Consider the following 54,738-nt stretch of genomic DNA (forward strand, 5'->3'; position numbering starts at 1 on the left):
AACCGCTCTTCGCACGGCGGAGCAGGAGGAATCCTCCGATCGCCAGGACCGCTCCGAGGCCGGCCGGCCACAGGTTAGTCCCGGTGTCGGCCAGTCCGCCGTTGATCGCCTGCTGGCCGACCTGGCCCGCGGGGCTCGGGGCGTACGCGCCGGGAGTGGGGATTTGCTGCGCGGGCGCCGTCTGCTGCTCCTGCGGGTCCTGCTGCTGCCCGCTGTGGTGCTCGTGGCCGCCGGCGGGCGGGGCGGCGGTGTCGTCCTCGTCCGCCGGAGGCGTGGAGTCGGCCTTGGGCGTCACCGTGACGGGGGCGTCGGGGGTGTCGCCGCCTCCGTTCTGGCCGTCGTCCTGGCCGTCGTCCGGGGTGTCCGCCGGAGGCTCGTCCGTGCCGGGGTCGTCGTTCCCGCCGTTGCCAGGCTCCTCGCCGCCGGGGTTGTCGCTGCCTCCGTTGCCGGGGTTGTCGTTGCCCCCGTCGCCCGGGTTGTCGTTACCTCCGTTGCCGGGCTCCTCCTCGCCGGGGTTGTCGTTGCCTCCGTTGCCGGGGTTGTCGTTGCCCCCGTCGCCGGGCTCCTCCCCGCCGGGGTTGTCGTTCCCGCCGTTGCCGGGCTCCTCCGCACCGTCGTCGCCGGCACCGCAGGTGCGGCCCTGGTTGATGCAGTCGGCCACCTCCTGCATCAGGCCCTCGTCGAAGATGTTGATGAAGTCACCGTGGTCGGTCACCGGCTTGTGCAGGTTCTCCGGGAAGGAGTCCACCGCGAACAACGGCACCGTCTTGCCGCCGTCCTGGACGCTCGGCGCCTTGACGTCGTACACGATGCGCTGGACCAGCTGCGGGATGGCCTTGAAGCCCTGCGGGCAGTTGCCGCCCGCGTCGGCGAACGCCACGTGGGTGCGGTGGTTGGCGCTGTCGACGTTCTGTCCGTCCCAGCAGCTCTGGAAGCGGAAGGTGCGGACCACGTCGCTGCCGTCGGGGCAGAGCGGGTACTTCTCCTTCAGCTGCCGGTCCTCGTGACCCGTGCAGCTCCACGAGGCGTTGGCGTTGGCCGGCCCGTTGACGAACGCCTTGGCGTCACCGGTGATGATGCGCAGCAGGCGCGGCATCGGGGTGACCTTGCTGACGGGGTTGCCGACGAACGTGAGGGTGACCTCCTTGGGGGTCACGATCTTCCCGGCGTTGCCCTCGGTGCCGCCGCCGGGCGCCTGGGCGTCCCGTTCGACGGTGCCGTCCTGGACGCGCAGCACGGGCCAGTAGTACGACGACTTGTCGCCCTGGTCCTTGCAGCTCGTCTCGGCCTTGGCGAGGTCGTCGATGGTGGCCAGTCCGTTGTTGGACTGGTTGCCGACGTAGTCGTGGAAGTGGTGGGCGCCGTTGGTCACTCCGGGGGCGACGATGATGTTGTCGGAGTTGAACAGACCGTTGGCGTTGACACCGCACTCGGAGGAGAACGTGCCGGAAGAGGCGTCCGACGGCTGCGGGCCGCGCGGCGCGTTCGGGCTGATGCTCATGATGTCGGCGAAGTCCGCCACGACGGGGCCGTTGCCGCCCTGTCCGCCGCCGGCCTGTCCGCCACCCTGATCGCCGCCCTGGTTGCCCTGGCCGTTCTGGCCGTTCTGGCCGTTCTGGGCTCCGTCACCCGTGGAGGGCTGCGGGCTGCCCTGCTGCCCTTCTTGGCCCTCCTGGCCCTGCTGGCCCTCTTGCCCCTGCTGGTCCTCCGGGGCCGCGGTGGAGCGGACCGCCGTGCACCCCGCGAGGCCCTCGATTCCCTGCGGGGGATCGCCCACACGGTCGATCGCCTGCAGGATGCGTGCGATCGTCGCCGCCCGCTTGTCCTTCAGCGGGCCCAGGATCGCGTTGTCCACGAAGCCGGGGTCCTGCTGCTGGGCTGCCGAGGTGTCCTTCAGTCTCTGGTAGGCCTCGGCCGTCTGCTGGTCCAGCAGGGCGAGTTCCTTGTCGACCTCCTCCTTCGCCTGCTCGGGGACGGCGGTCAGTCCCGTGCCGACGTCCGGGCAGTCGATCGTGAACGCCTGGCCCGCGGAGGCCGTCTGAGCCGAATCCCCCTCGGTCGCCGAGGCGAACACGTTCGCCGTGACTAGGACACCGCCTCCCAGCATCAGGGCGACGGCTACAAAGGTGCCGCTACGTGTACCGGTAGCACGTCTGCGCGAATTGCGTACCAAGGAAACCCTCCTGCGCGCCTGATGATTGGCGGCCTGAACACGACAAGCCGTCGATACATACGGACGCCTCCCCCGGAGTGTTCAACCGCCCCAGGAATTCACAGGAGTTACTGTTCGCGGCCGGGTCCGCCCAGGCCGGGCCCGGTGGTCCCACGCCACCGGGCCCGGCCGGCGCGAGCGCCTCACCAGGTGTGGGCCACGTCGACCACCAGGCGGTCGGGCAGCTGGAACACCCGGAACGGCAACCGGGCCCTGACCCCCAGACCCACCTGCGTGTCACCCTCGAAGCTCGACGCGAACCTCGCGTCCCGGAAGGTCCGGTAGCCCGTCAGGTCGACGCCCGGCAGCGTCCGCCCCGCCCGGCCCGGGTAGGTCGCGGCGCCGGTCTGCGGGTCGTACGAGGGGGCGGCCACCCGGATCTCGATGATCGCCCCGCCGGAGACCGGTATGACCCGGCCCGAACCGTCCTGGTGGACGGCGTCGACGTACTGCACGGTGTAGCCGATCGCGTCCGTGCCGGCGGTGGGCACGTCGAACACCATGCGGTCGTAGCACTCGTGGCGGCCGGTCCTGATGTCGGTCAGCACCCCGAGGTCGGCGTCCGTCCCGGACTTCGGGAGGCTGCCCCAGCCCGTGGGGCACACGGCCGCGGGCGCCGCCGCTGCCGTGGGGGCCGCCGCGGCCACCCCCGCACCCGCCATCACCAGGGCGGCCAGTGCCACCCCGTATCGTTTCGCACGCATCGTTCCCCCTTGCATCGCGGCTCTTGTTCCCTTGCCATGTACGACATGCCGGTCAAGGGTTTGGTTGTGCGGGGGCGCCCCGGAACCGGCCTTTCCTCCCGCGCCCGCCGCGGCGGCGGGCGAGTGGGTCGGCGACGAGCCGCACCCGGGTCTGGTCGAGGTCCGTTTCACCGACGCCCACGGCCGGGGGTGGAGCTTCGTCGAGAAGTGCGCCGTCGTCTCCGGTGCCGACCTGTCGTCCGGCTCGGATTATCCGATCGAGACCGGCATCCTCTGCGACATCCTGAGCGGCGACGCCGCGGGCACCACGGGCACCGTGTCGATCTCCCTCGCTCCCTGGGGGCTGGAATCCGTCGACGGGCAGACCGAGTTCGACGTGTGGCCCGGCCAGTTGTCGTGAACCCCGGCTGCGGCCGTCGCCGTGACGCCGTGCGCGCGTCAGCCGTCGACGCGCGGGAACGCCGTGGTCAGCGCGTCCGTGACCGCGGTGAGGGTGGCGTCCGACGGGGCGCGCAGGCAGACGTCGACGCGTACTTCGAAGGGCTTGCCGTAGGCCGTCGAACGTCCGTGGCCCCAGGCCGTCAACTCCGTGTCGCCCAGGAGGATCCGGCAGCCCTTGCCCGCGGGTGACGGCTCGCCCACGCGGAGGGGGGTCGCCAGACCGGCCTTTCCCGTCGCGGCGGGCTGGAACTCCATCAGCACCCCGCCCTCCTCCAGCGCCTTCAGCGGCCGGCATGTGAGCAGTGCGCCGTCCGCGCCGTCCGGGCAGGAGCCGCCCGGGGGGCGGCTGAGGGGCTGCGAGGAGACGAATCCGGTGGCCCAGCCGTCGTCGCCGACGGACAGGCTGTCCCAGCCCCGCGGCACGGTCAGGGTCAGTGCGGTGTCGTCCAGGAGGCGGACCGTCGCCAGGGACCGCGTGGCGGCGGGCGTGGGCGTAGCGGCCGGGGGGACGCTCCGGCGGTCCGGCGCGGCGGCCGGTGAGTGGGCGTCACCCGGTGGCCGCGGTCCCGGTAGGAGGAGGACGCAGGCCACGACGGCGGTCAGTGCCGTGACCGCGCCGGCCGCCGTCGCGCGGCGCCGCCTGCGCTGTCGCACGCGCCGTCTGATCTGCCGCATGCGGTCGCCGGGGGTGGCGGGCCGCGGAACCCCGTCGCGCAGGAGGCGCCGCACGACCTCTTCCGTGTCGTGCCACTGCTCGTCAGGCGCGGCGCGCATGTTCCTCACTCCCCTCCACCCGCCGGGACGTCTGCGCGTCGGCCGGCGCCCCACGTACGTGCACCTCGGGATCCACCCCGGCAGGTCCTCTGCCGGACGAACCCCTCACCCCTCTTCCAACCGGCTGGCAGACGATTCGGTTGCCGCGGAACCCGGACAGCGCCCGGTCGGGGACGTCGCGGGGGACGTGTCGTTCCTAGGAGTCGGCCGCCATCAGGACGTACACGGACGCCAGGAGCGCGACCACGCAGACGACCGCCAGGACGACCAGCGCGCAGCCGATCACTCCCGTCACACCGGCCACCGCCCACCAGCCGAACCGTTCCGCCCGACCCGCCCGCCGGACGGCGTCCTCGTACTCGGTGTCGTCGTACCACCCGCGATCAGCCATGATCCCCCCTCGGGCGCACCCTACCGGCCGGGGCCGTTCCGGCACGTGGTGGGCCCCGCCGTATCCTCGTCCTCACGTTGATCGCGGCAAGGGGGCGGGCACGACGATGGGCGGCGACGACCGTCAGTGGGTGTGGGGGTGGCACGGGCCGCTCAACATCGCGGCGATGCATCTGAGCGGTGTCCTCTTCCTGGTGGGCCTGCACGCGCTTATCGCTGTGAGCGGCCCGGACCTCTCCTACGGTGAGGGCTGGGGGCTGACGATGTGGGTCGTGCTGGTCCACGTCGTCGTGCAGATCCCTGCCGGGGCCGCGGCCTCGCGCTGGGCGGTCCGGGGTCGTGCGCGCGAGGCCGCTGCCGTCGCCGTCGTCGCGGCGGGAGCGCTCACCTGGGGGCTCTGCCTGCTCGCCGGCGGCGGCGCCGCGGGCGTGCCGCCGTTCCTGTGGTGGCAGACCTGGGCCGGTCTCTGCGTCTCCCTGGGTGCCTACGTCTGGCTGTGCACGCTGCGCCGTTCCACCGTCCGGCGCTTCGGCCGCCGCGTCGGGTCATGGGCGGACGTCGTGGACCTGTGGCTCATGCTGCTCTTCCCCCGCGGCAGATGAACGCCGCCGCACGGCCCGCGCCTCGTCCCGCACGGCGGCCGTGATCCGCTCGGGGACGGAGAGGTCGGCGGCGCAGGCCGGGCACCGGGTGCGGCCGAAGAGGTGGGTCACACGCCGGGCGGCCGTGTGCTCCCCGGCCTCGGTGGCCAGGCGGTGCAGCCGCGCGGGCAGCGCCCCGAGGTCGGCGGCCGCCGCGGGGCGGACCGGGGTCCGCGCCGGGCCCTGCCGGGCCCGGTACGGGTCGCGGAGGCTGCTGCCGGGGTTCCGGCCGCCCGTACCGCTGAGGTCGATCTCCACTGCTGCCGAGCAGGACGGGCACACCACTTCGTGGCTGTCGGGGACCAGGCGGTGGTTCCACACCGGCACGCACTCGAAGGCCATGAGGGTCTCCAGGGCGTAGAGGTGGTCGTCCTCGTCTCCGTCGAAGGACCACTCCACCAGAACCCGGTGCATCACCTGGCGCAGTTCGTCGAGCGCGGCGGGGAAGTGCGCGCGGACGTGACCCGGTTCGTGGAGCTGCTCCTCCTCGGCGACGATGCGGCCGGCCAGTGCGAGCGCCCGCGCCTGCTCGCCGGGCCGGCGGCCGGTGGCGATGTCCGCCAGGACGGGCAGGGCGGCGAAGCTCGCCGGGTGCACGCTCCCTTGGTGGTACAGCCGTTCCCACAGCTCGAACCAGGCGTCGTCCTCAAGTTCGGGATCGCCGACCTCTTCGAAGAGCGGCCCGAGTTGCTCCGCGGAGCCGTAGGCGTCGTCGAGGCGTGACCCGTCGATGGGCATGCCCGTCATGATCGCAGGCGGGGCCGGACCGGTACGCGCCCGGGCGGCACCGGCCCGCCCCCCGGCGTGCCCAACGGGCGGGCGGGCGCGCGGGTCGGTGCCTGCCGGGCTCAGGCCGTGGTCACTCCTCGGTCACTCCTCGGTCGGACCGAGGTCGGGGGTGTCGCGCAGGTCGGCCGTCGCGCGGACGGTCGCGTGCAGTTCGAGGACGACCAGTTCGTTCGTGCCGTGCCGCAGGGCGGGGCCGGGGACGTAGAGGCGGCGCTGCGGGCCGCGGGACCAGAAGCGGCCGAGGGGGAAGCCGTTGACCCAGGCGTTGCCCTTGGTCCAGCCGGACAGGTCCAGGTAGGTGTCGGCGGTCTGCTCGACCTCGAACTCCCCGCGGTGGAAGGTGGGTCCCACGGGCTGCGGGCCGCCGGAGGTGAAGGGTAGGCGCGACAGGTCGTCCAGGGGCAGGGGCCTGCTGCTCCAGCCGGTCAGTTCGGTGCCGCCCGCGGTGACGGTGCCGGTGAGGCCCTTGCGGTCGTGGATGCCCTGACCGTAGTTGACGCGGCCCTGGTTCTCGACGAGGACGGTCAGCGTCGCCCCGCCGTCGGGCACGGTGACGGCGAGGGCGGCCTCGTGCTGTTCGCGTTCGAGGACCCCCGCGGGCGCGCCGTCGAGGAAGACCTGCGCCCGGTCCGCGATCGCGGCGAAGTGCAGCAGGGTGGGGCCCGGATCGCGCAGCGCGGTCTCGTACAGCACGAAGCCGAAGTCCTGGCCGAGTTCCTCCATGGTCAGCGGTCGCGGCCCGGTCACCGCCTCGCCGAGAAGGACCGCGGAGCCGAGCAGCGGGGCGCTCTGCGCGAGCGGGACGCCGAGGAGGTTGAGCTTCTTGGACGGCTCGGGCAGGGGCTCGTCGGGGACGGTGGTGTGCCGGGCGAGGACGTCTCGGAAGGCCAGGTACTTGGGGGTGATGTCGCCGGCCTCGTCCAGCGGCGCGTCGTAGTCGTAGGAGGTGATGGTGGGGCGGTAGGTGTGCTTGTCGTTGGCGCCGTTGGTGAAGCCGAAGTTGGTGCCGCCGTGGAACATGTACAGGTTGACGCTGGCGCCGGCCGACAGCAGTTCGTCGAGGTCGGCGGCGGCCGACGCGGCGTCGCGCACGACGTGCACACCGCCCCAGCGGTCGAACCAGCCGTTCCAGAACTCGGTGCACATCAGCGGCCCCTCACCCTGGTGCTCGCGCAGCGCGGCCAGGCCCTGCGCGGGACGGCTGCCGAAGTTGACGGTGGCGAGGACGCCCGGGACGCTGCCGCGGGCCAGGTCGGCGGGCTGGTCGCAGGTGAACAGCGGGACGTCCACGCCGCCCTGCCGCAGCCGCTCCTGAAGGTGCGTCAGGTAGACGGGGTCCTCGCCGTAGGCGCCGTACTCGTTCTCCACCTGTACCGCCAGGACGGGTCCTCCGTTGGTGGCCAGGTAGGGGACGACCAGCGGCAGCAGCCGGTCCAGGTAGTCGTCGACCGCCTCCAGGTAGCGGGGATCGGCCGTGCGCAGCCGGATGCCGGGCGTGGCGAGCAGCCAGGACGGCAGTCCGCCGCCCTCCCACTCGGCGCAGATGTAGGGGCCCGGGCGCAGCAGTACGTGCAGGCCCTCCTCCTGGGCGGTGCGCAGGAAGGCCGGCAGGTCCAGGATGTCGTCGTCGCGGAAGGTGTGCGGCCGGGGCTGGTGGAGGTTCCACGGCACGTAGGTGTCGACGGTGTTGAGTCCGAGCAGGCGTGCCTTGCGCAGCCGGTCGCGCCACTGGGCGGGGTGGACGCGGAAGTAGTGCAGGCCACCGGAGATGATGCGGAACGGCTCGCCGTCGAGGCGGAATTCGTTCCCTTCGATCCGCAGTTCGGGCATGGGCCGTGCTCCTCCAGTGGAGTCGATTGTCTGGTGCGTTCGGTGCGGTCGCGAGGTGTCCGGCGGTGTGCGGCGGGCATCCCGCGACGGGATGTTTGCGTTGCCATCGCGGGGGTGGGCGGTGGCCGGCGGGACAGGGGACGGAAGGGGCGGTCAGCGGCCCCGCGGCGGAGGGGCGGTGCTGCCGCGCACGACCAGACGGGTGGGCACCAGCGTGGTGCCCCGCTCCGCCTCGTCGCTGCGGATCTGCCGGAGCACGCCGTCGACGCAGCGCCGGCCGACCTCGGCGAAGTCCTGGTGGATCGTGGTCAGCGGCGGCATGTACGAGGCGGCCTCGGGGATGTCGTCGAAGCCCACGACGCTGACGTCCTCCGGCACCCGCCGGCCGTGCTCGCTCAGCGCGCGCAGCAGCCCGAGCGCCATCTGGTCGTTGGCGACGAACACCGCCGTGCAGCCGGGGTCCCCGGCGATGCGCAGCCCCGCCTCGTAGCCGGACTCCGCGGACCAGTCCCCGCGCAGCAGCGGCGGCACCTCGCGCCCCGCCGCCTCCAGCGCCGCCCGCCAGGCACCCACCCGGCGTTCGGCGGCGAACGACTCCTTCGGGCCGGCGACGTGCCGCACCGTGCCGTGGCCCAGGCCCAGCAGGTGCTCCACGGCCGCCCGGGCGCCGCTGGCCTGGTCGGTGTCGACCACGCAGTAGCGGTCACCGGCGTCGGAGTCCACCACGACCACGGGCGCGGTCGGCGGCAGGGCCACCGTCATCGCGTCCAGCAGATGGACCTCCATGATCATGACGACGCCGTCCACGGCGAGCTCCCCGAGCCGGGTGAACGCGCCCTGGACCCCGTCCTGCGTGGGCGCGGTGACCGGCAGCAGCGTCGTGGCGTAGCCCTCGTGCGCCGCCGAGGACGCCACCGCCTCCAGGGTGCGCATGTTGCCGGTGCTGGAGAGGCTGAACAGGATGACGCCTATGGTGCGGAACTCGCCCCGCTTGAGGGCGCGCGCCGCGCTGTTGGGCCGGTAGCCCAGCTCCTTCATCGCGGCCAGCACCTGCCGGCGGGTATCCTCCAGCACCCCGGGGAACCCGTTGGAGACCCGGGAGACGGTCTGCGCCGAGACGCCCGCCAGCTTGGCCACGTCGGCCATCGACGCACCGCGCCGCCGCCGCTGCGCGCCCGCCGCCGAGCTCTGTCCGGTCCCGTCCACGTGCGTCGTACACCTCATACGTTTCACAGCCGTTGATGGTCAGAAGTCTAGGGGGCGGGACCTCGCGGACCGGTGGTCCGCGGGCCCCGCGGGCCGGCGCCGGCGCCCCCTTCCGGGAGAGCCGCGGGCGCCGGCCGCCGCACGTGACGGGGCGTCAGCCGCCGACGCTGAAGCCCTGGTCCTTGCCGTACTTCACCGAGGCCTCCTGCCAGGTGCCCAGCGCGTCGGACAGCGGCGTCGAGGACACGTACGCCTTGCCGACGGTGTCGTTGAAGATCGAGTTGGCGTACACCTGGTACGGCAGGTACGACCAGCCCTTGACGACGTTCCCGGCCGACTTCGCGAAGATCTCGTTGGCCTTCTGGCCGCCGAAGTAGGGGAACTCGGTGTCCAGGAACGCCTGGGAGTTGAGGTCCGCGGTCGTGGCCGGGAAGGCGCCGCCCTTGATGCGGGCCTGCACACCGGCGTCCTTGTTCGCGTACTTCACGAAGGCGTAGGCCAGCGGCTTGTCCTTGGCGGCCTCCATCACCGCCAGCGAGCTGCCGCCGTTCTCGGCGCTGGCGGTCTGCCCCGCCTGCCACTGCGGCAGCGGCGCGGCACGCCAGTCACCGGACGCCGAGGGCACGCCGGAGACGAAGTTCGCGGGCATCCAGGCACCCGTCGACAGCGTGGCGATGGTGCCGTCGGCCAGGCCCTTGTACCACTGGTCGCTCCAGGACGCGATCGGCGCGAGGAGCTTCTCGGAGATCAGCTTCTGCCAGACCTCGGTGAACTCCTTGGTCCCCGCGTCGCCGAAGTCGACGTTCACCTTGGTGCCGTCCACCGTGTACGGGTGGCCGCCCGCCTGCCAGATCAGGCTCGTCACGAACCCGGCGTCACCGGTGTCGTTGGCGATGTACGCCTTCGGGTCCGCCTTGTGCAGGGCGCGGGCCGCCGTCAGGTACTCGTCCCAGGTCGTGGGCACGGCGATCTTGTACTTGTCGAGGACCTTCTTGTTGTAGAACATCGCCATCGGCCCCGAGTCCATCGGCAGCGCGTACACCCCGCCGCCCACGGCCACGGAGTTCCACGGGCCGGGCGAGTACGCCTTCGACAGGTCCTTGGCACCGTACGCGCTCAGGTCCGTGACGGACTTGCCCAGCGCGAACTGGCTCAGCGCGTAGTACTCGATCTGCGCCACGTCCGGCGCCCCGGAACCGGCCTGCACCGCGTTCTGCAGCGCCGTGTACTGGTCGTTGCCCGTACCCGCGTTGACCAGCTTCACCTTGACCTTGGGGTACTTCGCCTGGAAGTCGGTGACCACCTGCTTCAGCGTCGGCTCCCACGCCCACACCGTCAGCGAGCCGCCCTTCTTCAGCGCCGCCTCCACGCTGCCCGCGTCCGCGGCCTTGGCGCCCGACCCCGAGTCGTCGGAGGAACCGCACGCGGTCAGGGACAGCGCCGCCGCGCAGAGCACCGCGATCGCCTGCGTCGAACGGCGCAGTGGCTTGTTCGTCATCGCATCTCACTTCGTTGTGGTGGTGGTCTGCGGCACCGCCCGTCACCACGGCACGCACGTGCCGGGCGCAGGGCCGCAGGGTGAGGGGGGTACGGCGCCGCGGCGCCGGTGGTCATTCCTTGACGCTGCCGGCGGCGAGCCCCGACTGCCAGAAGCGCTGCAGGAGGAGGAAGGCCGCGACCAGCGGCACGATGGTCAGCAGCGAGCCGGTGACCACCAGGTTGAACACCGGTTGCCCGCCCGCGGTGGCGGCCTGGGCGTTCCAGGCGTTGAGCCCCAGGGTGAGGGGGTACCAGTCCGGGTCCTTGATCATGATCAGCGGCAGGAAGTAGTTGTTCCACGTCGCGACCACGGTGAAGAGCAGCACCGTGACGATGCCGGGCCCCAGCAGCGGCAGGCTGACCCTGAAGAAGGTGCGGATCTCCCCCGAACCGTCGACCCGGGCGGCCTCCAGCAGTTCGTCGGGGATCGCCTCGGAGGCGAAGACCCACATCAGGTAAAGACCGAACGGCGAGATCAGCGAGGGCACGATCACCGCCCACGGGGTGTTGGTCAGGCCCATCTTGCTGAACATCAGGAACGTCGGAACGGCCAGCGCGGCACCCGGCACGGCGACCGCGCCGATCACCACCGCGAAGACCGCGCGCTTGCCGGGGAAGTCGAACTTCGCCAGGCCGTAGCCGCCCAGGACCGCGAGGAAGGTCGCCCCGCCCGCGCCCACCGCCACGTACAGCAGGGTGTTCAGCAGCCAGCGCACGAAGATGTGGTCGTCGTAGGTGAGGGTCTGCGAGATGTTGTCCCACAGGGCGAAGTCACCGCTGAACCACAGCCCGAAGGAGTCCAGCAGGCTCTTCTGCGTCTTGGTCGCGCTGATCAGCAGCCAGGCCAGCGGGACCAGGGTGTAGACGGCGACGAGCGCGGTCAGGACGGTGAGCAGGACGCTGCGCCGGGGCCGGTCCGAGGAGTGCCGCCGGCCCGGGCGTCCTGACGCCACGGTGGCGCGGCGCTCGCGCGGCGGGGCCGGGACACCGGCCGGGGTGGTCGCCTGAGTCATCGTCAGGCCTCCTTGCGCATGCCGCGCAGCTGCACGACGTAGGCGATGATCATCGTGACGACCCCCATGACGATCGCGACGGTCGCCGCGTAGTTGTGCTGCTGCCCGGAGAAGGACAGCGAGTAGGTGTAGAGGTTCGGCGTGAAGTACGTCGTGATGGCGTTGGGCGCCAACGGCTTGAGGATGCTGGGCTCGTTGAACAGCTGGAAGCTGCCGATGACCGAGAAGATCGTCGCGATGACCAGCGCCCCGCGGATCGCCGGGATCTTGATGGAGGTGACGATCCGCCACTGGCTCGCGCCGTCGATCTCGGCCGCCTCGTACAGCGAGCGCGGGACGACGTGCAGCGCCGAGTAGAAGATCAGCATGTTGTAGCCGACGAACTCCCAGGTCACGATGTTGCCGATGCTCGCGAGCACCAGGCCGGGTGACAGCGGGTTCGGGATCGCGACGCCGAAGGCGTCGTTGATGTCGGCGACCAGCCCGAAGCGGTCCCCGTACATGAAGCCCCACATCAGCGTCGCCACGACGGCCGGGACGGCGTACGGCAGGAAGATCGTGATCCGGAAGAACTTCCGGCCGTGCAGCCGGCCACTGTCCAGCGCCAGGGCGACCAGCAGCGCGATGCCCAGCATGACCGGCACCTGCACGGCCAGGAACAGCGCGACCCGCCCGAGGCCGGACCAGAACTGGCCGTCCTGGAAGGCCTGGACGTAGTTGTCCAGGCCCACGAAGGAGGTCCCGCCGATCAGGCGGTCGCGGAACAGGCTCAGGTAGATCGAGTAGCCGATCGGCGTCAGGAAGACCAGCGCGAAGACGATCATGAACGGCGCCACGAAGCCCCAGCCCAGCCAGCGCCGGCCCCGGCGTCCTCGGGGAGGAGCGGCCCGGCCGGTGCCCGGTGGCGGCGGTATGGCAGCCATGTTCCCATCCTTCACATCGTCGTGCGGGGACCCGCCGCATCGGGCGGGTCCGGGATGGTTGCGCAAACATCGCCGACCGCAGTCGGCGCACGTTTACGCAAACATTTGATGGACGCGATGGTGACACCGGCCATCAGGACACGTCAAGGGCCCTCACGCGGTTCCCCCACGGCACCCGCCCACCGGGCCGTCCCCGCACGTCACCAGCCATCGCACCGGTCGCGGCCACCCGCGGCACCCGCACCGGGCGGCCCGCACCGCGACCCGAAGGGCGACTCGCGCCGCCGGCCCGCACCGCCGGCCCGCGGCGACGCGGGCCGACGGCACACGCGGTCACTCCGTACGCAGCCCGTCCGCCCGCATCAACCGCCACAACGCCGGAAGGCTCAGCACCGTCACCACCAGCACCGCCGCCGCACCGATCCCCGCGTACGGCAGGAACACCCACCAGTCCCGCACCGGCTTCGCCACGACGCCCAGCATCGCCCTGCCCAGCACCAGCCCGCCCGCGATCGCCACGACCGTACCCGCCAGCACCGGCACCGCCGTCTGCCACAACACCGACCACGCCAGCGTCCTGCGCCGCGTACCGAAGGCCACCAGCACCGACAGCAGACGCCGGCGCTCCCTCAACTGCTCGACCAGCGCCACCAGCATCCCCGCCGCGATCAGCACCACCGTCAGCGTCCCCCCGACCCGCAGACCGGTCTGCACGCTCGAATACTGCCGGTCACGCTGCACGTTCACCAGCCCGGACACCCGCAACGTCGGCTCCACCCGCGCGGCGGCGTTGCGCAGCCGCTCCGCCGCGTCCGGGACACCGCGGTCGACCGCGACCGCCGCGGACGTCGACGCCTGCCCCAGCCGCTGCCCGGCCAGCGCCCCGGACGTGGCCAGGATGCCGTCGTGGACCTCACCCACCGGATCGCGCACCGCCACCACCGCACGGGCCGACACCGGCAACGTCCACAACTCGCCCCCCGAGCCGCCGTCGGAGATGCCGCCGAGATCCATCCGGCCACCCGGCACGGCGACCTCGTCGGTCAGCCGGTTCTGCTCCCGCACCCGCCCGGACGTCCCCGGCTGGTGCGCCACGAACACGTCACCGTCACGGCACGAGGGCAACGAGGCCAGCGACCGCAACGTCGCACAACTCCCCACCGTGAGCGTGGTGACCGACCCCGGCCCCCCGCCCGCGTCCGCACGGCTCACATAGGCCTCGACGGTCGCGACCACCCGCCGCACGCCCTCGACCCGCCGGAACCGCTCCGTCATCCGTTCCGCCAGCGCCGGAGAACCCGCGCTGCCCGAACCGGTGGCGACACGGAAGTCCGCACGCACGACCGCGGCACCCGCGGATGACGCAACCGCGGACGAGGCACCCGCCGCCTTCGGAGCCGACGACGACGCGAAGTCCTCCTGCATCCCGCCGAACACCATATGCAACGCGATCGCCCCGGCGACCGCCACGGTGATGCCGCTCACCGCCCGCGACGCCGTCCCACTGCCCAACTGCAGGCGCCGAACCGCGAGTTGCCACGCGACCGGCCCCCCGCGCAGCCGCCGCACCGCGGCCTCCACCAGCCACGGCAACACCCCCGTCAGCCCCACCAGGACCAGCACCGCGCCCAGCGCGACCGGATACACACCCCCCGAACCGAGCTCCTCCTCCGCCGACCCCGCCCACGTCAGCACACCGACGCCGACCACGGGAGCCACCAGCCGCCACCACAACCGGCGCGGACGCAACGCGGCATGCCGCACCACCCCCAACGGCTCGATCACCACCGACCGCAACGCCGACTGCGTGACCAGCACCGCACCCACCAGGATCGCCACCACGATCAGACCCGCGAGCGCCGGGTCCGGGGCGACGTCCGACGGGAAGGCACTCACACCCCACAACCGCACCGACCCCGCCAGCCGCCGCGCCCCGAGGAACAACCCGGTACCGACCAGCAACCCGAGCACCGCACCGAACAGCGCCTCGCCCGCCGCGATACGACGCGTCATGGCCACGTCCGCTCCGACCAGCCGCAGCGCCGCCAGCCTCCGGTCCCTGCGGTCACCGCCGAAACGTACGGCCGTGCCGACGAAGACACCCACCGGCACCAGCAGGACGACACAGATCAGGACGACCAGGACCATCAACCGCGGGTCGAACCGCCCCGGACCCGGGTCATGGCCGTAACCGGCGGACCTGATCGCACCCCCGCTGCGGGACAACGTGCCGCTGCCGGCGTAGAAGCGCAGCTCACCCGGTTCGAGCAGCCCCGGGTCCGCGATGGTCCCGACGATCCGGTAGTCGAGCCGCTCCTTGAGCAGGGCGCCGGACGCCGAGCCCAGCAGCCCTCGCAGGGCGGGCGAGACCACCATCTCCCCCGGCCCGGGGATCCGCGCCACACCCGGTGGCGGCGGAGCACCGGGACCGTCCGGGCGCAGCAACTGCCCACCCACGGCCTCACCGCGGAACTCGGTGGCGGCGTCGTACCAGAGGAACGTCGTGTCCCCCCGCCCCACCGACACCTCGCTCTCCACGTTCGGCGTCTCCCGCGCGTGGCCGCGCCCTTCCCGGGCGTCGAGGACGTTCGGCACGGCGGCGGCGAGGAACAGCAGGGCCACACCGAGGCCCACACCGACCGCGGTCAGGGCCGTGCGGATCCACCCCTCGCGCCCTCCGGCGCCCGCCAGCCGCATGCCCAGCGCCAGGTCCGCGAGCGCCGGCCGGATCCGCCCGGGCGCAGCGCCGGCACGTCGACGGCTCATGCGGCGCCTCCCGGGGCGGAGGTGCCGTCGTGCGTCACCGTAGGGCGGCGGGCACGGGACGCGACCTGGGGCGGTGCGAGCGGAATCGGGAGCGGGTCGAAGAACATGCAGTGAATATACACCGTGTCTATACACTCGATGTCTACCCACAAGGTGTGATCACATCACGTCCGCGGTTCCGGCTCAACACCTCCGTTTTCGCCGCGGAATCGACGAGGGGAGCAGACACGAGGAAGCGGCCCCGGGACATCACACGCACAGTGGCAGTGTCGACATGGGTGGGGTGGAGCGGCCGCCGGTGCGGGGCAGTCTCGACCCTCGCATTACTCGCAGCGCGTGCGATCGAGGCCACCTCCCGGCACCCCCCGTTCCGTCGGCGGAAACCTGCAGGTGGGAAAGGCGTTCCCGCGCTCGGACAGCGTGACCGGGCCGAGGACGGCGAGCGCGCGTCAATGATGTGGACTGGCCAAGATCTTCTGCCGTAATGTCCTTCTGCCCGCCGCTCGGCGCGCACGTCTCATGTTGTGTCCCTGGGGGGATTCCATGTCGTTCAGCCCTGTCGGGCCGCCGCCCGGCGCCCCGTACCCCGTACCCGCCGGGCCGCCGGCGACCATCGCCGTGCTGCGTTCGCCGCTGGGCCTCGCGACCGCGGTGGTGGTGCTCCTGTCGCTGGCCATCGCGGCCGACGTGGTCGACATCGCCGCGGAGGCCGGCCGCTACGCCCTCATGGGCACGGCCGTCGCGGACGAACTCGCCACCGTCGACCAGTCCGCCCTGAGCCGCTCGGACATCTGGGTCGGCGTCGCGGCCGCGCTGCAGTTCCTCACGTTCGCGGCGACGGGCGTCCTCTTCATCATCTGGTTCCACCGCGTGCGCTCCAACGGTGAGGTGTTCGCCCCCAACGGCTTCGAGAAGGCCCGCGGCTTGGCGATCGGTGGCTGGTTCATCCCGATCGCCTTCTTCTGGATCCCCTTCGGGATCGCTCGGGACACCTGGGTCGCGAGCTCCCAGACGACGCAGGACGGCCGCCTGCGACCGGCCGACTCGGGTCCCGTCTCGTACTGGTGGGCGGCGTGGGTGGCCGGCCAACTCCTGGACCTGCTGGCGGCGCTCGTCACCAACGAGAACTCCGGGTACTCCGACGACCTCCGCGACGCCGCGGGCATGACCATCGCCGTGGACGGCGTGGACATCCTGGCCGCGATCCTCGCCATCCTGTTCGTCCGCAAGCTCACGGCCATGCAGCACCGCAAGGCGACGGAAGGCCCGTTCGCCCTGTCCTGACCGTCGAGCCCGTCACCATCCGCCGATGGTGTGGCGGCCCCGGGCCGGCGGGCGGACGCGAGTCGCGACCGGCACCGCGGCGTCGGCGGGGCGTCGGGCCTGCGCGGGGGCGTGTCAGCGCGCGGTCAGCGCCGTGTCAGCGGGGGCGGGCAGCCTGCGGGCATGGACACCGTGACCGCGGACCGATCCGCCCCCGTCTCCCCCGCCCTTCGCCCCCGTGCCGCGGACCCCGCGCGTTCCGCGCCGGCCGCGTTCGTGCGCTTCGTCGTGTGCGGTGGCGGGGTGGGGCTGGCGTCCTCCGCGGTGCTCCTGGCGCTGTCGGGGCGGGTGCCGTTCGCCCTGGCGAACGCGCTCGTGACGGTGGCGTCGACGGTGCTGGCCACCGAGTTGCACGCGCGCTTCACCTTCGGCCGGGGTCGTGCCGGGTGGCGGGCACACCTGGAGTCGGCGCTGACGGTCGTGGTCTGCTACCTGTTCACCACGGCCGCCGTGCTGCTCCTGCAGGCGGTGTGCGCCGCCCCCGGCGTACTGCTGCGGCAGACGGTCTACTTGGCGGCCTCCGCGCCGGCCGGACTGGGCCGCTTCTTGGTGCTCCGCGCGGTGGTCTTCGCCCGGCGGGGTGGCTCCGCCACCTCGGTGTGGCGCAGGGACGCGGCGTACATCTCGTCGGGGTCGAGCCGGCGCAGTTCCTCCGCGATGAGCTCGGCGGTGGCCCGGACCTTCAGCGCGAGGTGCCGGCTGGGCTGCCCCGGGATGGTGAGGGTGGCCAGCGGGCCCTCGGGGCGGTCGATGGTGATGTCGCCGTCCGCGGTGCGCAGCCGGACCGCGGTGACGACCGGACCGTCGGTGACGACGCGGTCGACGGGCACGCGCAGCCGGTTGCCGAGCCAGCGGGCGAGGAGTTCGGCGCTGGGGTTGTCCGCCTCGCTCTCGACGGCGGCCGAGGTGACCGTGGCCCGGGCCTGGTCGAGCGCCGCGGCGAGCATGGACCGCCAGGGCGTGAGCCGGGTCCAGGAGAGGTCGGTGTCGCCGGGGGTGTAGCCGGCGGCGCGGGCCTCCAGTTCCTCCAGGGGCCGCTCGACGGCGTACGCGTCGGTGATCCGGCGTGCCGCGAGCCGGCCCAGCAGGTCCTCGGCGGGGTTGGCGGGCGCGTCCTCGGGCCACCACACGACGACGGGGGCGTCGGGCAGCAGCAGCGGGAGCACGACGCTGTGGGCGTGGTCGGCGAGTTCGCCGTGCAGGCGGAGCAGGACGATCTCGCCGGTGCCGGACTCGCCGCCGACGCGTACCTCGGCGTCGAGGCGGGCGTTGCGCCGGTCGCGGGGGGAGCGTCCGGGGCGCTTGATGACGACCAGGATGCGCGAGGGGTGCTCGCGGGAGGCGTCGGAGGCGGCCTTGAGGGCGTCGTAGTGGTTGCCCTCGTCGGTGACGATGACGAGGGTGAGCACCATGCCGACCGCGGGGCTGCCGATGGCCCTGCGGGCCTTGATCAGCGCCGAGTTGATCCGGCTCGAGGTGGTCTCGGTGAGGTCGATGTTCATGGCCGGCGCCAGCTCCTGCCGTCTCGTGCGAGCATCTCGTCCGCCGCCTTCGGACCCCAGGTACCGGCGGTGTACTGCTCTGGCCTGCCGTGGCGGTCCCAGTACGCCTCGATCGGGTCCAGGATCCGCCAGGACTCCTCCACTTCCTGCGGGCGCGGGAAGAGGTTGGCGTCGCCGAGCAGGACGTCCAGGATCAGCCGCTCGTAGGCCTCCGGGCTGGACTCGGTGAAGGACTCGCCGTAGGCGAAGTCCATCGTCACGTCCCGGATCTCCATCGAGGTGCCCGGCACCTTGGAACCGAAGCGCACGGTGACGCCCTCGTCCGGCTGGACCCGGATGACCAGGGCGTTCTGCCCCAGCTCCTGGGTGTCGGTGTGGCTGAAGGGGAGGTGGGGCGCGCGCTGGAAGACGACCGCGATCTCGGTGACGCGGCGGCCCAGGCGCTTGCCGGTGCGCAGGTAGAAGGGGACGCCCGCCCAGCGGCGGCTGTCGATCGCCAGCTTGATCGCGGCGTAGGTGTCGGTCTTGGACTTGGGGTCGATGCCCTCCTCCTCCAGGTAGCCGAGCACCTCCTCGCCGCCCTGCCAGCCGTGCGCGTACTGGCCGCGCACGGTGTGGGCGCCGAGGTCCTCGGGGGGCCGTACGGCCTGGAGGACCTTGAGCTTCTCGCGGACGAGGGACGTGGCGTCGAAGCCCGAGGGCTCCTCCATCGCGGTCAGCGCGAGGAGTTGGAGGAGGTGGTTCTGGATGACGTCGCGTGCGGCGCCGATGCCGTCGTAGTAGCCCGCGCGGCCGCCGATGCCGATGTCCTCGGCCATCGTGATCTGCACGTGGTCGACGTAGGAGCGGTTCCACAGCGGCTCGAACATCGTGTTGGCGAAGCGCAGCGCCAGGACGTTCTGGACCGTCTCCTTGCCGAGGTAGTGGTCGATCCGGAACACCTCGGCGGGCGGGAAGACCTGGTGGACCACCCGGTTGAGCTCCTGGGCGCTGGCCAGGTCGTGACCGAAGGGCTTCTCGATGACGGCGCGCCGCCAGGAGCCTCGGGGAGGGTCGGACAGTCCGTGCTTCTTCAGCTGCTGGACCACGGTGGGGAAAAACTTGGGCGGCACCGAGAGGTAGAAGGCGAAGTTGCCGCTGGTGCCGCGGTCCTTGTCGAGTTCCTCCACGGTCGCGCGCAGCTTCTCGAAGGCGTCGTCGTCGCCGAAGTCGCCGGGCACGAAGCGCATTCCGGCGGAGAGTTCCGTCCAGACCTCCTCGCGGAAGGGGGTGCGCGCGTGCTCCTTGACGGAGTCGTGGACGACCTGCGCGAAGTCCTGGTCCGCCCAGTCGCGCCGTGCGAAGCCGACCAGCGAGAAGCCCGGCGGCAGCAGCCCGCGGTTGGCCAGGTCGTACACGGCGGGCATCAGTTTCTTGCGGGACAGGTCGCCCGTCACACCGAAGATCACCAGGCCGGACGGGCCCGCGATGCGCGGCAGCCGCCGGTCGGTTGGATCGCGCAGCGGATTCTTCCAGCTGTCGGTTTCCGTCATGGGTCCACTTCTCTTCATCGTGGGTACGGCGTCGTCGTGGCGGCCGGGGTCATGCGGCGCCGAAGAGTTCCAGGAGTGCGTCCTTGCCGAACATGCGGGCCGTGTCGATGGCCGAGGGGGTGCCCGCGGCGGGGTCGGCGCCGCCGTCGAGGAGGACGCGGACCACCTCGTCCTCGCCCTTGAAGACGGCGCCGGCGAGCGGCGTCTGACCGCGGTCGTTGGCGCGGTCGGGGTCCGCGCCGTGCCGCAGGAGGGCGGCCACGGTGGCGGCGTGGCCGTGGTAGGCGGCGAGCATGACGAGGGTGTCGCCCTTGTGGTTGGTGAGGTCGGCCGGCACCCCGGCGTCCACGTACGCCGTCAGGGTCTCCGTGCCGCCCCGGCGGGCGAGGTCGAAGACCTCGGCGGCGAGTCGCAGGACGCCGGGGTCCTGGGCCGGGTCGTTCTGCGGGGTCGGCTCGCTCATCGTTCCTCACTGGAGGTGGCTGGTCGCCGTGCGCGGGAGGGGCCTTCGTGATCCACCCTAAGCGGCCTCAACGGCCCTGGCCTCGCCGGGCGTGCCGGCGCTGCGTGCCACGGCGGGGACGTGGACCGGACAAGAAGCCATGGCCGAAGCTTAACGATTTTGATCACTCGAACGGGCGACATCGCTGCTCCGTCGGCGGGGCCTGCCACATGACACGCCGGACGACCGGCGAGGATCACACCGTAAGAAACAGTTCGGCAGAGCCGAAAGGGTGAACTTCCCTACAAATCACCCATTCGCCTCTTTTCAGAACATATTACTAAATGTAATTCTGGAACAACTCATGGTGACAGTCCCCATCACACAGGAGTAGCCCCCATGATCCTGTCCATCTCAGGCGTCGTCCTGCTCGGCATCATCGTCTTCCTGTTCTTCCGCAAGGACGGACTCAAGGCGTCCCACGCGCTCGTCTGCGCCCTCTTCGGCTTCTACCTCGCGGGCACCGCCATCGCCCCGAGCATCAAGGCCGGCGGGGCGAGCCTGGCGAGCCTCCTGGGCGGGATCAAGTTCTAGCGCGGCCGTCCCGCACGGCCGAACCACCACCGGGCCCGGCGCCGCTCCGCACCGGGCCCTTCCCGTCCGGTCCCGTCCGGCTCCCCCGTCCCGTCGCGTCCACGTCCCCATCCTGCCGTCCCTCCGGTCCCGTCCCCTCCCTCCCGTCGTACCGTCCCCGCAACGATCCTCTGGAGCTCCCCGTGGTCCGGCGCACCCTCTCCGCCCTCCTGAGCAGCCGCCCCTCGCTCACCCGCGGCCGTGAGCTCGCGCGGGCCGCCGTCGACAGCACCACGGACGTCCTCCACCCGCTCTTCGTCATCGCGCGCGGGCTGCGCCGGCAGGCCGGCTGGGCGCGCGAATGGTGGGGCAGCACCCCCAAGGACCGCCGCGGGCCGGCGCTGATGGCCTCCGTGGGCGCCGGGTTCCTCGTCCTGGTCCTGCTCCCCTACGGCGCCTACCTGCTGGTCGCCGCGCTGATGGGCTCCGCCGGCTGGATGGGCCGCGACCGCACCCCCGCACCGACCGGGCCGAGCGGCGCCGAGAACGACCGGCTGACCGCGCTGTACGAGGCCCTGGTGCCGTACCTGTCGGTGGCCGACGACCCCAGCCCGCTCTACGCCCACGACGGCAGCTGGGAGAACGCCTTCGGCGACCACTCCTTCGAGGACGGGCGGCTGGTCCGCCTGAACCTCAAGTACCCCGCCTACTTCACCGACGGCGAGCCCGCCGCCCGGGCCCGCGTCGAGCACGTGCTGCACGCCAAGGTGGGGCGCGGCCGCGAGTACCGCTTCGAGTGGAACGAGGAGGAGAACCACCTCACCCTCACCGCGCTCCCCCCGCTGCCCACGGACATCGCCGCCCAGCGCTTCGTCACCTCCCCCGGCGAGACGGTGCTCGGCTTCACCGACCCCGAGGCCGTGCAGCGCACCGTCCCGGTCGGGAACGGCGAGGACGTCAGGGACGCGCCGCCGGTGGTCTGGCGCACCGGCCCGCGTTCCACCGAGCCGCACCTGCTCGCCCTCGGCCAGCCCGGCACGGGCACCACGACCCTGCTGCGCTCCATCGCGCTCCAGGCCCTGCCGGAGGGCGACCTCGTGGTCGTCGACGGCAGCGGGACGGGCGAGTACGCGTTCCTGAGCGGGCGGCCCGGAGTGATGGCCGTCGAGAGCGGCCTCGCGGGGACGCTGGCCACCCTGGAGTGGGCGGCGCACGAGACCGAGCGCCGGCTGATCGCCGTCAACCGCGCCCGGCAGGCCGGCCGGACCGCTCCCGACGACGTACGGCGCCCGCTGTGGATCCTGGTCGACCGGCCGACGGTGCTCAGCCACCTCGCGCACGCCGAGAACCGCCCCGACCCGCAGGAACTGCTGGACACCCCGCTCCGGCACGGCCGCGCGGCCGGGGTGACCGTCGCCGTCGCCGACCACCTCGACGGCGCCGAGGCACTCGCCCAGGTGGTCGTCGCCCACACCAGGGCCCGGGTGCTGCTGGGCGCGGTCACCGCGGAGCAGACCCAGGCAGTGCTCGGCGCGCCGCAGTGCTCGACGTCCGCCGCCGAGGTGCCGCCAGGCCGCGGTTACGTGCGGCTGGGCTCGGGCCCGGTGCTCCGGGTGCAGGTGCCGGCCACCCCGGACCCCTTCGACGAGGACGCCGGCGACGCGCACCGCCGGGCCGTCATGGCGCTGCTGCCGCCCGCGGACGCCGCCGGCGGCGCGGAACCCCGGGAGCGGGAGGCGGAGGCCGCCGAGGCCCCCGGCGCGGTCCGGCTCTCCGGGCACCCGGGCGCGGTCCGGCCGGCCGGCGACCCGGCGCTGGAGCACTAGAACCCCGGCGCCCCTGCCCTGGTCGGCGCCTCGGTCGGCGCCCCGGTCAGCGCCGCGGCAGTTCGTGCAGACGTACCTCGGTCAGCGCGCCGGCGGCGGCGACGGCGGTGAGGTAGGTGCCGTACGGCTGACGCCTGCGGTCCGTCGGCGAACCGGGGTTGAGCAGCCGCAGCCCGCCCGGCGCCGTGCTGTCCCAGGGGATGTGGCTGTGCCCGAAGACCAGGACGTCGAGGTCGGGGAAGCGCTCCTCGCAGCGGCGTTCGCGTCCCTGCGCCGGGCCGCTGTCGTGGACGACGCCGAAGCGCAGGCCCCCCAGCTCCGCCCGGGCGACCTCGGGCAGCCGCGCGCGCAGCTCGGCGCCGTCGTTGTTGCCGTACACGCCGATCACCCGGCGGGACCGCGCCTGCAGCAGGTCGAGGGTCGCCGCGTCCACCCAGTCGCCGGCGTGGAGGACGGCGTCCGCCTCGGGAATCCGGTCCAGGAGTTCGGCCGGAAGCTCCTTGGCACGTTTGGGCAGGTGTGTATCGGACATCACAAGAAGACGCACACGTCCACGCTATCCGCGCGGGGGGACGGGAGCGGTGCCGGGCACGGCGGCCGGAAGGGAGGCCGACGTCGCGGCGTGCCGCGCGGGGCGGCGTGGCCGGTGGGGCGACCCCGCGGTCGCCGGGACCGCGGGCCTCATCGATGAAGGGCCCACACGTCATGTGCGGTGACACCACCCCCACCCGTTCGGCCGAACTCGTGCAGCCCGCGGAGGCCGCCTACGTGGGCGCCGCGCGCCACTTCGCGTCCGAGCTGCTGGGGCTCTGGGGACTGGCCGCGGAGGACCGCATCGCCGCCGAGCTGATCGTCGACGAGCTCGCCGCGAACGCCGCGCGCCACGGCAGGGCGCAGATGTCGGTCCGGCTGTGCCTGCACGACGACGGCCTGGTCATCACCGTCACCGACAGCGGCGAGGCCCGGCACCACGACGGGGCCTTCCCCGACAGCACCCCGCCGGACGAGCACGGCCGCGGGCTGGAGATCGTACGCAGGCTGGCCGGGTCCACCTGCATCCACGACGACGAGCGCGGCCGCCGCGTGGTGACCACGCGGCACCTCGCCCCGCTCCAGCGGTCCGTCGCGGGGGTCACCAGCCCGGCGTCGTAGGTGCCGGTGGACATGGGCGAGAATGACGGGCCGGACAGCGACGGCGGGTCCAACGTGCCCGGGACGCGGACCACATGGGTGCCCGCGGCCGTTCCGCCGGACACCCGCCCGCTCCAGGAGGAACGACCGTGACGTCCCGTGTGAAGCCGTCGGTGCCGCCGGGGGCCGCGTCGGTGGTGGCGCCGCACCGGGTGCTGGTGCTGCTGTTCGAGGGTCTGCAGTTGATGGACGTGACGGGTCCGCTGGACGTGTACACGGCGGCGAACGAGTACGGCGCCCGGTACGTGACGCGGACGGTGTCACTGGACGGCCGGCCGGTGACGACGACCGCGGGGCTGCGGCTGGTGCCGGACCTGTCGCTGGAGGAGGTCGACTTCCCGGTCGACACGCTGCTCGTCCCCGGCCGCCCGGACTGGTGGGCGGCGGTGGCCGACACCGCGCTGGTGGACGGCATCACCCGGCTCGCGGACCGCTCCCGTACCGTCGCCTCGGTCTGCGCGGGCGCGTTCCCGCTGGCCGCGACGGGGCTGCTGGACGGACGCCGGGCCGCCACCCACTGGCGGCTGGCCGACGACCTCGCCGCCCGCTACCCCAAGGTGGAGGTCGACAGCGACGCGATCTTCGTCAGGGACGGCCGCTTCATCACCTCCGCGGGCATCAGCGCGGGCATCGACCTGACCCTGTCCCTGGTCGAGGCCGACCTGGGACCCGACATCGCCCGCAAGGCCGCCAAGTTCCTGGTCGTCTTCATGGCACGTCCCGGCGGCCAGTCGCAGTTCAGCGTCCGGCAGAGCCCCCGGCACCCCGCCCACTCGGTGCTGCGCCGGGTCCTGGACCAGGTCGCCGCCGACCCCGCCGCCGAACACGGCCTGGCCGCCCTGGCCGCCAGGGCCGGGGTCAGCTCCCGCCACCTGACCCGGCTCTTCCGCACCGAGACCGGCGGCACCGCCGCCCAGTACGTCGAACGCGTCCGCGTCGAGGCCGCCCAGGCCCTGCTGGAGGCCGGCGACGAAGCCCTCGACACCGTCGCCCGCCGCAGCGGCTTCGGCTCCGAGGAGACCATGCGCCGCGCCTTCCGCCGTCGCCTGGGCGTCAGCCCAGGCGCCTACCGCGACCGCTTCCGCACCACCCGCCCCCACGGCACCCGCGAGTGACAACCGCGGGCACCGGGGGACACCGGAGCGGGGTCACTCCGCCCAGGGGGACTGCAGGATGGTGTCCACGAAGTTCCCGCGGACGAAGCCCGGCACGAAGCGCTCCAGCACGTCGGCCTTGACGTTGCCGAACGTCGTGTCGGGGCGCGGCGCGATGCCGTGGGTGAACTCCTTGAGGATGTTGTTCTTGAAGTCGGGCCGCGGGTGGACGGCGACGACCGCCTCGCGCTCCTCGGGCGTGATCTCGTCGTAGCCGATGCCGAGGACGTCCACCTCGACGCCCGAGGTGACCAGCGCGATCTCGGGCGCCATGTGCCACGGGATCTCCGGGGTGGTGTGCAGGGCGATCGCCTCCCACACCAGCCGCGCGCGGTCCGCGGGGACGTCGTGCTCCAGCAGGAAGCGGCGGGCCTCGTCGGCGCCGTCGATCTCGAACCGCTGGTCGGTCCTGGCGTAGGTGTCGGTCAGCCCGAGGTCGTGGAAGAGCGCGCCGACGTACAGCAGTTCGGGGTCGACGTCCCACCCGCGGTTGCGGCCGCGCATCGACGCCCAGAAGTACACCCGGCGGGAGTGGTGGTAGACCACGGGGTCGGCGGCCTTCCGTACCAGTTCGGTCGCCTCCGCCACGAGCCGGGTGTCGGGGACCTCGATGTCCGCGATGATTTCAGCCACGTCGAATCTCCTGACAGGATTCCGGGTTCCGCCGGCCTCCGGGCGGGGCGCCCGGTGCCGATGGGTCCATCCTCGGACGGGACGGCCGGGCCCGCCGGACGCGGTACGGACGCGCGACCCTCGGATCGGGACACGCGGCCGCCGGGGCGGAATCAGGCGGCGTCGGCGAGTTCCGCGATGACCTGAGCGTGGCACGGTTCGGGCACGCACCAGCAGCCGAGCCTGCGGCCGCGCAGCGCGGGCAGCATCGCGAGCAGGTCGGGGCGGCCCAGCAGGTGTTCGCGGTACTTCTCCAGCACCTCCCGGCGGGTGCCGTCGGGCCCCGGCCGGTAGGGGCTGGCCAGCGGGGATCCGGGCAGGTGCCATCCGCCGCGGTGCATCGGGCGGCCGACGTAGACGACGTCCGCGTACGCCGGGTCGTCGCGGTGACCCTTGAGGTTGACGACGGTGGTCCGGGGCTCGGTGTCGCTCATGGCCTGTTCCTTCCTGGGCGCCGGGTCCTGGGCGCCGGTGCGGGCCGCGTCAGGGGCGGACGTAGCGCAGCACGCCGAGCATGGCGTCCTCGGCGAGTTCCTCGTCCGGGCCGGCGACGCACGCGTCGAGCCCCTTGCGCAGGGCGCCGGCGTCGAGCCCCGCACCGATCATCACCAGGCGGGTGGCGCGGGACTCGCCCCGCGACCACGGGGACGGCAGGAAGCGCAGGAAGCCGCCGACGGCGTGCAGCGTGTACTTCTGCCGGTGGGCGGGCGGGGCGAAGCGCACGAAGCCCTTCATCCGGTAGAGCCCGGCGGGCCTGCCGTCGAGGAACTCCATCAGCCGGCGCGGGTGCAGCGGAGCCTCGGAGGTGAACTCCACGCTGTCGTAGGCCGCGTGGAGGTGGCCGGTGTGGTCGCCGTCCCCGGGGTGCCCGTGCCCGTCGTCCGCGTACAGCTCCTCGAACGACAACTGGCGGGCGGCCGTGCCGTTCTCCGTGCGCGGCCGGGGCTCGAAGAGCAGGGCGGGGTCCACCCGTCCGTGGGCGGCCTCGACGAGTGGAGTACCGGGGGCGAGGGCGGTCAGCGCCTCGCGGACCCGCCGGCGGTCCGCGGCGTCCACGCGGTCGGCCTTGTTGAGGACGACGAGGTCGGCGGCCCGCACGTGGCGGTCGAGTTCGGGGTGGCGGGCGCGCACGGCCTCGAACTCGGCGGCGTCGACGACCTCGACCAGCCCGCCGTAGGTGACGGCGGTGCCGGTGCCGGCGAGCAGCAGCCGGATCATGCCCTGGGGCTCGGCGAGGCCGCTCGCCTCGATGACGATGACGTCGATGCGGGCCTGCGGGCGCGAGAGCCGGGCGAGCATCTCGTCCATCTCCGTGGCATCCACCGCGCAGCACAGGCAGCCGTTGTCGAGGGCCACCATGGAGTCCACCTGGCCGGCGACGGAGAGCGCGTCGACGTTGATGCTGCCGAAGTCGTTGACGATCACGCCGATGCGGGTGCCGCCGCTGTTGCGCAGGAGGTGGTTGAGGAGCGTGGTCTTTCCCGAGCCCAGGAATCCCGCGATGACGACGACCGGAATCCGTTGCTTGGCCAAGGCTTCCTCTCCGGGTCGGGCTGCCGGCCCCTCATCGTAAGCCCGGCGCACCCCGGGGTGCTTCGTGCGGGTGAACCGGCGCCGGGCGCAGAACCGCGGCGGGGGCGGTGGGGTCTTCCGACGCGTCCACGGGGATGGCCTGACGACGAAGGAGGCGCCCATGGCGGAGCAGGAGGCGGACCACGGCACGGTGCTGGTGTGCATCGCGGCGGAGGACGAGGAGACGGCCTACCGCATCGTCGACCTGATCTCCGGGCGGCACCCGGCGACGGAACCGCAGCTGCGGCACACCCGCGACGGCGTGGTGGCGTGCGCGCTGCGGGCCCAGACGCTGCGGGTGCTGGGCGACGCGTGAAAGGCTCGGCGGGCCGGTCCGCCGGCCCGCCGAGCGAGGGGGAACGACACGGCCTAGCCGAACTCGCCCTCGCGCACACCCTCACGGAACGCCGTCCACTCCCGCGCGGTGAACCGCAGCGGCGGCAGGTCCTTGTTCTGGGAATCACGGATGGCGACGGCTCCGCCGCCGAGGTCCGCGACCTCGACGCACTCCGGCAGATAGCCGCTCTTGCTGCTCTTGACCCAGCGCGCTGCGGTCAGGTCCCGCGCGTAGAGGTCGGCCTTCTGTTCCTGCATGGGGAACCTCCGTTCGAGGTTCGGTCTCGCTTACCCTCCCCACCCTCGCCCCGACCCTCCCGGGACGCAACCACCGGGCGGGTGGTTGCCTGAGGCAACCGCATGACCGAGGCTCCGCGGGCCCCGAACGGCGCCGTCACCTGCCCGGGCCCGGCCCGCCGGAACGGTCGTGCGGCCCCGGCGGACCGGCCCGTCAAACCGGTGTCAACGCGGCGGCCTAACCGAACTCGCCCTCGCGCACACCCTCACGGAACGCCGTCCACTCCTCCGCGGTGAACCGCAGCGGCGGCAGGTCCTTGTTCTCGGAGTCACGGATCGCGACGGCTCCGCCGGCGAGTTCCGCCACCTCGACGCAGGTTTCCCGGTAGGGGCTCTTGCTGCTCTTGACCCAGCGCGCCTCCGCGAGGTCGCGCCTGTACAGGTCGGCCTTTCTCGCTTGCATGAGAAGCTCCGTTCGATGCCCGATCGGATGTTCCCCCTTCCCACCCTCGTCCCGCAGCACCTGCCTCGCAACCGGCGCCGCGCCCGTGATCGGGGCGGAGCCTCGGGTCCGCTCAAGTGCTCACGGGCGCAGGCATTCTGACGGTCCGTCGAGCACTGGTTGCGCCCTGTCGCGAAACGCCGCGACGCGGCAGTATCGAACACATGGCGGCATCATCGGGGTGCGAGGTGTGCGGGCGGGAGGACGACACCGTCCGCGACTGCGGCATCCGTCACCTCCCGCTCGCCGTGTGCGACGCGTGCTTCGCGGACATGGCACGGGCCCGGCGCGGGCCACTGCCGCGTCCGCTGGACGGCGCGGAGGTCATGGCCGCCGTACTGGAGGCGCTTCACGAGGACAGCCGGCGCTCCTCCTGAGCGGGGCCGGGCGCGGGCGGATCGGCGAAGGTGGACGGCAGCACGGCCCGGCCGCGGCCCGCACCGACCGGCACGGCGCGCGCCTGGTACGGATCGGCCGCGGACAGCCCCTCGGCGCGCAGGGCCACGGCGCGCACGGGGGCGCCGTGCGGTCCGAGGGCCTCGTGCATGGCGAAGGCGGCCTCGGCGAGTTCGCCGGGGTCGGAGGTGGGCTCCGGCAGGGTGCGGCTGCGGCTGACGGACGAGCCGCCGGCGAGCCGGACGGTCAGGGTGAGCGCGGTGGCGGTACGGCCGGTGCTGCGCAGCCGGTCACCGAGGCCCAGCCCGAGTTCGAGCACGGCCCGGCTCAGCGCGCCGCGGTCGGTGGGGTCTGTGGTGTCGGCGGTGAGGAGGCGGTCCGCGGCGAGTGAGCCCGGCGGGTGCTCCGGGGTGATCGGCGCGGGGTCCAGGCCGTGCGCGCGTTCCCACACAGCACGCCCCGGAGCGGCGCCGAGGAGGGCCTGGGCGTCGGGCAGCGACGCGGCGGCGACCTTGCCGACGGTCTCCAGCCCGGCCGCGGCCAGCGTCCGGACGGCCTCCGCGGTGATCCCGGGAAGGGCCGCGACCGGCTGGACGCGCAGGAAGTCGGCGACGGCCCGCGGATCGGAGTCGACGGCGCGGATCCGGCCGGCGAGGACGTCGTGGGCGGCCATGGCGGCGACCGTACGGCTCCCGGCGACGCCGATCGTCGGGCTCACGTCGTACAGGGCCGAGGCCCGGGTGCTGATCATGAGGGCCAGCTGCTCGGGCAGCAGCCCGTAGAAGCTCACCGCGGAGCGCACGTCCGCCACGACCGCGTCCGGCGGCTCGGCGCGGACGACGGGGGTGAACTGGCCGACGAGTGCGGTCAGCGCCGCGAGCGTCGCCGGGTCGGCCCCGCCGCAGCGGATGTACAGCACGCAGGGCCCGGGGTCCTGGTGCGGCTCGGCTTCGACCATGGTGTGTCCGCCTCCACCTCGTTCGAACAACTGCTCGATTTCGAGTGTAGGGCATTCCGGCTCCCCGCGTCCGGCTCATAGGGTGCTTCGCATGACCCTGACCGCCGTCCAGCGCCGCGCCCTGCTGGAGTCCGACGCCGACACCGGCCAGCTGAGCGCGCGTGAACCGACCTGCGTGGCGCTGACCAGGCAGGGTCTCGCCGTGCGCTACGGCCGTACCGGCGGCTACTACCTCACGCAGGAGGGCCGCCGGGTCCGCACCGAACTGGCCCGCGGGGAGGTCCCCGAGGCGGGGACGGGGGCGGGGACGACGGCGCCGGAGGAGGCACCGGCGGGGGCGCCGGCCCGGGACGCCGAGCGCGGCTTCGCCGCCGACGACGGGCACGGCACGGCCGGCGCCGCCCCCGGCCGTGCCGCCGAGGTCGCCTCCGCCTGGTCGGGGCTGCTGGAGATCCGCCGCGTCCTGCAGGACGGCGACACCACGCGGCCTGCGCCCTGGGAGCGCGAGCGCCTCGTCCACGCCGTCGCCCTGGCCCTGGAGGCGGACGGCCGGCCCCCGTCCGCGCGCGACGCCGACGGGCGCCCGTCGGTCACCGGCTACGCCGTCGGGCCCTCCGCCCAGAGCGGGGTCGCCGAGGTCTCCTGGCACTCCCCCGCCGGGGCCGCCCCTGGCACCGCCGAGACCGAACTGGACCGGTGCCGGCGCGTCCTGGAGGCGTACGGCTGGCAGAGCACGCTCCACCACGACCGCCGTCGGAGGGCGTTCCTGCTGGTCTCGCCCCGCCGGGCCTGAGGGAGCAGGATGGAGGCAGCGACCGTAGGAGGTCCGCCATGAAGTCCACGTCCTCGGACGCCGATCCGTACCTCTACGCCGGGACCCCCTCCCAGGCGGAGGGCGAGCGGATCTACGACGACGCCGAGCGCAGCACGATGGAGATCCACCCGGACGTGCCCCGGACGACCCCCTCCCAGGCGGAGGGAGAGCGCACGGACGACCTCCCGCCCGGATGACCCGGGGCGGGGCGGCCGCCGGGCAGGCCCGTCCGTCAGCGACCCCTGCCGGAGAGCACCGCCAGGGCGAGGACGAGGACGGCCAGTCCCGCCCAGGACAGCGGCGTCGGCCGCTCCCCCAGCACGGCCACCCCGAGCAGGGCGGCGACGGCGGGCTCGGCGAGGGTGAGCGTGGTGGCGACGGACGGCGGTGTGTGCCGCAGGCCGTGCCCGAAGAGCCGGTAGGCCAGGAAGGTCGTCAGCACCGCGAGGTGCAGGACGACACCTGCGCCACGGGGTGTGGCGAGCCAGACCACACCCGTGGCGACCACCACCGGCAGGGTCAGCAGCCCGGCGGAACCGAAGAGCACCCCCATCACCGCGCCCGGCGCCTGCCCGCGGCCGATGAAGTGGCCGCCGACCAGGGAGTACACCGCGTACGAGAGCCCGGCCAGGGCTGCCAGGGCCACCCCCGCGGCGTCCGTGCGCGCCGCGGGGCCCGCGTCCGCGCCGCCGAGCACCAGCAGCCCGCAGCCGAGCACGGCCACGGCCGTCGCGGCGGCCCAGCGGCGGCTGGGGCGGTGTGCGCCCGCGGCCCAGGCCAGCAGTCCGGTGAAGACCGGCGCGCTCCCCAGGGCGATGACCGTGGCCACGGCGACCCCGGTACGGGAGACGGCCGGGTAGAAGGCGAGCGGGTAGCCGGCGACGGCCAGGGCGCCGACGGCCAGCAGCGCGGCTCCGGAGCGGCCCGCGGTGCGCAGCAGGGTCCGCGCCCCGCGGGCGCCCGCCAGGAGCAGGAGCCCGCCGAGGGTGAGCCCGGCGCCGCCGACCGCCGCGGGCGGGGCGCCGGCGGGGGCGAAGGACGCGGCGGTGCCGGTGGTGCCCCACAGCAGTGCGGCGGTGAGGATCGGCAGCGCGCCGTGGACGGAGCGCGGCCGGGCGGCGGCAGCGGGCGCGAGCGGGCGTCCGGGGGCGAGGGAGGGGCTGTGGTCCGGCACGGGGGCGGCCTTTCGTCACGTCACGCATCGAGGAAGCGGATCCGGGACGGGCGCACCTGGACCGCCCCTGGTGGCCGGGCGGCCTGCCGGGGACGGTGGGTCGGGTCCTTCAGTGAGTGCGCCCGGTCAGGCGCACAGCGGCGGAAGGACGACGTGCCAGTGGGAATTCACCCGACGATCCTACCGAAGGGCGGGCATGGCAGGGTGAACGCATGCCGATCACTGATGTCACCGATGAGCAGCCCGGACGGGTCATCGACCTGCGGAGCGACACCGTCACCAGGCCCGGCGCGGCCATGCGCCGCGCCATGGCGGAGGCCGAGGTGGGCGACGACGTCTTCGCCGACGACCCCACCGTGAACGCCCTCCAGGACCGGATCGCGGAGCGGCTCGGCTTCGAGGCCGCGCTGTTCGTCTCCTCCGGGACGCAGAGCAACCTGTGCGCGCTGCTGACGCACTGCGGCCGCGGTGACGAGTACATCGCCGGGCAGTCGGCGCACGTGTACCGCTGGGAGGGCGGCGGCGGTGCCGTGCTCGGCGGGATCCAGCCGCAGCCGCTCCCCCACCGGGCGGACGGGACGCTGGACCCGGCCGACATCGCGGCCGCGGTGAAGCCGGACGACCCGCACTTCCCCCGCACCCGGCTGCTGTGCCTGGAGGACACCATCGGCGGCCGGGTCGTCCCCGTGGACTACCTGCGGGCCGCGACGGGGCTGGCGCGCGGGCACGGGCTGGCCACGCACCTCGACGGGGCCCGGCTGTTCAACGCCGCCGTGGCCGCGGGCGGCGACCCGTACGAGCAGGCGCGGCTGATCGCCGGCCACTTCGACAGCGTCTCGGTCTGCTTCAGCAAGGGCCTGGGCGCCCCGGTCGGCTCCGCGCTGCTGGGCAGCCGGGAGTTCGTGGCGCGGGCGCTGCGCTGGCGCAAGGCGCTCGGCGGCGGGATGCGGCAGGCGGGCATCCTGGCCGCGGGCGCGCTGTACGCGCTGGAGCACCAGGTGGCGCGGCTCGCCGAGGACCACGCGAACGCGGCGCTGTTCGCGGAGGGGATCAAGGGCGTGCCGGGCCTGGTGGTGGGCGACGCCCAGACCAACATGGTCTTCGCCGAGCCGGCGCCGGGGGTCTCCGCCGAGCAGGTCCAGGAGCGTCTCGCGCGGCACGGACTGCGCTGCGCCGGCTACCCCGGGCTGCTGCGCTTCGTCTTCCACCTGGACGTGTCGCGGGCCGACACCGAGGAGGCCGTGCGCATCGTGCGTGCGGCCCTGGAGGACGCCCCGCGGGGCTGACGTACCGTCACCTCCACTTCCCGCACCGGCCGTTCCGCAACCTCCGGTGCCTCCCGGTTGTCCTAGGGGGTGAGGCCGTCGCGCGACGGCCTCACCGGGGAAGGGGAAGCGATGAGAGCGGGAGCGTCAGCGGGACGACGGGCGGGGGCCGCCCTCGCGGTGGCGGTGATGGCCGTGACACCGGTCGTGGCGGGGGGCGGCACGGCACAGGCCGCGTCGTGCACGACGAGCAAGGGGCCCTACCAGAAGCAGGTGGAGAAGTTCCTGGGCCGGCCGGTGGACGGCAAGCAGTCGGCGGCCGACTGCAAGGCGACACGGGCCTTCCAGACGAAGTACGGGATATCCCCGAACATCGGCTACGCGGGCCCGGTGACCTGGGGCGTCATGAAGATCATGAACTCCCAGAAGGCCGCGGGCAGCAATCCCAACAAGGCCGGCAAGTGCCCCACCAACAGGGGGCGGATCGCGTGCGTGGACCTCACGCGGCAGCTGAGCTGGATACAGGACGGCAAGAAGCTGAAGTTCGGGCCGGTCCCGGTGCGGACGGGCCGCAACGGCTACGAGACCCGCACCGGTTCCAAGAAGGTCTACTGGCGCCACAAGGACCACTGGTCGACGCTGTACAACGTGGCGATGCCGTACAGCCAGTTCTTCGACGGCGGGCAGGCGTTCCACTCGATCGCGGGGAGCGTGTGGTCGCCGCCGGGATCGCACGGCTGCGTCAACATGCGCAGCGGCGACGCCAAGAAGTACTGGAGCCTGCTGAAGAACGGTGACGACGTGTACGTGTACGGGCGCAAGCCCGGTACGTGACGCGGCGCGGCGCCGGCGGGTGGGGGCGGGCGGGACCGGGCGGGGGGGGATCCCCGGTCGGGACCACCCGCCCCTTCTTGGTCCAGACCTCTTGACGGGGTCAGGGGGCGGCAGTTCAATCACGGCGTGAACTAAGGCTTGAACGAAGACGGACGGGAATCCTCGCGCCCCCACGCACGCGGGTTCAAGAAATGTCAGGTGCATGACCGAAGTAGCGCACCCGTCCGCCACCCCCCACGACCGCCCCGAAAGGCAGCGCCCTGTGAAGGCACTCCCCCCACGCCCCCGCCCGCTCCGGCGCCCGCGCGCCCGCGGCCTGTTCGCCGCCGCCACCGCCGGGCTCCTCGCCCTCGCGGCCCTGACCACCACCGGCCCCGCCGACCACCCCCTGCCCGCGGCCCCCGCCGCCACCGCCGCCGTCACCACCTTCGCCGACGAGTTCGACGGCGCGGCCGGCAGCGCCGTGGACGGCGGCAAGTGGCAGGTCGAGACCGGCGACAACGTCAACAACCACGAGCGGCAGTACTACACCGCCGGGAACCGCAACGCCGCCCTCGACGGCCAGGGCCACCTCGTCATCACCGCCCGCAAGGAGAACCCCGCCGGCTACCAGTGCTGGTACGGCAGTTGCCAGTACACCTCCGCCCGGCTCAACACCGCGGGCCGCTTCACCACCACCTACGGCCACGTCGAGACCCGCATGAAGGTCCCGCGCGGCCAGGGCATGTGGCCCGCGTTCTGGATGCTGGGCAACGACATCGGCGACGTCGGCTGGCCCGCCAGCGGCGAGATCGACATCATGGAGAACGTCGGCTTCGAGCCCGGCACCGTCCACGGCACGATCCACGGCCCCGACTACTTCGGCTCCGGCGGCATCGGCGCCGGCTACACCCTGCCGGGCGGCCAGGCCTTCGCCGACGCGTTCCACACCTTCGCCGTCGACTGGAACCCGGACTCGATCACCTGGTCCGTCGACGGCACGGTCTACCAGCGGCGCACCCCGGCCGACCTCGGCGGCCGCCGGTGGGTGTTCAACAAGCCGTTCTTCGTCATCCTCAACCTCGCGGTGGGCGGCTACTGGCCGGGCGACCCCGACGGCAGCACCGCCTTCCCGCAGCAACTGGTCGTCGACTACGTCCGCGTCACCACCTCCGACGGCGGGGGCGGGGGCGGCACGACCGGCCGCATCACGGGCCTGGCCGGCAAGTGCGTCGACGTCGCCGGGGCCGGCCCCGCCAACGGCACCCCCGTCCAGCTCTACGACTGCAACGGCACCGCCGCCCAGCAGTGGACCGCCGCGTCCGACGGCACCCTGCGCGCCCTGGGCAAGTGCCTTGACGTCAAGGACTTCGGCACCGCCGACGGGTCCCAGCTGCAACTGTGGGACTGCGCCGTGAGCACCAACCAGAAGTGGGTGCTCAGCGGGGCGCGGGACATCGTCAACCCGGCGGCGAACAAGTGCCTGGACGTCGCGGGCAACAACTCCGCCAACGGCACCAGGCTCCAGCTGTGGACCTGCACCGGCGGCGCCAACCAGAAATGGACGCTGACGCCCTGACCTCCTGACGCCCAAGGGGCCCGGACCCCGAGCCCCGGGCCCCTGACGCCGACCCGCCGGTTTCCCGGTACCGACTCTGGCAACTGACGGGTCGCCATGGGACCGTCACCCCATGACGGATCCCCTCCCGCTCGCCGGACGCGCGGCGCTGGTCACCGGCGCGTCCGGCGGGATCGGACTGGCCGTCGCCGCGGAGCTGACCGCCGCGGGCGCCCGCGCCCTGCTCACCGCCCGCGACCCCGCCCGGCTGGAGACGGCGGCCGCAGGGCTGCGCGCCGCCGGGCACACCGTGGTCACCCTGGCCGGCACGGTGGCCGATCCCGGCCACCTCGCGGCATGCGCGGCACTCGCGGTCCGCGCCCTCGGCGGCCTGGACGTGCTGGTCAACAACGCCGCCACCAACGTCCCGTACGGGCCGCTCGCCGAGGCGGACCCGGACCTGTGGCGGACCGCGTTCACGGTCAACGTCGAGGCGCCCCTGCGGCTGACCCAGCTGGCGTGGCGGGCCTGGATGCGCGAGCACGGCGGCGCGGTGGTCAACGTCTGCACCGAGGGCGCCGGGCACGTCGGCCCGAACGTCGGCGCCTATGGCACCAGCAAGGCGGCGCTGCTGCACCTGACGGGGCAGCTCGCGGGGGAACTCGGCCCGGCCGTGCGGGTCAACGCGGTCTCCCCCGGCCTGGTGCGCACCGAGATGGCGCGCTTCGTGTGGCAGGACGCCGAGCACGCCATCGCCGCCGGGCTGCCGTTGGGACGGATCGGCGAGCCCCGCGACGTGGCCCGGGCCGTGCGCTGGCTGGTCTCGGACGAGGCCGCCTGGATCACGGGCGCCGAGCTGGTGGTGGACGGCGGGACACGGGTCCGCGCCGCCCACACCGGCGCCGCGGACGCCCCGGGCGGCACGGGGCGTCCGGGCGGCACGGACGCCCCGCGCGTCGGCCCCGGCGGAGTTGCCTCCACCGCCGGGGCCGACGCCGTGCGGGAGCGGCTGCTCGACAGCCGGCCCGCTCCGGAGGGGCCGCCCGGTCGCCGTCGCTAGGACCGCCCGTCAGGACCGTCCGTCAGAACTGCACGTCGGAGCAGGCGTAGAAGGCGTTGCCGGTGTCCGCGACGGACCAGACGGCCAGGATGATGTGCCGCCCGGTCCGGCTGGGGATGGTGCCCTGGTGGGTGACCGTGGCGGGCGGCCTGGCGCCGTTGTAGTTGACGGTCAGGAACGGCGTCAGGGTCAGCGCGGAACGGGTGAGCGGCCGGCTGGGGTCGAAGCCCTGCTTGGTGATGTAGTACTTGAAGTCGCTCGTCGCGTGCGAGGCCGTGAACTGCCAGCGGAAGCTGTAATTCTGACCTGACGTCACCTTGGTGGTGGGCCATCCGGTGCCGCCGCGCGGGTTGTCGAGCTGGGCGAACCGGCTGTTGCCGCCGGCGCAGAGGGTGCCGTCGGAGGGACCTGAGGACGGGAAGCCCTTGGGGCCCTCGACGCTCTGCGGCTCCCACTGGATGTCGCCGCAGTTGGTCACGGTGCCGTTGGCGCAGAGCTTCTGACGGCTGATGGGGGCGTCGGTGTAGCCGTGGCTCCAGGCGCTGCCGGTGCCGAGCACGGACAGCCCGACGAGGCCCAGGCCGATGGCGGCGGCACGGAATCTCCTGTGCATGCTTCGCTCCTCGGAGAACGTGGGGGAGTTCTGAGAGCAGTGCGCAGCCCGCGGGCGGTAGGTCTAGACCAACAGCGAAGGTACTCCCATGAATTGGTCATGTCCAGACCAAGAACAAGGGAAAGCCCCGGCCAGGACGGGGGGATCTGGCCGGGGCAGCAAGGGAGTTCGTCGCGGACGCTCAACCGGGTCCGCCGGACGATCTGAAATTAGTTTAACAGTGAAAGAGGAGTGCTCCTCACCACTCCAAACCTGTCAGCGCTGTGGTGTCCCGCACATGCGCGGGTCCAGCACGCGCTGCAGCCGGTACGCCACCGGCTTGAAGCCCACCGCCGGCCAGTGCCCGGCCGACACCGGCGAACCCGCGGGCCAGCTGGCCGTGATGTGCCGGTAGCCGCTGTCGTACGCCCACGCCAGCGCCGTCGCGAGCAGCACCCGGCTGATGCCCTCGCCGCGCGCCGCGTGCGTCACGTACGCCTCGACCAGTTCCACGCACCCGTCGGGCACGACCGGGCCCGGCGCCGCGGGGGTCAGCACCACCATGCCGATCTCCTCGCCCCGGCGGGCCGCGACCCACGCCCCGCAGCGGCCGTCGGTCAGGGCGTCGGCGTAGTGCGTCCGCAAGGTCGCCAGCGCGCCCTCGGGTTGGGGCCGGAACACCGCCGAACCGCGGTCGGCGCGTGCCGCCTCCGCCGCCATCCGCCCGATCCGGTCCAGGTCTCCGGGTCCCGCGCGGCGCACCGACAGCGCGTCCACCCCGCGCGGCTGCCGCCCGCGCGGCCGCACGGCCATCAGGCCCCGCACCCGTTCCAGGCCGAAGCCGGAGCGGAACCACGCGGAGGCCACCGCCTCGTCGGCCGGGAGGTCCACGTAGTGCACGTGGCGGCGCTCCGCGACCAGGCGCGCGGCGACCGCCGCGTACAGCCCGCGCAGCACGTCCTCGCGCACCCCCTCCCGGCCGCCGCGCAGCGCGTGCCCGCCGTAGGCGACCAGCGCGGAACGCGGGTGGGCACGCAGCACGGCCCGGTCGTCGTCGGCGAGGTCGAGCGGGGTGGTGACGAGGTAGCCGGTGACCGACCCGTCGCCGTCCCGGGCGAGCACGGCCTCCACGCCGGGCCCGGCGAGGATCTTGCCCAGCAGTTCCTCCCCCGGCGGCGGAGCGGTGCTCCGGCCCGACTGGTGGGGCAGCGCCTTGCGGGCCCTGGCGTACCAGCGGTCGAGGAGGGCCGCTGCCTCGGGGACGTGCTCGGTGGTCAGCGGAGCGATGGCGACAGTCATGGTGCTCCGGGACGCTAACGGTCGCGGCGGGGCGGCGGCAAGGGCCGCCGGGTCACCCGGTCCAGGCCGGGTGCCGCGGGTCGTCGGTGTGCACCAGGACGTCCGCGGTCCCACCGGGCGCGGTCTCCCGCTCGTAGCGGGCGTACGCCGGGAGCGTCCAGCGCTCGTCCTCCGGCGTGCGGCGCGCCAGGGCCGCCCCCGACATCCTCAGGTGGACGCAGAGGTCGAAGGGGAAGCCGTAGCCCTGCAGCAGCGCGCCGTCCAGCAACAGCACTCCCCCGGGCGGCAGTTCCTCGTAGGCCGCGCGCGTCGCCCGGTCGGTCAGCGGGTCCCACAGCGAGGGCAGCACGCGCCCGGTGCCGCCCGGGGCGAGCGGGTCGAAGACCTCCCGCCACAGGGCGCCGGTGTCCAGCCAGCGCTCGTAGAAGGCGTCGGGGTCGTGGCGTCCCAGCTCGTAGCGCTGCGAGGCGGGCCGCCAGTAGGTCTCCGCCCGTACCCGGACGACCGGCCGGCCCCTCAGCCGCAGCGCCTGCGCCAGGGCCTCCCCCAGCGCGTCCGGGCGCGTGGCCGGTGCCCCGTCGACCGCGACCCGCGGGCGCTCGCCGCCGTCGTCCGGCTCCAGTTCGAGCACGCGGTCCGCGACGGCGTCGGTCAGCCGTTCCCAGGTCACAGGCGTCAGTCGCACGCCCCCATACTGCCGGTCGGGATCCGCGCCCGCGCAGGCGGCCCGCGGTCACCCGGCCCGTGGTCCGTCAGCCCGTCGTCACCCGGCCCGTCGTCACCCGACTCGCGGTCACTCCTCGCCGGTGACCCGTCCCGGCGCCAGCGGCACCCGCAGGTCGACCGTGGTGCCCTCGCCCGGGGCGCTGCGGACGGCGAGCCGGGCGTCGATCAGCTCGGCGCGCTCGCGCATCGCCGACAGGCCCATGCCCCGGGTCTGCGGCGAGGACGGCTCGGCGGCGCGCGGGGTGCCGCGTCCGGCGGCGGTCGCGGCGGCCATGCCGTGCCCGTTGTCGGTGATGGCCACGTGCACGGCGCGCTGGTCGCTCTCCAGGCTGACCACCACCCGGGTCGGCTCGGCGTGCTTGGCCGCATTGGTGATGGCCTCCTGCACGATCCGGTACATCTGCGCCTGCGTCTCGGCGGTGAGCCGGCCGCATTCGGTGTCCGCCTGCGGGCCGAGCCGCAACTCGGTGCGGATGCCGTACGTCTCGAACGAGCGCCGGCACAGCGCCTGCAGAGCCGGCTGCAGGCCCAGTTCGTCCAGGACCACGGGCCGCAGGTCGACGATCAGGTGCCGCAGCGAGGCGATCTGGTTGCCGACCAGGCCGCGCGCCTGGTCGATGGCCTCCCGCATGGCCTCCTGCCGCCCGTCCGCGGCGGCGGTGGACAGCACCACCTGGACCGCGCCGAGTTCCTGCAGGGTGTCGTCGTGCAACTCGCGCGCCCAGCGGCGCCGCTCGCGCTCCTCGCCGTCGTGCCGTGCCCTGACCCGCTCCCGGCGCAGGCCCGCCTCCCGGCGTGCCGAGGAGCGGACGGCGAGGAGGGCGTAGGCGACCAGCAGCAGCGGCAGCACGTGCAGGACGTTCAGCGAGGGCTGCTGGGCCATGCGGACCGTCCCGGCCACCGTCAGCATCAGCGCGAACGCGATGGCCACCACGAGCCACACCCGCTGCCGCGGAGGCACCATGGGCGTGAGCGGCAGATAACAGACGGCCGCTGCCAGCGCCAGGGCGAGCTCCCACCCCTGGGAGCGGTCGGTGACCTCCATGACGGTCGCCGCCGCCAGGAGACAGGTGCCCAGCCCCTCCAGGGCCAGGCGCGTCCCGGTCCTTCCTGGGCCGGAGGGCGTCATGCCACCAGCCCTCGCTCTCTGGCCGCGGCGATCAGCTCGGCCCGGCTCTCCTTGCCGAGCTTGTCCCGCAGCCGCGACCGGTGGGTCTCCACGGTCCGTACGGAGACGAACAGGCGCCGGGCGATCTCCTGGTTGGTGTGGCCCAGCGCCAGCAGGGTCAGCACCTGCGCCTCCCGGTCGGTGAGCGGCTCCTCCTGGTGCCGTTCCGCCAGATCCAGGTCCTCTACGGCCAGCCGCGCCCCGAGCGAGGGCTGCACATAGGTGGCGCCGCCGGCGACCTGGTGGGCGGCGGCGAGCAGTTCCTCGGCGGCGGCCTCCTTCAGCAGGTAGCCGGCCGCTCCGGTGCGCAGCGCCTCACGGGCGAACGCCGGGTCCTCCTGCATGGTGAGCACCAGGATGCGCGTCCTGGGAGAGGCGTTCAGCAGCGCCGGGATCGTCGGCAGGCTGGACCTGCCGGACATCGTCAGGTCCAGGACGAGCACCCGCGGGTGGTGGCGCTCCACGGCCTCCAGCGTCTCGGGCACGGAGCACGTCTCGGCGACGATCTCGAAGGCCGGGTCCGCGGCCATCAGCAGCCGCATGCCGGCCCGGACCACCAGGTGGTCGTCGGCGAGTACGACGGAGATGGCAGGGTGCGGCTGACTGCCGTCGGGGCGGCTGAGGACGTCCATAGCACACACGGTAGATCGGGCGCGCGCGGTGGGCAGCCCGCGCCGGCGGTGTTGCGGGAAACCCGCAGTCACGTCTACGGCACATCCCTGGTGACGTCTGCGGCGGTGCAGCGACCCGGTCGGCCTGGTGGGGAGGCAGCCTCGGAAGTGAGTGCTTGAAAGGCACACCAACCGCCGACCCCGAACCTCAGCCGAGGCGAATCCCATGCTCTGTGCCACCCTCCCGCCCCAGGCCGGCCCCGCCGACCGGCCGTGGTCCTACGACGCAGCCCAGCAGCTCGTGGATTCAGCCGTGCCGGCGGTGGCCGACTTCGCCGCCGTCGAGGTGTCGGACGCCACCGTCTCGGAGCAGGCCGCCGTCTCGGGACTGCCCGCCACCGGGCTCGCCTTCCGCCGTGGGGCGTTCCGCGCGGCCCGCGGCTCCGCGATCCCGCGGGCCTACGAGGTCGGCGAGATCAGCACCCTGCCGGCCAGGACGCCGTACCACGCGTCGCTGACCGACCTGCGGCCGCACCTGGTGATGAACCTCCGCCCGCAGACGGGGTGGCTCTCCCGGGACCCCGTGCGCGCGCCGCTGCTGCGGATCAGCGGAACGCACTCCCTGCTGGTGATGCCGCTGGACGTCAGTGGCGTCGTCCTCGGCATCGCGGCCTTCTACCGCACGGCGGGCTCCCCCGCCTTCTCGCGGGCCGACCTGGTGGCGGCCGGTCACCTGGCCCGCAGGGCCGCCCGGCTGCTGGACTGCGCCCGCCGGCGCCTGATCCAGAACGCCGCCGGGCGGATCCTCCAGGAGGCCCTGCTGGCGGCGCAGGGCCCGCCGGTCAGCGCGATCGAAGCACCCCGGGGGCACCTGCCGTCGTCCGCGGCCCCGGGCGCCTGGGTCGACGTCATCCCGCTGCCCTGTGCGCGGGTGGCCCTGGTGACGGGCGCGGTGCGCGGCCACGGTGTCGCCGCGGCGACCGCGATGAGCCAGCTGAAGGCCGCGGTGCGGGCGCTGGTGCTGCTCGACATGAGCCCCGGCGAGGTCCTCTCCCGGCTCCACCGGCCCACCGCGACCCCCGTCGGCGACGAGGCCGACCAGTGCCTGATCGTCGTCTACGACCCGGTGGCCTGCCGCTGCACGGTGGCGTACGTCGGCTGGACGGCGGCGCCCCGGGCGCTGCCCCCGGCGCCCCCGGCGGCGGACGACGACGACGACGTCCCCGCGCCGGGCGAGCCGGAGGTCCTGGAGTGCGACGTGCCGCCCGGCAGCGTGCTGCTGCTGAGCTGCGGCACGGACGGCGTCCCCGACGGCGCGGAGGCCGCCGGCCGGGTGACCGGGCTGCGCGTGCTGCCCGCCGACGGCGCGCCGGCCGCCGAGCCGGCGACGGTGCTCGACGGCGTCCTGCGCACGCCCGCGTGCGGCGCGGACCCGGTGCTGCTCGCCGCGCGCACCCGCGCCCTGGCCGCCGGCGACGTCGCGACCCGCGAGGTGCCCAACGACCCCGCCGCGGTGGCGGAGGCTCGGGCCTGGACGGACCGTCTGCTGACCGAGTGGAAGCTGACGCAGCTGGCCTTCACCACCACCCTGGTCGTCAGCGAACTCGTCACCAACGCCGTGCGGTACTCCACCGGACCGATCCGGTTGCGCCTGATCCGCGACCGGGTGCTGGTGTGCGAGGTGTCGGACTGCTGCAGCGCCGCCCCGCACCCGCGCCACGCGGCGCCCAGCGACCAGGACGGGCGGGGGTTGTCCATCGTCGCCCAGCTCACCGACGCCCAGGGCACCCGCTACACGGAGACGGGCAAGACGGTCTGGGCGGAGCAGCTCATCACCCCGCCGCTCGCCGCGTAGGCCCGGCCGCGCCGGGCCCACGCGGCGCGGACGTCAGGCGGGGTTCTCCGAGCGGTCGCCGCCCCACAGCGTGTGGAACGAGCCGGACTTGTCGACCCGCTTGTAGGTGTGCGCGCCGAAGAAGTCGCGCTGCCCCTGGATGAGCGCGGCCGGCAACCGCTCCGCGCGCAACGCGTCGTAGTACGCGAGCGCCGCGGAGAAGCCGGGCGCGGGGACGCCGAGCTGCGCCGCGGTGGACACGACCCGCCGCCAGGCCGCCTGCGCGTCGCCGAGTGCCTCGGCGAAGTGGTCGTCGGTCAGCAGCGTGGGACGGCCCGGCTCGGAGTCGAACGCCTCCTTGATGCGGTTGAGGAAGCGCGCCCGGATGATGCAGCCGCCGCGCCAGATCGTCGCCATCGCGCCCGCGTCGATGTCCCAGCCGAACTCCTTGCTGCCCGCCTGGATCAGGTTGAAGCCCTGCGCGTACGCGACGATCTTCGAGGCGTACAGCGCCTGCTCGACGTCGTCGGCGAAGCGGTCGCCCGCCGCGCTGTCCAGCCAGGTCTCCGCAGGTCCCGGCAGCCCGTGCGAGGCGGCCCGCAGCTCCGCGCTGCCGGACAGCGAGCGCGCGAACACCGCCTCGGCGATGCCGGAGACGGGGACGCCGAACTCCAGGGCGTTCTGCACGGTCCAGCTGCCGGTGCCCTTCTGCCCGGCCTGGTCCAGCACCACGTCGACGAACGGCTTGCCGGTGTCGGCGTCCGTGTGGGCCAGTACCTCCGCGGTGATCTCGACGAGGTACGACTCCAGGCGGCCGGAGTTCCAGGTGCGGAAGATCTCCGCGATCTCGCCCGGCCGCTTGCCGGCGGCGTGCCGCAGCAGGTCGTAGGCCTCGGCGATGAGCTGCATGTCGGAGTACTCGATGCCGTTGTGGACCATCTTGACGAAGTGTCCGGCACCGTCCGGGCCCACGTGGGTGCAGCAGGGCACCCCGTCGACCTTGGCGGCGATGTCCTCCAGGATCGGGCCCAGGGACTCGTACGACTCCACCGAGCCGCCCGGCATGATCGAGGGGCCGTTGAGGGCGCCCTCCTCGCCGCCGGAGATGCCGGTGCCGACGAAGTGCAGGCCCTGTTCGCGCAGCGCCTTCTCCCGGCGCCGGGTGTCGCGGTAGTCGGCGTTGCCGCCGTCGACGACCATGTCGCCGGGCTCCAGCAGCGGCACCAGTTCGTCGATCACCGCGTCGGTGGGGGCGCCGGCCTTGACCATGATGATGATGCGCCTGGGCCGTTCGAGCGACTCGACGAACTCCTTCAGGGACTCCGCCGGATGGAACTCGCCCTCGCCGCCGAACTCCTCCACCAGGGAGCGCGTCCTGGCCGGGGTGCGGTTGTACAAGGCCACGGGGTGGCCGTGCCGCGCGAGGTTCCGGGCCAGGTTGCGGCCCATGACCGCGAGTCCGGTGACGCCGATGCGGGCCTGCTCCGCCATCTGCGGGTCCTCTCTGTGCTGTGGTGCGGGGGGCACGTACGGCGTCCAGCCTGTCAGCGAACCGGCCGGGTGGCCGGGATTCCGGCGGATCCGTCAGCTGCCCGCGCCGATCCGGCCCTGACCTGCTACACGGGCCATCGCACGGCGCAGCCCCCTGGCCGGCGGAGCGGGAACGGCTCCGACCACCTCGGCGGCCGGTGCCCTCGGCTGGGCCGCCCGGAGCGCGCCGGTGGCGGGCGGAGGTGGTGGCGGAGACGGCAGCGGGGGCGGTGGGGCGATGCTGTGGTCGCCGAGGGCCTCGCGCAGCCGGCGCGCGTCCTCCGGGAGGTCGCGGCGCCAGGCCCAGCCCAGGAAGGGGCCCAGCAGCAGCATGCCGCCGCCGAGCTGGCAGGTGACCTGCAACTGGACGAACGCGCCCCGCGAGTGCGGCAGCATCCGGAAGGCGAACTCGGGCGTCTGGGTGCCCAGCGGGCTCCACATCCGCCGGCCGCGGTAGGCGATCCGCCGGCAGGGCTGGAAGACCGAGCAGACCAGCCGGTGCTCCCGATGGCGGCCCGGGTAGTGGTAGCGGTAGACGGCCCGCTCGCCGGGGGGTACGGCGTCCGCCGCGACGGCGGCGATGCCGGAGTTCCACGACGCGAGGTTGCGGGCGTCGGCAAGGAAGTCGAAGACCTCTTCCACGGTACGGGTGACGATCACGCTCGTAGACACCGTCGGCATCGCAGACCTCCCCGGTGCCGGCGCGGCCAGCATGTGAGCAGAGTGGCTTCTTGGCTCCTCACCGACAGCCTGCGTCCAATCGGGCGGTGTGTCGTGGCGGGTGAGCCGTCCGGGTGAATCCGGGGTGCGTGACCGGCGCGAACGGCATGTGGCCGGGCCCTCGCGGTCAGTGTCCGAGGGGCTCCGAACCGCTCCTGCGGTCGCGGAATTCGCACCACACTGCCTTGCCGGAACCGTGCGGCTCGACACCCCACGCGTCCGCGAGCCGGTCGACCAGCAGCAGACCGCGTCCGGACACCTCACGCTCGCCGGGCCGGCGGCGGCGCGGCCAGTTCGCCGCGAGGTCGTGCACCTCGATGCGCAGCCGCCGGGTGACGTCCGGCACGGCGTGCGCGAGGGACGGGTCGGGCAGCAGGCGCAGGGTGAGCACGGCGCCGCCGTCGGTGTGCACCAGCGCGTTGGTGATCAGCTCCCCGGCGGCGAGTTCGGCCTCGTCGACCCGGTCGGGCGGGCCCCAGCCCGCCATGGCCTCGCGGACCATGGCCCGGGCCTCGGAGAGCGCCTTCGGGTCGCCGGGGGCGATGTGGCGGTGCAGCCGGTGCGGCGGGTGCGGGGAGGCGTCGCTGTCGCGCCGGAGCAGCAGCAGGGCCATGTCGTCGTCGGTGGCCTGCTCGGCCATGACGGCGGTGAGGTGGTCGGCGAGGTCCCCGACCTCGCGGGGGCCCTCGCACAGCGCCGCGGACAGCCGGCGCACCCCGACGTCCAGGTCCGCGCCGGGCCGCTCGACGAGTCCGTCACTGAACATCAGGAGGGTGTCGCCGGGGGCGAGTTCGGCGGGCGTCACGGGGTAGTCGGGCCTGCCGAACTGGGCGGACAGGCCCAGCGGCAGCCCGCCCGCGGTGGACAGCGCCCGGACGGTGCCGTCGGACTGCCGCACCAGCGGGTCGATGTGCCCGGCGCGCACCAGCAGCGCGGATCCGGTGGCGGGGTCGACCTGGGCGTACAGGCAGGTGGCGAAGCGGTCGGTGTCCAGCTCGTACAGGAAGGCCGAGGCCCGCGCCATGACGCTGGCCGGCGGGTGGCCCTCGCCGGCATAGGCGCGCAGCGCGATCCGCAACTGGCCCATGACGGCGGCGGCGTGGGTGTCGTGGCCCTGGACGTCGCCGATGATGACGGCGACCCGGCCGCCGGGCATCGCCACGACGTCGTACCAGTCGCCGCCGATGTCCCTGGCCAGCCTGGCCGAGCGGTAGCGCACCGCGATCTCGGTGCCGGGGATGCGCGGGATGGTGCGCGGGAGCATCGCGGTCTGCAGGCCCTGCGCGATGTCGTGCTCCTGGTCGAAGAGGATCGCGCGCTGCAGGCTCTGCGCGATGCTGCCGCTGAGCGCGATCAGCAGGTGCCGCTCCTGGGGGGAGAAGCCCTGCTTGTGCCGGTACAGCAGGCCCAGGGCGCCGATGGGCTTGCCCTGCGCTATCAGCGGCAGATAGGCGGCGGCCGACGCCCCCAGCGGCTCGATGTGCGGCCACAGCTCGGGGTAGCGCCGGGCGAACTCCTCGCCGGAGGTGATGAAGCGCGGTACGAGGGTCCGTACCACCTCGCTCATCGGCAACTCGTCCTCGATGCGCGTGTACTGCAGCGACGGCACCCAGCTGCTGGCCTTGGCGTCGCTCACCACGTGGACGCGGCCGGCCTCGACCTGGCCGAGGAAGAGGCTGGCTATGCCGAGCCGGTCCATCCTGCGGTTCCCGGTGAGGGCCGCGGTCACGTCGCGCACGGTCACCGCCCGGGCCAGCGACGCGGTGACCTCCATGACCAGGTTGCTCTCGGTCGGGTGGTCCCCGTCCGCGCGCAGGCACTCCGCGGCCTGGGCGATCTCGTCGGTCGCGTCGCTGACGAGCCCTATGACCCGGTTCGCCCGGCCGGCGTCGTCGCGGACGATGCGGCCCTGGAAGCGGATCCAGCCATGCCTGCCGTCGCCCCGGGTGAGCCGGCTGAAGGCGAGGAAGGAGGAGTGGCCCTCGCCGAGGGCCTGGGTGATCGTCCGGGTGACATCGCCGGCCTCGTCGGGCGTGAGCCGCGAGAACAGCGCCTTCGGGTCGCCGTCGAAGTCCTCCGGGCGCAGGTCGACCGTCCGCAGGGCGTTCGGGTCGAGGTGCATGCGGTCGCGGTCGAGGTCCCAGTCGAAGCCGCCGATGTCGTTGAGCGACATGCTGGCGGCGGCGGGAGCCGGCCAGGCCACCGTCGCGGGCGCAGGGGGCGCCCACTCGCGAGACTCCGCCATCACGCCCTCCGGAACCGCTCCCCGCTGCGCCGAGCCGCACCGGAACGGGGACAGCGTACCCATACTCCGGTGGGGGGACATGCTACTGCCGTGACGCGTGGGAGAGCCGGGTTCCGGCGGTACCGGGAACGCTCCCGGAGGCCGCCCGGCTCTCCTCGTTGCGCCCGGCCCCACCACTCAACGGGTCCCCGGCGGCGCGTACTTGTAGCCGACCCGGCGCACGGTGACGATGCTGCCGCGGTGTTCGGGCCCGAGCTTGCGCCGCAGCCGGGCGATGTGGACGTCGACGGTGCGCCCGTCCCCGACGTGGCCGTACCCCCAGACCGTGGTGACGAGCTGGTCGCGGGTGTGCACGCGCTGCGGGTGCGCCACCAGGTGGGCGAGCAGTTCGAACTCCAGGTAGGTGAGGTCGAGGGCGCGGCCCGCCACCCGCGCGACGCGGCGTTCGGCGTCGACGGTGACCGGGGGCCGGCCGGCGGCCCTGGCAGGGGACTCGGGCGGCTCCTGGCCCTCGACGGGGACGAGGACGAGGTAGCCGACCATCGGCGGCCCGCCCACGCCCGCGGGCATCAGGTGGCCGGGGGCGGGCAGCCAGGTCGCGCCGGGCGGCAGGAAGTCCGGTACCGGGGGGACGTCACCGGTACGGGCGCCACCGCCGCGGACGGCGCGCAGGTGCTGACGGTTGGCGGCGGGCAGGGCGAAGGACTGGGTGCTGGTGCTGGAGGACATGCAGGTCTCGGCTCTCGCGCGAAGGGTCGTCGGACGACGTGTTGCGCGGGACCACCGGGAGGCCGGCAGCGGGCGGCGACCGGGGGACGGCGTCAGCTGCGGGCCGGGGTCCGCGCGGGGACCGCGCGACAACACTCCCGGTCGAACTGGTACTGCTGCCTGGACGGCCAGAACGGCTCGAGGTCGCTGCGACCTGTCGCGGTGTCAATGAGGCTGGCCATGGGATCCATTGAACCAGACGTCGTGCCCGCCGGGACAGGGACGGCCGTTAACGGGGCCCGGCCAGGCCGGGAACAGGCCCCGGCCAGGGGCCGGCCGGTCCCTGGCCGGGGCCTGGGCCATGTCGTCACATGAGCTCCCCCAGCTACCGCTGGGAGGTGCCCCCACCGCCCGGAGGGCGGGCCCAGCGGCTCCCCCGGCTTGCGCCGGGAGGTGCCCCCAGGTGCGGTACATCGCAAGGCGCAGGATCGTCCTCGTCGTGGGCTACTCGGACGATGCGACGACGCAGCGTGGGGGCCACCTCCCAGCGGGGCCGGGGAAGCTGTGGGGTCGGGGCACCCGCGGCCGAAGGTTGGGGGGGCATGTGCCGACACGGCCTAGCTAGAGCGGCTGCGGCTCGGGCTGCGGCTCCGGGTCGGGCTCCGGCTGCGGGGGCGGCTGCGGCACGGGGTCGGGGGTCGGACCGGGGACGGGGTGCGGGGAGGGCGGCACGGGGTCCGGCGGGAAGGGCGGCACCGGGCTGGGGGCGGGCGGCACGGGCGGCACCGTGGCACGGTGTGCGGGGGCGGGGGCGGTCATGACGTTCTGCCTCCTCGGACTCGCCGGAACGGATCTTGCGCTGCGCTTACCCGGCCCTCCCCGTCCTACCCGTCCTATCCTCAGCCTCATGACCTGGTTGCGCGCCCTGCGCCGCAGTGCCCGCGAGGGGCTGCGGATCGAGCGCGCCGGGCTGGAACCGCTGGTCGCGCTGCGCGCCGCCGCGGGCGTCGCCATCGTCATCGGCCTCTCGCTGTGGCTGGCCACCCCCTCGGTCGCCGCCTCCTCCGCCTTCGGCGCCTTCGCCTCCGGCATGGCCACCTTCCAGCGCAGCTGGCGGCCCCGGCCGGTGCTGGCGCTGGTCGCCGGGGCCGGGCTGGCCGTCAGCACCTTCCTGGGCTACCTGGCGGGGGCGCACTGGTGGATGTTCGTGGCACTGCTGGCGGTCTGGGCGTTCCTCGCGGGCATGGCCTGGGCGCTGGGGCCCACCGCGGGCATCGTCTCGTCCCTGACCATCGCGGTCATGCTGGTCGTGATCACCCTGCCGACCTCGGTGCTGAGCGCCTTCGGCCACGCCCTGGTCATCGCGGCGGGCGGGGTCGTGCAGGCGGCGCTGATCCTGCTGTTCCCGGTGCGTCGCTGGGGCAGGCAGCGCGACGCGCTGGCCGACGCCTTCGCGGCGGAGGCGGACTACGCGCGGCGGCTGCGGCACGACCCGGTCGCGCCCTTCGATCCCGAGCCGCTGATGACCGCGCGCAGCGCGGCCGTCATCACCGACCGGCAGGCACGGCGGCGCCCGGCCGCGCTGCGCGGCAAGCGGGTGCTGGCCGAACGCATCCGGCCCGTCCTGGCCTCGCTCGCCGATCCCGCGGTCGGCGCCGCCGCCGAGGGGCCCGAGCGCGACCGGGCCCGCGAGTTGCTGGCCGCGGCGGCCTCCGTGCTGGACGCCGTCGCGCGCGCCGTGCGCGAGGCCCAGCCGGTGCGCGTACCGCCGGAGGCGGATTCCGTGGTGCTGGTCGAACCCGCCCCCGAGGAGCAGCTCACCGGCCCGGCCCGGCGCACCGCGCTGAGGCTCGTCGCGCTGCTCAGCGAGGCGGTCTCCTCCGCCACCGGACGCGGCAGCTCGGTCGGCGGCGACACCGCCCACCTGCGCCGCCCCAGCGTGGCCGAACTCCTTCCGCTCGCCGTGCGGACGGTGCGGCGCGAGGCCCGCTTCGACTCCCCCGTCTTCCGGCACGCCGTCCGGCTGGCCGCCGTCGCCCCGGCCGGCTACGCGCTCGGCGCGGCCCTGCCGCTCGGCCACGGCTACTGGGCGCCCCTGACGTCGGTCCTGGTGATGCGGCCGGACTTCTCGCAGACGTACGGCCGCAGCGTGGCCCGCTTCGTCGGCACCCTGGCGGGCGTCACGGTGGCGACCACCGTGATGCAGTCCTTCGCCCCGGGGCCCTACCCCTGCGCCGTGCTGGCGGTGGTGTCGATCGCCCTGATGTACGGGCTGATGCGCACCGGCTACCTGGTCTCGCAGGTGGCCGCGTCGGCGTACGTGGTCTTCCTGCTCGGCATGGCCGGCTCCAGCTGGACGCAGACGGTGCCCGACCGCGTGCTGCTGACGATGCTCGGCGGGGTGCTGGCGACGGCCGCGTACGCGCTCTTCCCGGCCTGGGAGACCCCGCGGCTGCGGAACCGGCTGGCCGACCGCATCAAGGCCACCGGGCGCTACGCCGCCGCCGCGATGGAGGCCCACGCGTCCCCCGCCAAGGGACGGCGCGAGGCCGTGCGGGCGGCCCTGCTGGACGCCCGCGCTGCCGCGCTCGCCTGGGACCAGGCGGTCGCCCGCGCCGACGCCGAACCCGTCCGGGGCCGCGGCCTGTCCCGGCGTGCCGCCGACGGAGCCGACACGGCCCTGTCGGCCATGGGCCGCGTCCCCATGCTCATGGAGGCCCACCTCCCGGCCCCCGACGCGGCCCCCGTCCCGGACGCAGCGCCCTTCGCCCGGCACCTGCGTACGGCCACGGCGGACGCCGCGGCCGCGGTCCGCGAACGGCGCTCCCCGGACTTCGCCCCGGTCCGCGCCACCCTCGACGCCTGGCCCCGGTCGGACGCCGACCGCATCGTCCGCCGCAGCGCCGAACTCCTCATGGAGACCCTCGACGACCTCGAGACCGCCCTCCGCCCCCGGCCCCGCACCCGTCCCGCCGCCCGCCGCCGCTGACGGCCTCCGGCACCGCGCACGGCGCCTTCCACCTTGCCGGGCAGCGCACGGCCGCCGGATCACCAGAGCCAACGCGCGCCCGGGCACCCGCCGAACGGGGACACCTGGTGGCGCAGGTCGGTGATCGTCCAGTCGCCGTCCGGGGTGCACATGGCCTCCAGGCTCACCGGACGCCCGAGTTGCTCCCGCGCCTGCCTCCCCAGCGCGCGCAGCCGGATCCGGGAGCGCCAGGCAAGGGTCGCGGGGTCGTCCGCGCTCCAGAGGCCGGTTCTGCCCGGACGGCCCGACCGGACGATGACGCCGGTGCCCTCGGCGGGCACCTTCAGCACGAGGATCGCCGACAGCCGGTCCTCACGACGCGGATTCTCCAGTTCGTCGTAGGCCAGCAGGTCATGGATGCCGTCGAGGAACCCCGGCCAGGTGGAGGCGTCGCATCGGGACGGTCCCGCCCTCAGGCCGCTGCCGGGGTCACGGTCGGAGATCGCGACGCGCACGGCTCCCCGGGTGCGGCACCACGCGTGGTGGAGGGACCGCAGGAGTTCGTCGTTCTCCACACCCGCCCTCGTGACGGCGACACCGTCGGCCACCGGCAGCCCGAACCGGCCCGCCCTGGCGAGCAACGAGATTCCGTCGCCGACCAGTTCCGGATCCAGGGCGTGCGGGCTGCGCAGACTCACAGCGAGGGGGATGCCACTGGCATCGGTGAGGACATCACCCGGTTCACCCGCGGCGGTTGTCATGGGGCACCTCCTTCAGTGCCGTCGCCCACACCCTCGACGACCGGCGTAACGCTGGACAGGGCATACGGTTGTCACGCCGGCGGCGCGGGCGGGCGGCGCTTCGCTCCCGCGCACTCATCCCGTGAAGGCGCTGTGACCGGTGATGGACTTGCCGACGATGAGGGTCTGCATCTGGTGGGTTCCCTCGTAGGAGTAGAGGGCCTCGGCGTCGCAGAAGAAGCGGGCGACGTCGTAGTCGAGGACGATGCCGTTGCCGCCGAATATCTCGCGGCACCAGGCGACGGATTCCCGCATGCGGGCCGCGACGTACTCCTTGGCCAGCGCGGACTGCTCGTCACGGAAGACGCCCCGGTCCTGGAGGCGGGCGAGCTGGACCAGCATGCCCCAGCACGCGGTGATGTTGCCCAGGCACTTGACCAGCAGGTCCTGCACCAGCTGGAACCTGGCGATCGGACGGCCGAAGGCGGTGCGCTCCTTGGCGTAGTCGAGGGCGAGCTCGTAGGCGCCGATCATGACGCCCAGGGCCTCCCAGGCCACTCCGCCGCGGGTGACCCGCAGGATCTCCGCGACGTCCCGGAAGCCGTTGATGTTGTGCAGCCGGTTCGCCTCCGGCACGCGGACGTCGGTCAGGGTGATCTCGGCGTTCTGCACGATCCGCAACGCGATCTTGCCCTCGATCTTCTCCGGCTTGAAGCCCGGTGCGCCCTTCTCGACGACGAAGCCCTTGACCTTGTTCTCGTCGACGTCCCGCGCGAAGACCACGACGTAGTCGGCGAAAGTGGCGTTGCCGATCCATTTCTTGGCGCCGTTGAGGATCCAGTCCTCGCCCTCGCGCCTGGCGGTGGTGCGCATGCCGCCGGAGACGTCGGAGCCGCCGAGCGGCTCGGTCAGGGCGAAGGCACCGATCTTGTCCATGGCTGCCATGGCGGGCAGGAACCTGTCGCGCTGCTCCTGGTCGCCCCCGTGGTGGACGGAGTAGAAGGCGAGCCCGTTGTGCACGCCGAAGAAGGTGGCGGTCGAGGCGTCGACACGGCCCAGCTCGGTGGCGAGCATGCCGCTCAGGAGGTGGCTGGTGGCCGGTTTGTGCTCGCCGTAACCCTCGTAGCCCAGGGCGGCCAGTCCGCTGGCGCGGAACTTCTCGATCATCTCGAAGGGGAACTCCCCCCTGCTCCAGTACTCGTTCACCAGCGGCTTGATCTCCTTGCGGAGAAAGGCACGGGCCTTGAGCAGGATCTCGCGTTCCCCGTCCGGAAGCAGCGCCTCGTACTGGTAGAAATCGGCGGCCAATCCGCCGTCCTGATGCACGGTGGTGTTTTCGATGGCAGGGGTGACGGTCATGTCGGAACTCCTTCGCCTGCTCGGTGTTCGGATGTCTTCCGGGGCTGACGGGACGGCGAATTGCCCCTCGGTCGCGGGCTTCGGCGCCGAAGCCGAGAAGAAGGGGCCGGGTAAAGGAGAAGGTGGTACGGGACCCGGCATCTCGACCCCAATTCCCCGACGTATTTCGCTGATTCACAAGAACAGACAGGCGCCGCCTCGGATGTGTGACGCACGGCCCTCCGTCAACGGCGCGGAACCCGCCACCCGCAAAGCCCTCTTCACCGGTCCCCCTCCATCGCCTCCCGTCACGCGGTCGCGGGATCCTCCCCGCCGTCGGCCATGGCGGCCCGCTCGATCAGCCCGGCCACGGCGCCGGGCTGCGAGACGTGGACCGCGTGGCTGCCCGCGACCTCCACGACCCGGGCGCGGGCCCGCTCGGCCATGACGCGCTGGGCCGCGGCGGGCAGCATGCGGTCGTGCGCGGCCACCAGGTACCAGGCGGGCTTCGTACGCCAGGAGGGCCGGGACACGGCGGCGTTGAGCGCGTCGACACCACAGGGGACCTGGGAGTCGGCCATGAACGCGGCGACGTCCGTGGGCAGGTCGGCGGCGAACGCCCCGGCGAACCTGCTCCGGTCCAGGAACAGGAGGCCGTCCTCGAGCGGGAGGACCGGTGGCACGGGGTCGTCAGGCGAGAAGCCGCCGATGAGGCCGCTCGTCGACTCACCCTCGTCGGGGACGAACGCCGCCACGTAAACGAGGGCGGTGACGCTCTCGTGATGGCCGGCCTCGGTTATCACCGCCCCGCCGTAGGCGTGACCCACCAAAATGGACGGGCCGTCCAGCGAGTCGAGGACCTGGACGGTGACGGCGACGTCGGCCGCCAGCGAAATCGTCGGGTTCTGCACGATGCGGACCCGGTACCCCTCGCTGCTCAGCAGGTCGTACACGCCCTGCCAGCCGGAGCCGTCCACGAAGCCCCCGTGGACCAGGACGACGTTCCTCGGCCGTGCCATCTCGCTCATCTCCATTCCTGTCCCCTTCCTCATCCATCGGACGGAAAAGATCGCATCGGGAACGTTAGAAGCGGCGGAGGTACGGGAGATTCCGTCAAATGACTGGAACCGTCGCCCGCTCGGGCCGGAACGAGGGAAGTCAGGTCTTCTGACAGAAGCGGCGGCCGCCCGCGAGGCCGCAGGCTGGTCGCACCCCGTCCACCGGCGCGGCAGCCCGAACGCGGTTGCCCGCCGGCCACGGCACACCGCCGGGCACCTCAGGGCGGCGGCACATGAGGCACCGGACAAAGAGGGGCGCGGCTTGGCCACCGACACGACGGAGACCGGCCCGCCGGTCCCCGGCAGGCTGGACTCCGGGGCCGCCGACGCCCACGGCGACATCGCCACCGGGAAACGACGGCCACCGCGGGACACGGGCGGCGACGGATCAGCCGGACCGCGTCCTCCCGAGGGCGCGCAGGACGCGGGAACCCGTGCCGGACTCCACGGGAGACTGGTGGGCCGGAACGCCGACCTCGAACGCATCGACGCCTTCCTCCGGGGCCTTCACGCCGTCGGCGGTGCGCTGCTCGTCAGCGGGGAGCCGGGGGGCGGCAAGACCGCGTTGCTCGACGCCGCCGCCTCCAGAGCGGCATCGGCCGGGATCCCCGTTCTGCACGCGACAGCCGGCCAGTTCGAGGCCCGCACCGGTTTCAGCGGTCTTCGGCAACTCCTCCACCCGGTGATGGACGAGCTCGACGCGCTCGGCACCACCGATCGAACGACGCTGGCGGTCGCCGTGGGGGACGGCAGCGGCCCGGCGCCCGCGCACCAGTGGGTGGCCGGGGCGTTGCTCGCGCTGCTGACCCGGATGACACGCGTGGGCCCTGTGCTGCTGATCCTCGACGACGTGCAGTGGATGGATCCCCTCAGCGCCCTGGTGCTGGGGTCGGTGGCCCGCCGGCTGCTCGGCACGAGGGCGGGGATGCTCTGTGCCGAACGCCCCGGGGCGGGCGGCTTCTTCGATCGTGCGGGCGTCGCCACCCTCGAACTCGCACCGCTCGACGAGCGCGCCTCGGACGAACTGCTCGGCCGGCGCCACCCGGCCCTGGCGCCCGGGGTCCGCAGGCGCG

At 73.5% G+C, this 54,738-nt stretch carries 53 protein-coding genes (2 of these 53 only partly in view); 18 read left to right on the forward strand and 35 right to left on the reverse strand.

The features are described 5' to 3' along the window. Together ACZ7MY_RS08945 and ACZ7MY_RS08950 are read right to left on the reverse strand one after the other, a co-directional pair. Nucleotides 1-2,107 carry the 5' portion of a DUF1996 domain-containing protein gene (locus ACZ7MY_RS08945; RefSeq protein ID WP_499600597.1) on the reverse strand. It extends 8 nt beyond the left edge of the window, so only the first 2,107 of its 2,115 coding nucleotides appear in the window; it begins with the start codon at nucleotides 2,105-2,107; its stop codon lies off the left edge, out of view. Nucleotides 2,108-2,355: 248 nt separating this feature from the next. Next, nucleotides 2,356-2,916 carry an AMIN-like domain-containing (lipo)protein gene (locus ACZ7MY_RS08950; RefSeq protein WP_499600598.1) on the reverse strand — a complete coding sequence of 187 codons (561 nt, stop codon included), beginning with the start codon at nucleotides 2,914-2,916 and terminating at the stop codon, nucleotides 2,356-2,358. A gap of 64 nt (nucleotides 2,917-2,980) precedes the next feature. On the opposite strand from ACZ7MY_RS08950, the gene ACZ7MY_RS08955 reads away from it, so the two are divergent. Continuing rightward, a complete protein-coding gene (locus ACZ7MY_RS08955) occupies nucleotides 2,981-3,316 on the forward strand; it encodes a hypothetical protein (RefSeq protein ID WP_499600599.1) in 336 nt (111 codons plus the stop codon). Nucleotides 3,317-3,354: 38 nt separating this feature from the next. On the opposite strand, the gene ACZ7MY_RS08960 is transcribed toward ACZ7MY_RS08955, so the two are convergent. Beyond that, a complete protein-coding gene (locus ACZ7MY_RS08960; RefSeq protein WP_499600600.1) occupies nucleotides 3,355-4,131 on the reverse strand; it encodes a hypothetical protein in 777 nt (258 codons plus the stop codon). 196 nt (nucleotides 4,132-4,327) lie between these two features. Next, nucleotides 4,328-4,522, reverse strand: a complete 195-nt coding sequence (locus ACZ7MY_RS08965; protein ID WP_499600601.1) for a hypothetical protein — start codon at nucleotides 4,520-4,522, stop codon at nucleotides 4,328-4,330. Between the two features lie 106 nt (nucleotides 4,523-4,628). Between ACZ7MY_RS08965 and ACZ7MY_RS08970 the strand changes: the two genes are divergently transcribed. Beyond that, the gene (locus ACZ7MY_RS08970) at nucleotides 4,629-5,123 is read left to right on the forward strand and encodes a hypothetical protein (RefSeq protein ID WP_499600602.1); all 495 of its coding nucleotides are present in this window, start codon (nucleotides 4,629-4,631) and stop codon (nucleotides 5,121-5,123) included. On the opposite strand, the gene ACZ7MY_RS08975 is transcribed toward ACZ7MY_RS08970, so the two are convergent. From ACZ7MY_RS08975 to ACZ7MY_RS09005, 7 genes are all read right to left on the reverse strand, one after another. After that, nucleotides 5,067-5,900, reverse strand: coding sequence for a hypothetical protein (locus tag ACZ7MY_RS08975; protein ID WP_499600603.1), 834 nt, complete (start codon nucleotides 5,898-5,900; stop codon nucleotides 5,067-5,069). The two genes, ACZ7MY_RS08970 and ACZ7MY_RS08975, sit on opposite strands and share 57 nt — an antisense overlap. A gap of 132 nt (nucleotides 5,901-6,032) precedes the next feature. Continuing rightward, entirely contained in the window at nucleotides 6,033-7,781 is a 1,749-nt protein-coding gene (locus ACZ7MY_RS08980; protein ID WP_499600604.1) for a glycoside hydrolase family 35 protein, read from the reverse strand. 153 nt (nucleotides 7,782-7,934) lie between these two features. Further along, nucleotides 7,935-8,987, reverse strand: a complete 1,053-nt coding sequence (locus ACZ7MY_RS08985; RefSeq protein WP_499600605.1) for a LacI family DNA-binding transcriptional regulator — start codon at nucleotides 8,985-8,987, stop codon at nucleotides 7,935-7,937. 154 nt (nucleotides 8,988-9,141) lie between these two features. Further along, entirely contained in the window at nucleotides 9,142-10,485 is a 1,344-nt protein-coding gene (locus tag ACZ7MY_RS08990; protein WP_499600606.1) for an ABC transporter substrate-binding protein, read from the reverse strand. Nucleotides 10,486-10,597: 112 nt separating this feature from the next. Beyond that, complete coding sequence (locus ACZ7MY_RS08995) at nucleotides 10,598-11,539, reverse strand: carbohydrate ABC transporter permease (RefSeq protein ID WP_499600607.1); 942 nt, start codon at nucleotides 11,537-11,539, stop codon at nucleotides 10,598-10,600. 2 nt (nucleotides 11,540-11,541) lie between these two features. Further along, nucleotides 11,542-12,462, reverse strand: a complete 921-nt coding sequence (locus ACZ7MY_RS09000) for a carbohydrate ABC transporter permease (protein ID WP_499600608.1) — start codon at nucleotides 12,460-12,462, stop codon at nucleotides 11,542-11,544. A 333-nt stretch (nucleotides 12,463-12,795) separates the two neighbouring features. Next, nucleotides 12,796-15,228, reverse strand: coding sequence for an FtsX-like permease family protein (locus ACZ7MY_RS09005; RefSeq protein ID WP_499600609.1), 2,433 nt, complete (start codon nucleotides 15,226-15,228; stop codon nucleotides 12,796-12,798). 543 nt (nucleotides 15,229-15,771) lie between these two features. Between ACZ7MY_RS09005 and ACZ7MY_RS09010 the strand changes: the two genes are divergently transcribed. Beyond that, nucleotides 15,772-16,512: a DUF4328 domain-containing protein gene (locus tag ACZ7MY_RS09010; protein ID WP_499600610.1), complete on the forward strand. Its 741-nt coding sequence runs from the start codon at nucleotides 15,772-15,774 to the stop codon at nucleotides 16,510-16,512. A gap of 545 nt (nucleotides 16,513-17,057) precedes the next feature. On the opposite strand, the gene opcA is transcribed toward ACZ7MY_RS09010, so the two are convergent. Genes opcA through ACZ7MY_RS09025 form a run of 3 tightly spaced genes read right to left on the reverse strand, consistent with a single transcriptional unit; the run spans nucleotide 17,058 to nucleotide 20,048 of the window. After that, complete coding sequence (gene opcA, locus ACZ7MY_RS09015) at nucleotides 17,058-18,053, reverse strand: glucose-6-phosphate dehydrogenase assembly protein OpcA (RefSeq protein ID WP_499600611.1); 996 nt, start codon at nucleotides 18,051-18,053, stop codon at nucleotides 17,058-17,060. Beyond that, the gene (zwf, locus tag ACZ7MY_RS09020; protein ID WP_499600612.1) at nucleotides 18,050-19,585 is read right to left on the reverse strand and encodes a glucose-6-phosphate dehydrogenase; all 1,536 of its coding nucleotides are present in this window, start codon (nucleotides 19,583-19,585) and stop codon (nucleotides 18,050-18,052) included. Before zwf ends, opcA begins: the two co-directional genes overlap by 4 nt. Before the next feature lie 49 nt (nucleotides 19,586-19,634). After that, nucleotides 19,635-20,048: an ankyrin repeat domain-containing protein gene (locus tag ACZ7MY_RS09025; RefSeq protein WP_499600613.1), complete on the reverse strand. Its 414-nt coding sequence runs from the start codon at nucleotides 20,046-20,048 to the stop codon at nucleotides 19,635-19,637. A gap of 378 nt (nucleotides 20,049-20,426) precedes the next feature. On the opposite strand from ACZ7MY_RS09025, the gene ACZ7MY_RS09030 reads away from it, so the two are divergent. Both ACZ7MY_RS09030 and ACZ7MY_RS09035 read left to right on the forward strand, forming a co-directional pair. Continuing rightward, nucleotides 20,427-20,621 carry a hypothetical protein gene (locus tag ACZ7MY_RS09030; RefSeq protein WP_018534760.1) on the forward strand — a complete coding sequence of 65 codons (195 nt, stop codon included), beginning with the start codon at nucleotides 20,427-20,429 and terminating at the stop codon, nucleotides 20,619-20,621. A gap of 182 nt (nucleotides 20,622-20,803) precedes the next feature. Beyond that, a complete protein-coding gene (locus ACZ7MY_RS09035) occupies nucleotides 20,804-22,426 on the forward strand; it encodes a hypothetical protein (protein WP_499600614.1) in 1,623 nt (540 codons plus the stop codon). 46 nt (nucleotides 22,427-22,472) lie between these two features. Here the strand turns inward: ACZ7MY_RS09035 and ACZ7MY_RS09040 are convergent, their stop codons facing one another. Continuing rightward, entirely contained in the window at nucleotides 22,473-22,973 is a 501-nt protein-coding gene (locus ACZ7MY_RS09040; RefSeq protein WP_499600615.1) for a metallophosphoesterase family protein, read from the reverse strand. 158 nt (nucleotides 22,974-23,131) lie between these two features. Between ACZ7MY_RS09040 and ACZ7MY_RS09045 the strand changes: the two genes are divergently transcribed. Continuing rightward, nucleotides 23,132-23,578, forward strand: coding sequence for an ATP-binding protein (locus ACZ7MY_RS09045; RefSeq protein ID WP_499600616.1), 447 nt, complete (start codon nucleotides 23,132-23,134; stop codon nucleotides 23,576-23,578). Between the two features lie 128 nt (nucleotides 23,579-23,706). Next, nucleotides 23,707-24,732, forward strand: a complete 1,026-nt coding sequence (locus ACZ7MY_RS09050; RefSeq protein ID WP_499600617.1) for a GlxA family transcriptional regulator — start codon at nucleotides 23,707-23,709, stop codon at nucleotides 24,730-24,732. A 33-nt stretch (nucleotides 24,733-24,765) separates the two neighbouring features. Here the strand turns inward: ACZ7MY_RS09050 and ACZ7MY_RS09055 are convergent, their stop codons facing one another. The 3 genes from ACZ7MY_RS09055 to ACZ7MY_RS09065 form a co-directional block, all read right to left on the reverse strand. Further along, nucleotides 24,766-25,404 (reverse strand): HD domain-containing protein, encoded by a 639-nt coding sequence (locus ACZ7MY_RS09055; RefSeq protein ID WP_499600618.1) that lies wholly within the window; start codon nucleotides 25,402-25,404, stop codon nucleotides 24,766-24,768. A gap of 152 nt (nucleotides 25,405-25,556) precedes the next feature. Continuing rightward, nucleotides 25,557-25,877, reverse strand: a complete 321-nt coding sequence (locus ACZ7MY_RS09060) for a DUF4326 domain-containing protein (RefSeq protein ID WP_499600620.1) — start codon at nucleotides 25,875-25,877, stop codon at nucleotides 25,557-25,559. Between the two features lie 49 nt (nucleotides 25,878-25,926). Continuing rightward, nucleotides 25,927-26,976 carry a CobW family GTP-binding protein gene (locus ACZ7MY_RS09065; RefSeq protein ID WP_499600621.1) on the reverse strand — a complete coding sequence of 350 codons (1,050 nt, stop codon included), beginning with the start codon at nucleotides 26,974-26,976 and terminating at the stop codon, nucleotides 25,927-25,929. A 160-nt stretch (nucleotides 26,977-27,136) separates the two neighbouring features. Between ACZ7MY_RS09065 and ACZ7MY_RS09070 the strand changes: the two genes are divergently transcribed. Then, nucleotides 27,137-27,331, forward strand: a complete 195-nt coding sequence (locus ACZ7MY_RS09070) for a hypothetical protein (protein ID WP_499600622.1) — start codon at nucleotides 27,137-27,139, stop codon at nucleotides 27,329-27,331. A gap of 53 nt (nucleotides 27,332-27,384) precedes the next feature. Here ACZ7MY_RS09070 and ACZ7MY_RS09075 read toward each other — a convergent pair whose 3' ends face one another. Then, nucleotides 27,385-27,609, reverse strand: coding sequence for a DUF397 domain-containing protein (locus ACZ7MY_RS09075; protein WP_499600623.1), 225 nt, complete (start codon nucleotides 27,607-27,609; stop codon nucleotides 27,385-27,387). Nucleotides 27,610-27,826: 217 nt separating this feature from the next. Then, complete coding sequence (locus ACZ7MY_RS09080; RefSeq protein ID WP_499600624.1) at nucleotides 27,827-28,051, reverse strand: DUF397 domain-containing protein; 225 nt, start codon at nucleotides 28,049-28,051, stop codon at nucleotides 27,827-27,829. A gap of 203 nt (nucleotides 28,052-28,254) precedes the next feature. On the opposite strand from ACZ7MY_RS09080, the gene ACZ7MY_RS09085 reads away from it, so the two are divergent. Continuing rightward, nucleotides 28,255-28,467 (forward strand): hypothetical protein, encoded by a 213-nt coding sequence (locus tag ACZ7MY_RS09085; RefSeq protein ID WP_499600625.1) that lies wholly within the window; start codon nucleotides 28,255-28,257, stop codon nucleotides 28,465-28,467. Here ACZ7MY_RS09085 and ACZ7MY_RS09090 read toward each other — a convergent pair. Continuing rightward, nucleotides 28,440-29,444, reverse strand: a complete 1,005-nt coding sequence (locus ACZ7MY_RS09090) for a DNA polymerase Y family protein (protein ID WP_499600626.1) — start codon at nucleotides 29,442-29,444, stop codon at nucleotides 28,440-28,442. The genes ACZ7MY_RS09085 and ACZ7MY_RS09090 overlap by 28 nt on opposite strands. Nucleotides 29,445-29,535: 91 nt before the next feature. Here ACZ7MY_RS09090 and ACZ7MY_RS09095 point away from each other — a divergent pair, with 91 nt between their 5' ends. After that, complete coding sequence (locus ACZ7MY_RS09095) at nucleotides 29,536-30,237, forward strand: hypothetical protein (RefSeq protein WP_499600627.1); 702 nt, start codon at nucleotides 29,536-29,538, stop codon at nucleotides 30,235-30,237. Nucleotides 30,238-30,275: 38 nt separating this feature from the next. Further along, nucleotides 30,276-30,455 carry a hypothetical protein gene (locus ACZ7MY_RS09100; protein WP_499600628.1) on the forward strand — a complete coding sequence of 60 codons (180 nt, stop codon included), beginning with the start codon at nucleotides 30,276-30,278 and terminating at the stop codon, nucleotides 30,453-30,455. A 35-nt stretch (nucleotides 30,456-30,490) separates the two neighbouring features. Here the strand turns inward: ACZ7MY_RS09100 and ACZ7MY_RS09105 are convergent, their stop codons facing one another. Next, nucleotides 30,491-31,432, reverse strand: coding sequence for a DMT family transporter (locus tag ACZ7MY_RS09105; protein ID WP_499600629.1), 942 nt, complete (start codon nucleotides 31,430-31,432; stop codon nucleotides 30,491-30,493). A gap of 212 nt (nucleotides 31,433-31,644) precedes the next feature. Between ACZ7MY_RS09105 and ltaE the strand changes: the two genes are divergently transcribed. The 4 genes from ltaE to ACZ7MY_RS09125 all read left to right on the forward strand — a co-directional run bounded on the left by ltaE (nucleotide 31,645) and on the right by ACZ7MY_RS09125 (nucleotide 36,128). After that, a complete protein-coding gene (gene ltaE, locus ACZ7MY_RS09110) occupies nucleotides 31,645-32,718 on the forward strand; it encodes a low-specificity L-threonine aldolase (protein WP_499600630.1) in 1,074 nt (357 codons plus the stop codon). A gap of 168 nt (nucleotides 32,719-32,886) precedes the next feature. Continuing rightward, entirely contained in the window at nucleotides 32,887-33,531 is a 645-nt protein-coding gene (locus tag ACZ7MY_RS09115) for a L,D-transpeptidase family protein (protein ID WP_499600631.1), read from the forward strand. 262 nt (nucleotides 33,532-33,793) lie between these two features. Then, nucleotides 33,794-35,089, forward strand: a complete 1,296-nt coding sequence (locus ACZ7MY_RS09120; RefSeq protein WP_499600632.1) for an RICIN domain-containing protein — start codon at nucleotides 33,794-33,796, stop codon at nucleotides 35,087-35,089. 112 nt (nucleotides 35,090-35,201) lie between these two features. Then, entirely contained in the window at nucleotides 35,202-36,128 is a 927-nt protein-coding gene (locus ACZ7MY_RS09125) for an SDR family oxidoreductase (RefSeq protein ID WP_499600633.1), read from the forward strand. A 22-nt stretch (nucleotides 36,129-36,150) separates the two neighbouring features. On the opposite strand, the gene ACZ7MY_RS09130 is transcribed toward ACZ7MY_RS09125, so the two are convergent. From ACZ7MY_RS09130 to ACZ7MY_RS09150, 5 genes are all read right to left on the reverse strand, one after another. After that, a complete protein-coding gene (locus ACZ7MY_RS09130) occupies nucleotides 36,151-36,741 on the reverse strand; it encodes a lytic polysaccharide monooxygenase auxiliary activity family 9 protein (RefSeq protein ID WP_499600634.1) in 591 nt (196 codons plus the stop codon). 255 nt (nucleotides 36,742-36,996) lie between these two features. Further along, nucleotides 36,997-38,019 carry a GNAT family N-acetyltransferase gene (locus ACZ7MY_RS09135; protein WP_499600635.1) on the reverse strand — a complete coding sequence of 341 codons (1,023 nt, stop codon included), beginning with the start codon at nucleotides 38,017-38,019 and terminating at the stop codon, nucleotides 36,997-36,999. 52 nt (nucleotides 38,020-38,071) lie between these two features. After that, nucleotides 38,072-38,704 (reverse strand): nucleoside/nucleotide kinase family protein, encoded by a 633-nt coding sequence (locus ACZ7MY_RS09140; protein WP_499600636.1) that lies wholly within the window; start codon nucleotides 38,702-38,704, stop codon nucleotides 38,072-38,074. Between the two features lie 108 nt (nucleotides 38,705-38,812). Then, entirely contained in the window at nucleotides 38,813-39,874 is a 1,062-nt protein-coding gene (locus ACZ7MY_RS09145; protein WP_499600637.1) for a sensor histidine kinase, read from the reverse strand. Beyond that, nucleotides 39,871-40,545, reverse strand: a complete 675-nt coding sequence (locus ACZ7MY_RS09150) for a LuxR C-terminal-related transcriptional regulator (protein ID WP_499600638.1) — start codon at nucleotides 40,543-40,545, stop codon at nucleotides 39,871-39,873. The genes ACZ7MY_RS09145 and ACZ7MY_RS09150 overlap by 4 nt, the downstream gene beginning before the upstream one ends. Nucleotides 40,546-40,750: 205 nt before the next feature. Between ACZ7MY_RS09150 and ACZ7MY_RS09155 the strand changes: the two genes are divergently transcribed. Beyond that, nucleotides 40,751-42,379, forward strand: a complete 1,629-nt coding sequence (locus ACZ7MY_RS09155) for a SpoIIE family protein phosphatase (RefSeq protein ID WP_499600639.1) — start codon at nucleotides 40,751-40,753, stop codon at nucleotides 42,377-42,379. 33 nt (nucleotides 42,380-42,412) lie between these two features. On the opposite strand, the gene gnd is transcribed toward ACZ7MY_RS09155, so the two are convergent. From gnd to ACZ7MY_RS09180, 5 genes are all read right to left on the reverse strand, one after another. Continuing rightward, entirely contained in the window at nucleotides 42,413-43,849 is a 1,437-nt protein-coding gene (gene gnd, locus ACZ7MY_RS09160; protein WP_499600640.1) for an NADP-dependent phosphogluconate dehydrogenase, read from the reverse strand. 93 nt (nucleotides 43,850-43,942) lie between these two features. Continuing rightward, nucleotides 43,943-44,569: an SRPBCC family protein gene (locus ACZ7MY_RS09165; protein WP_499600641.1), complete on the reverse strand. Its 627-nt coding sequence runs from the start codon at nucleotides 44,567-44,569 to the stop codon at nucleotides 43,943-43,945. A 166-nt stretch (nucleotides 44,570-44,735) separates the two neighbouring features. Beyond that, nucleotides 44,736-46,853 (reverse strand): SpoIIE family protein phosphatase, encoded by a 2,118-nt coding sequence (locus ACZ7MY_RS09170; protein WP_499600642.1) that lies wholly within the window; start codon nucleotides 46,851-46,853, stop codon nucleotides 44,736-44,738. Between the two features lie 177 nt (nucleotides 46,854-47,030). Beyond that, nucleotides 47,031-47,582, reverse strand: a complete 552-nt coding sequence (locus ACZ7MY_RS09175; protein WP_499600643.1) for a winged helix-turn-helix domain-containing protein — start codon at nucleotides 47,580-47,582, stop codon at nucleotides 47,031-47,033. Between the two features lie 600 nt (nucleotides 47,583-48,182). Continuing rightward, complete coding sequence (locus ACZ7MY_RS09180) at nucleotides 48,183-48,380, reverse strand: hypothetical protein (protein WP_499600644.1); 198 nt, start codon at nucleotides 48,378-48,380, stop codon at nucleotides 48,183-48,185. A gap of 88 nt (nucleotides 48,381-48,468) precedes the next feature. Between ACZ7MY_RS09180 and ACZ7MY_RS09185 the strand changes: the two genes are divergently transcribed. Continuing rightward, nucleotides 48,469-50,550, forward strand: a complete 2,082-nt coding sequence (locus tag ACZ7MY_RS09185; protein WP_499600645.1) for an FUSC family protein — start codon at nucleotides 48,469-48,471, stop codon at nucleotides 50,548-50,550. Between the two features lie 59 nt (nucleotides 50,551-50,609). On the opposite strand, the gene ACZ7MY_RS09190 is transcribed toward ACZ7MY_RS09185, so the two are convergent. The 3 genes from ACZ7MY_RS09190 to ACZ7MY_RS09200 form a co-directional block, all read right to left on the reverse strand. Continuing rightward, nucleotides 50,610-51,290: a hypothetical protein gene (locus tag ACZ7MY_RS09190; protein WP_499600646.1), complete on the reverse strand. Its 681-nt coding sequence runs from the start codon at nucleotides 51,288-51,290 to the stop codon at nucleotides 50,610-50,612. A gap of 114 nt (nucleotides 51,291-51,404) precedes the next feature. Further along, entirely contained in the window at nucleotides 51,405-52,628 is a 1,224-nt protein-coding gene (locus ACZ7MY_RS09195) for an acyl-CoA dehydrogenase family protein (RefSeq protein WP_499600647.1), read from the reverse strand. A gap of 287 nt (nucleotides 52,629-52,915) precedes the next feature. After that, nucleotides 52,916-53,635, reverse strand: a complete 720-nt coding sequence (locus ACZ7MY_RS09200) for an alpha/beta fold hydrolase (RefSeq protein WP_499600648.1) — start codon at nucleotides 53,633-53,635, stop codon at nucleotides 52,916-52,918. 292 nt (nucleotides 53,636-53,927) lie between these two features. Here ACZ7MY_RS09200 and ACZ7MY_RS09205 point away from each other — a divergent pair, with 292 nt between their 5' ends. Next, nucleotides 53,928-54,738: the beginning of a helix-turn-helix transcriptional regulator gene (locus ACZ7MY_RS09205; RefSeq protein WP_499600650.1), read on the forward strand. Its footprint extends 2,123 nt past the window's final position; only the first 811 of its 2,934 coding nucleotides appear in the window; it begins with the start codon at nucleotides 53,928-53,930; the stop codon falls past the right edge of the window.

Source organism: Streptomyces sp. NPDC111520, from assembly GCF_055635295.1.

What these genes read in the sequence shown, in the direction of transcription:
- ACZ7MY_RS08950 (WP_499600598.1), bottom strand. Translation starts at nt 2,916, where the DNA reads ATGCGTGCGAAACGATACGGGGTGGCACTGGCCGCCCTGGTGATGGCG.
- ACZ7MY_RS08960 (WP_499600600.1), bottom strand. Translation starts at nt 4,131, where the DNA reads ATGCGCGCCGCGCCTGACGAGCAGTGGCACGACACGGAAGAGGTCGTG.
- ACZ7MY_RS08965 (WP_499600601.1), bottom strand. Translation starts at nt 4,522, where the DNA reads ATGGCTGATCGCGGGTGGTACGACGACACCGAGTACGAGGACGCCGTC.
- ACZ7MY_RS08970 (WP_499600602.1), top strand. Translation starts at nt 4,629, where the DNA reads ATGGGCGGCGACGACCGTCAGTGGGTGTGGGGGTGGCACGGGCCGCTC.
- ACZ7MY_RS08975 (WP_499600603.1), bottom strand. Translation starts at nt 5,900, where the DNA reads ATGCCCATCGACGGGTCACGCCTCGACGACGCCTACGGCTCCGCGGAG.
- ACZ7MY_RS08980 (WP_499600604.1), bottom strand. Translation starts at nt 7,781, where the DNA reads ATGCCCGAACTGCGGATCGAAGGGAACGAATTCCGCCTCGACGGCGAG.
- ACZ7MY_RS08990 (WP_499600606.1), bottom strand. Translation starts at nt 10,485, where the DNA reads ATGACGAACAAGCCACTGCGCCGTTCGACGCAGGCGATCGCGGTGCTC.
- ACZ7MY_RS08995 (WP_499600607.1), bottom strand. Translation starts at nt 11,539, where the DNA reads ATGACTCAGGCGACCACCCCGGCCGGTGTCCCGGCCCCGCCGCGCGAG.
- ACZ7MY_RS09000 (WP_499600608.1), bottom strand. Translation starts at nt 12,462, where the DNA reads ATGGCTGCCATACCGCCGCCACCGGGCACCGGCCGGGCCGCTCCTCCC.
- ACZ7MY_RS09005 (WP_499600609.1), bottom strand. Translation starts at nt 15,228, where the DNA reads ATGAGCCGTCGACGTGCCGGCGCTGCGCCCGGGCGGATCCGGCCGGCG.
- ACZ7MY_RS09010 (WP_499600610.1), top strand. Translation starts at nt 15,772, where the DNA reads ATGTCGTTCAGCCCTGTCGGGCCGCCGCCCGGCGCCCCGTACCCCGTA.
- opcA (WP_499600611.1), bottom strand. Translation starts at nt 18,053, where the DNA reads ATGAACATCGACCTCACCGAGACCACCTCGAGCCGGATCAACTCGGCG.
- zwf (WP_499600612.1), bottom strand. Translation starts at nt 19,585, where the DNA reads ATGACGGAAACCGACAGCTGGAAGAATCCGCTGCGCGATCCAACCGAC.
- ACZ7MY_RS09025 (WP_499600613.1), bottom strand. Translation starts at nt 20,048, where the DNA reads ATGAGCGAGCCGACCCCGCAGAACGACCCGGCCCAGGACCCCGGCGTC.
- ACZ7MY_RS09030 (WP_018534760.1), top strand. Translation starts at nt 20,427, where the DNA reads ATGATCCTGTCCATCTCAGGCGTCGTCCTGCTCGGCATCATCGTCTTC.
- ACZ7MY_RS09045 (WP_499600616.1), top strand. Translation starts at nt 23,132, where the DNA reads ATGTGCGGTGACACCACCCCCACCCGTTCGGCCGAACTCGTGCAGCCC.
- ACZ7MY_RS09060 (WP_499600620.1), bottom strand. Translation starts at nt 25,877, where the DNA reads ATGAGCGACACCGAGCCCCGGACCACCGTCGTCAACCTCAAGGGTCAC.
- ACZ7MY_RS09070 (WP_499600622.1), top strand. Translation starts at nt 27,137, where the DNA reads ATGGCGGAGCAGGAGGCGGACCACGGCACGGTGCTGGTGTGCATCGCG.
- ACZ7MY_RS09075 (WP_499600623.1), bottom strand. Translation starts at nt 27,609, where the DNA reads ATGCAGGAACAGAAGGCCGACCTCTACGCGCGGGACCTGACCGCAGCG.
- ACZ7MY_RS09080 (WP_499600624.1), bottom strand. Translation starts at nt 28,051, where the DNA reads ATGCAAGCGAGAAAGGCCGACCTGTACAGGCGCGACCTCGCGGAGGCG.
- ACZ7MY_RS09085 (WP_499600625.1), top strand. Translation starts at nt 28,255, where the DNA reads ATGGCGGCATCATCGGGGTGCGAGGTGTGCGGGCGGGAGGACGACACC.
- ACZ7MY_RS09090 (WP_499600626.1), bottom strand. Translation starts at nt 29,444, where the DNA reads ATGGTCGAAGCCGAGCCGCACCAGGACCCCGGGCCCTGCGTGCTGTAC.
- ACZ7MY_RS09095 (WP_499600627.1), top strand. Translation starts at nt 29,536, where the DNA reads ATGACCCTGACCGCCGTCCAGCGCCGCGCCCTGCTGGAGTCCGACGCC.
- ACZ7MY_RS09100 (WP_499600628.1), top strand. Translation starts at nt 30,276, where the DNA reads ATGAAGTCCACGTCCTCGGACGCCGATCCGTACCTCTACGCCGGGACC.
- ltaE (WP_499600630.1), top strand. Translation starts at nt 31,645, where the DNA reads ATGCCGATCACTGATGTCACCGATGAGCAGCCCGGACGGGTCATCGAC.
- ACZ7MY_RS09115 (WP_499600631.1), top strand. Translation starts at nt 32,887, where the DNA reads ATGGCCGTGACACCGGTCGTGGCGGGGGGCGGCACGGCACAGGCCGCG.
- ACZ7MY_RS09125 (WP_499600633.1), top strand. Translation starts at nt 35,202, where the DNA reads ATGACGGATCCCCTCCCGCTCGCCGGACGCGCGGCGCTGGTCACCGGC.
- ACZ7MY_RS09130 (WP_499600634.1), bottom strand. Translation starts at nt 36,741, where the DNA reads ATGCACAGGAGATTCCGTGCCGCCGCCATCGGCCTGGGCCTCGTCGGG.
- ACZ7MY_RS09135 (WP_499600635.1), bottom strand. Translation starts at nt 38,019, where the DNA reads ATGACTGTCGCCATCGCTCCGCTGACCACCGAGCACGTCCCCGAGGCA.
- ACZ7MY_RS09145 (WP_499600637.1), bottom strand. Translation starts at nt 39,874, where the DNA reads ATGACGCCCTCCGGCCCAGGAAGGACCGGGACGCGCCTGGCCCTGGAG.
- ACZ7MY_RS09150 (WP_499600638.1), bottom strand. Translation starts at nt 40,545, where the DNA reads ATGGACGTCCTCAGCCGCCCCGACGGCAGTCAGCCGCACCCTGCCATC.
- ACZ7MY_RS09155 (WP_499600639.1), top strand. Translation starts at nt 40,751, where the DNA reads ATGCTCTGTGCCACCCTCCCGCCCCAGGCCGGCCCCGCCGACCGGCCG.
- gnd (WP_499600640.1), bottom strand. Translation starts at nt 43,849, where the DNA reads ATGGCGGAGCAGGCCCGCATCGGCGTCACCGGACTCGCGGTCATGGGC.
- ACZ7MY_RS09165 (WP_499600641.1), bottom strand. Translation starts at nt 44,569, where the DNA reads ATGCCGACGGTGTCTACGAGCGTGATCGTCACCCGTACCGTGGAAGAG.
- ACZ7MY_RS09170 (WP_499600642.1), bottom strand. Translation starts at nt 46,853, where the DNA reads ATGGCGGAGTCTCGCGAGTGGGCGCCCCCTGCGCCCGCGACGGTGGCC.
- ACZ7MY_RS09175 (WP_499600643.1), bottom strand. Translation starts at nt 47,582, where the DNA reads ATGTCCTCCAGCACCAGCACCCAGTCCTTCGCCCTGCCCGCCGCCAAC.
- ACZ7MY_RS09180 (WP_499600644.1), bottom strand. Translation starts at nt 48,380, where the DNA reads ATGACCGCCCCCGCCCCCGCACACCGTGCCACGGTGCCGCCCGTGCCG.
- ACZ7MY_RS09185 (WP_499600645.1), top strand. Translation starts at nt 48,469, where the DNA reads ATGACCTGGTTGCGCGCCCTGCGCCGCAGTGCCCGCGAGGGGCTGCGG.
- ACZ7MY_RS09190 (WP_499600646.1), bottom strand. Translation starts at nt 51,290, where the DNA reads ATGACAACCGCCGCGGGTGAACCGGGTGATGTCCTCACCGATGCCAGT.
- ACZ7MY_RS09195 (WP_499600647.1), bottom strand. Translation starts at nt 52,628, where the DNA reads ATGACCGTCACCCCTGCCATCGAAAACACCACCGTGCATCAGGACGGC.
- ACZ7MY_RS09200 (WP_499600648.1), bottom strand. Translation starts at nt 53,635, where the DNA reads ATGAGCGAGATGGCACGGCCGAGGAACGTCGTCCTGGTCCACGGGGGC.